The organism is Actinoplanes sp. NPDC051851 (assembly GCF_040681165.1).
Lineage (GTDB): Bacteria > Actinomycetota > Actinomycetes > Mycobacteriales > Micromonosporaceae > Actinoplanes.
This window is the reverse complement of the sequence record NZ_JBFAYF010000042.1, coordinates 1-57,003: the sequence shown is the minus strand read 5'-3', so window position 1 is coordinate 57,003 and position 57,003 is coordinate 1. Positions and strand designations below refer to the sequence as shown.

The following is a 57,003-nucleotide window of genomic DNA, read 5'->3' as shown; positions in this document are numbered from 1 at the left end:
TGGTCCGCGCCTACCTCCCGGTGATCCCGCTCTGGATCGCCGGGGTGGCTCCGGCCACGCTCGACATGCCCGAGCAGGACGCCGACGAGCAGAAGGCCCTGGACGAGCAGCTCGCCCCGTGGCGGGCGAAGTTCCCCGAGGTCCGGGTACGCACCACGGTCACCCACGAGAGCGCGGCGTTCACCCTGGTCGAGGCCTCCCGCAAGGCCCGCCTGGTGATCGTCGGCAGCCGCGGCCACGGCGTACTCGCCGGTTCCCTGATCGGCTCCACCGGCCTGCAGCTCCTACACCACGCGATCGCCCCGGTCTACGTCGTCCGTCCACAGCCCGCCTGAGCGGGACTCCACCGGGTCGCCGGCGTCGGCCGGACCCCCGACTGGTGCACAGGGGTGCCTCGCCCCGGTTGAGACACCCCTGAACACCAGCCACCACGAGCGACAACAGCACCACCCGAGGAAACGAAATGCCCGGCCGCCACCCCGGCCGGGCATTTCTCGTAGACCGCGGCGTGGTGCACCGGCGGCCGTCCCGGCTGGCGCCCAGGGGTGACCCTGCTGGCCGGGCGGCACCCCACGGGCGGTGAGCCGGCGGCCCAGGGCGCCTCGGCCGATCGGCTGGCGATCCGGGGCGCCTCGCGCTGGTCGGCTGGCGATCCGGGGTGTCTCAGGCGCCCCGAGAGACCCTTGAACACCAGCCACGCCGGGAAAGCTGGCACCCAGAGGTCACTCAAGCCCGCCGACACACCCCTGACCACCAGCCACCAAGATCATCTCAGCAGTTGATCATGAAAAGTCGATCAAGACCGGCCAAGCAGGGCCCACCCGACCGGGGGAACCCCCGCCGGAATTGACCAGCGGAGTTACACCTGGCGGCCGGCCACGGGCTGGCGTCGGGCGGCGTGAGCGGCACAGAGGAAAGGCGCGAGCGGCACAGAGGAAAGCCCCGGGCTCCCGACCGGGGCTTTCTTCAGCGTCTCTCAGGCGGCGGTGGGTGCCGCGGGGCCCTGGTGCGGGCGGCGGCGGATGCGGCGCAGGCGGGAACGCAGCCGCTCCTGCATCAGGTCGGTGGCCTCCTGGAGGGTCTCGCCCACCGCGTGGACGTGCACGCCGACGCCGTTCACGTCGACGTGGGCGTCGACCCGGTCGCCGTAGGAGGCCGAGTCCAGCGTGAGCGAGGTCCGGATCACCGGGGCCGGGGCGTGGTGGAGGGCGGCCTCCAGCTTGCCGACGGCGTAGGCCGTGGCCTCCCGGCTGACGTCACCGTGGGTGTGCACCTGCGGGTGGACGTGCTCGCTCCGGTCAACCGGAACCTGCGGCGAGGTGCGGTCGATCTGGTCGATGCGGCTCATCAGTGCCTCCCTGACCATTCCCGGACGTTTCCGCCGGGGCATGACTCCATGATCAACCAGCGGGGAGGGGGCGGCCAGGGTCGAAAGGCCCGAGGTGCGCACGACGCCGGGGCGGCGCCTTTTGAGCGCGGCGGCCCGCCCCGACGGCGTACGCGAAGAATGCCGGAAGCGTCAGCCGCGGTCGCTCGGCCGGTCCCGAAGCTCGACCTCGGCGGTGTTCTGCAGGTAGCTCTGATGCGAGACCGGGACCAGCACCGCGTCGTCGTGGAAGGCGCGCAGCGTGGTCGAGCCGCAGCTGATCAGCGTGGCCTTGAGCTTGCTGACCGTGGTGGCGACGTTGTCCGGGAGACTGCCGGCGTAGGGGACGTAGCCGTCCACGCCCTCCTCGAAGACCAGCTGGTCGCCGCCGCCGTGCTCGTAGCGGCTGACGTTGCGGGCGCGCTGGGAGCCCTCGCCCCAGTACTCCTTGAACATCTGGCCACGAACCCGGACCAGCGGCGACGGGCTCTCGTCGAAGCGGGCGAAGTAGCGGCCCAGCATCACGAAGTCGGCGCCCAGGGCCAGCGCGATCGCCATGTGGTAGTCGCTGAGCAGCCCGCCGTCGCAGCAGATCGGAATGTACTCGCCGGTCTCGGCGGCGTACGCGTCCCGCTCGGCGACCACGTCGATCAGCGCCGACGCCTGACCGCGACCGATCCCCTTCTGGTCGCGGGTGATGCAGATCGAGCCGCCGCCGATACCGACCTTGACGAAGTCCGCGCCCGCCTCGGCGAGATAGCGGAACGCCCGGCCGTCGACCACGTTCCCGGCGCCGATCCGGACCGTGTCGCCGTACGTCTCCCGGACGTAGCGCAGCGTCTCGGCCTGCCAGACCGAGTAGCCGTCGGACGAGTCGATGCAGAGCAGGTCGGCCCCCGCCTCGACCAGCGCCGGAATGCGATCGCGGTAGTCCCGGGTGTTGACGCCGGCCCCGACCCGGAACCGCTTCTCGCCGTCGACGCTCTCGTTGCGGAACCGCTTGTGCAGCTCGTAGTCGGCGCGCAGCACGATCGCCTCGACCCGGCCCTCCGGGTCCAGCACCGGCAGCAGATCCAGGCGCTGGTCCCAGAGCAGCGTGTTCGCCTCGGAGAGGGTGATACCCGAGTCCGCGGTGACGATCTCACCGGCCCGGCGCATCCGTGAGGCCACCGGATCGTCCAGGTCGTGCCGCTGCGGGTGATAGTCCTTCGTGGAGATCAGCCCGAGGAGCCGGCCCTTGGGCGTGCCGTCGTCGGTGACCACCGCGATGTCCCGCTCGGCGGTGTTCAGCAGCTTGGTGACCTCGCCGAGCGTCGCATCCGGACCGATGTTGATGTCCGAGTGCCGGAAGCCCGCCTTGTGCCGCTTGACCGCGGCGACCATCGCGGCCTGCTCCTCGACCGGCTGGTTCTGATGCAGGAAGCTCAGCCCGCCGGTCTGTGCCAGCGCGATCGCCAGTCTCGGCGACGAGACGGCACCCATGATCGCGCTGGTCAACGGCACCGCGATGCGCAGCGAGGAGTCCTGCCCGACACGGTGGCGGACCAGCCCGGTGCTGAGGTCGACCCCCGCGGGCACGCACGCCTCGGTCGTCAGGTTGGGCACGAGCAGGTATTCGTTGAGGGTCCGCGACACCTCTTCGAGGATCTTCATGCCCGCCGATTCTCCCGCCTCTTGACTTTTTATGGTCAACGGGGGTGGCCGCCGATGGATACGGGCCGTCAGCCTGCGGCGGTCTCCCCGGCGAGCCGTTCCAGGGCGGGCAGCGCGGCCACGATGGTCTCGCAGTCCGCCGGGTCGAGGCGGTCGAAGAGCTTGTCCAGGGTGGCGACGTAGTAGGCGTGCGTGCGGGCGATCAGCGCCCGCCCCTCCTCGGTCACCTCGACCAGGACCACCCGGCCGTCCTGCGCGTCGGCGGTGCGCAGGACCAGACCGGCGCGTTCCAGCCGGCCGACCAGCTGGGTCATGCCGGGCTGCGAGGTGCGCTCCAGCCGGGCCAGGTCGGTGATCCGGGACGGGCCCTCCCGGTCGAGGCGGCGCAGCACTCCGAGCGCGACCGGACTCGGATTGTCCGGGCTGTCGAGTTGCCGCAGGAACCGGACCAGCTGGGCGAGAACGGGCAACAGCTGTGACCCACGACTCTCATCGGCAACCATGTGCATAACCCATGATGACCGATGGCGTCGAGCACCCGTGATGCGGAAGCGCCGCGATGGTGTTACGCCATCGGTATGACAGGGTATGTCGCTAAGCAGGCCCGACCCGCAAAGATCGAAACTGTGACGGAGACACTCTCATCGCTGGTCCCCCCTGCGCTGGGCGAGCTGACCGCTGCTGATCCCGTTCTCCGGCACGGTGCGATCCGTAGGCTCTACCAGCTCGCCCCGGACGGCGAGGACGTCCAGCCGTGGGTGGTCGCGGCGTTGCCGTTCCTGATGCGGATCGCCCTGGACACCGGGGCCGCGGACCGGGGGCGCATCCTGCACCTGGTGGGTGACCTGGCCGGCGCGGACCGGACCTGGCACATGGCCGGGCAGACGCTGCTGGCCAAGCGCGCGCTCGCCGCCGAGCCGGGGCTGGCCGACCTGCTCGCGGACGACGACGCGGCGGTCCGGGAGGCGGCGGCGTACACGCTCCGGGCCGTCGCCCGCCTGCTCCCCGGGCTCACCGAGACGCTGCGTGAGCAGTTCACCGTCGAGACCGACGCTACGGTACGGGTCACCCTCCTCAAGACCAGCGTGATCGCCGGGAGCACCGGGAGCGACCACGAGGTGACCAAGCTCTGGCTCGCCGAGGTCGCCGACACCGACGAGGATCTGTACGTCCGGATCACCGCGCTGACCGAGATGACGGCGCTGTTCAACCCGCCGCCCTTCGACGCGGGCCGGGCGCGGGAGACGCTGCTGGGCGCGTACCGGGCGGGACTCAACCGGGAGCAGGCGCCGATCGACGACACGGTCGCGCCGCTGCTGGCCGGGCGGCGGATGGCGGCGCGCAAGTGGACGCCCGGTTTCCACCAGGTGCTCAGCGCGGTGCGGGCGACGTACCGGGACGACGTGCACGCGCACCTGGGCCTGCTCGAACAGCTCCTCGAACTGGACGGCCGGGACGCCCGGCAGGACGCGCTCTATCAGGCGCGGTCGGTGGTCCAGCGGTTGCGGGGGCCGTACACGGCCCTGGTCCGGCGGACCGCGGAGCTGCTGCACGACCGGGATCCCCAGGTACGGGCGGCGGCGCTGCGGCTGCTGGTCGGCATCGGCGAGGCGGCGCGCCCGGCCGCGGACTCGGTCCACGTCGCGCTCGCGCACCGTTCGCTCTGGGTCACCGAGGGGGTGCAGGGCCCCGCGCTCGGGCCGGCCGTCCAGGTGCTCGCGGAGCTCCGTGACGAGCGCGCGCTGCCGATCCTGGAGCGCCTGCTGGACGAGGCGCCGCACGCCCACGATCTGCACTTCCAGATCTCGGGGTACGGGTCCCGGGCGCGGAGGTTGAGCCGGACGCTGCAGCGCCGCCTGCGGGGCCTGCACCCGGAGATGTTCGCCGAGCCGTGGCGCTACGACGCGCACCGGGTGGCCCTGCTGAACGCGGTGACCGCGGTGGCGCCGCAGGAGGCGGCCGACTATCTGGCGCGGGAGCCGTTCACCACGACCACTCTCGGTCTGCTGGCCCGGTCCGGCCGGGCCTCGGCGGGCCGGGCGCCGGAGATCCGGGGCTTCCTGACCAGCGACGACCCGTCGACGGCCCTGGCCGCGGCCCGCGCGATCTGGCACGTGGCCGGGGACGCGGAGTCGGCGGCGGAGGTCTACCACCGGTTCGTCGACGTGCCGGAGCACGCGGTGGCCGCGATCGACGGCTTCGCCGAGCTGGGCATCAGCGCGGCGAAGCACGCCCGGCGGCTCTCGGCGGCGCGGCGGCGGGGTGCGGACAGCGAGGTGGTCGTGGCGGCGGCCAACGCGCTGTGGCGGATGTCCGGGAACCCGACGGCGGCGTGGACTCTGGGCCGGGCGTGGCAGGAGGCGCCCCGCACACGGCCCCGGATCGCGCGGCTGTGGGCGGAGACCGGGTCGGGGCGGTACGCGGCGCGCTACGTGCGGGCCGAGCTGGCCACGGTGACCCGGCACAACGCCAATCATCACGGGATGCTGCCCTCCGAGGTGACCGAGGACGAGCAGTTGCTGGCACTGTGCCGGGAGCTGACCGCCACCACCCGGGCGTGACCTGGAATGGCCCGGGTCGCGGCCCGGGCCATTCCTCAGCTCCAATGCCTGATGACGCCGGAGAGGCCCAGCGTGAAAAGGATCAGGAATACCGCGAGATAGTACGGGTACCAGCGGCGCAGACGATTCAGCGCCGCGCCGAGAGCGCCGAACGCGAGGCCGATCGCGATGATCCGGATGAACCGGCCGGGCAGCGTGTTCAGCAGGAACGGGATCAGGCCCAGGTGGTTCTCGCCGGCCGTGGCGCCGTACACCTTGAACGGGATGCCGTTGAACGCCTGATGCCGCAGCCCCTGCGGTCCGAACTGGGCGATCTGCTCGTTCAGGAAGGCGTGCATCCGGGCCGTGGTGAGCAGTTGCGGCAGGTGTACGCCGTGCGCGGAGAGCAGGTACATCAGCACGCCGCCGCAGAGGGTGCCCACCGCGGCGGCCGGTGCGAGACGCCGGGCCGAGCGCGGGGCGGCCACGCAGACGATCGCCAGCGCGAACTCCGGGATGAGCGGCCAGAACAGGGCTTCGGCCACCGCCCAGAGGAAGACGGCGAGCAGCCCGGTCCGGGAGTGCGCGAACGCGGCGATCCGCCGGCGCAGCGCCGAATCCGGCGTCTCCGCATCGACTCCGGCGACCGGAGGGACGTCGGTCGTGGGAGCGGCGGTCGTGGGAGCGGCGGTGCGGGCGGTCTCTGGGGTCTGCGACAGGTCGGCCACGGCTCTCCGTGCCTCCTCAAGATCGTGGGTGGGTGTTCCGAATCGGACGGTGACCGGGTGACGGCGTAGGTGACCGTGGACCGGGAGGAGACCGCCGGAACCGGTTATCCCGGCGGGGACCAGCGGCACGCCGGCCCGGGCGGCGAGCCGGGCGGCACCGGGGCGGAACGGGGCGAGCGCGCCGTCGCGGCTGCGGGTGCCCTCCGGGTAGACGATCACCAGGTGACCGGCGGCGAGCAGCGATTCCGCCCGGGCCAGTCCTTCCTCTCCGCGGGCCAGGGGGAACGCTCCGGCGAGCCATCGGCAGATCCGGCTGCGCCAGGGGCGGGTGAACCAGTAGGCCGGTGAGGCGGCCACCCGGGGCGAGTTGGTAGCGGGGAGGGCGGCGAGCAGGGCGGGGGTGTCCGCGTGCGAGCGGTGGTTGGCCACCACGACACACGGACCGGCGGGGATGCCGCCGTACACCCGCAAACCGCCGGTGAGCCGGAACGCGACCCGCCAGAGCAGGCGCCGCAGACGCGCGCCGCCGCGGGCGGGCGCCGGGAAGACACGATCCCGCCGGGGCGCCACGATCTCCGCGCTGAACGGGGTCACGACAGGATCACCGCGAGCGCGAGGGCGATCAGCAGGGAGTCGATGCGGTCCAGCAGGCCACCGAAGCCGGGGAGCCAGGTGCCCGCGTCCTTGACCCCGGCACCGCGTTTGAGCATCGATTCGAGCAGGTCGCCGAGGGGTGCGCCGACCACCACCGCGATGATCAGGGCCGGGGTCAGGGCGTCGCAGACCGCGAGGGTGCCGATGCCGGCGAGCGCGCCGCCGAGGACGCCGAGCCAGCGTTTGCCGGGCGAGAGCGGGGAGAGCCGTGGGCCGCCGAAGGCCTTGCCGCAGCACCACGCGGCCACGTCGGCGAGCGAGACGGCGACGAAGAGCGGCAGGGCGGCGTCGCCGAGCGTGACCAGGCCGGTCAGGGTGGCCAGCCAGGCGAACCCGAGGACTGCGTACGCGGACCGGGCGGCCCCGTTCACGCCGTCGCCGGCCAGCACCGGGGTGAGGACGACGGCGAGCGCGGCGACGGCGAGCACCCGGGGCGCACCGGCGGTGACGATGGTGGCGGTCAGCGCGACGGCCACCACGATCGTGTCGGGGATCGGGAGGCGGACCAGGCGGCGGTACTCCAGCAGCCCGGCCAGGGCGAGCCCGGTGGCGAGGGCAGCGGCCCCGGGACGGCCGAGGAGCATCGCGGCGCCGAGGAGCGGGGCGGTCACCGCCCAGGTGGCCCACCGCAGGATCAGCTCACGGCGCCGGGAGATCACCACGCCGACGCCACCGACGGAGAGCACCCCGGCCACATAGGGCGCGGTATCGAATACGGTCAGCACGGCAGCACCTCGCGCAGGCGCCACAGGCGGAGCAGGACGGTGAGCAGCGAGCCGACCGCGAGGACGACCAGCAGCGGTGTCGCCCAGCCGACGGCCGCGATGATCGCCAGGACGAGGCAGCGCTCGGTCTTGCCCATCGGCCCGCCGGTGAGCCGGGTCCCGCCGGCGGCCGCACCGGCCAGGGAGACCCAGGAGGGTGTCGACGCGGCGAGGGCGGCGACCGCGACCAGTGCCGCCGGTGCCAGGACGACGCAGCCGGCCAGCGCGAAGAGTTCGGCCAGCCGGTCGCCGATCTCGTTGACCACGCTGCCGAACCGGCTGTCCGTGCCGGTCTCCCGGGCCACCGCGCCGTCCAGGTTGGCCAGGGCGAGCCGGAGCGCCAGCAGCACGAAGACGGCCGTCCCGGCCACCGGGCCGGGACGCAGGACGGCGAGGGTCAGGCCGGCGGCGGCCCCGGCGAGCACCCCGGCCGCCGAGATCAGGTGCGGCGAGACGGCGCGCGCGACCAGCAGGTGACGGACCGGCCGGAGCCGGTCGGCGTACCACGGTTTCAGGGAGTAGAGGCCGTTCATGGAATTCAGCCTCGTCGATGAGTGGCCGCCCGGCCCGAGCGCGCGTACCTAGGTACTCCACCCGTGTTGCACGGCGTACCGGGTGAGCTCGGTCCGGTTGGCCAGGTGGAGTTTGTGCAGGATGTTCTGCACGTGGTTCTGCACCGTGCGATGCGACACGGAGAGCTCCGCGGCGATCTCCCGGTAGGAGCGCCCGGTCGCCACCAGCCGGACGATCTCGCGTTCCCGCCCGGTCAGCCGGCCCAGCTCCCCGGCGGGCTCGGTGGTCACCCGGCGGTAGTCCCCCAGCACCAGTGAGGCCAGCCCGGGGGCGAAGGCCGGCTCCCCGGCCGCGACCGCCGCCACGGCCGCCAGGAACTCGGCCCGGCTCGCCGACTTGAGCAGGTAGCCGTGCGCCCCGGCGCGGATCGCCGCGAGCATGCCCGCCGGGTCGCCGCTCGCCGAGAGGACCAGCACCCGGGCGGTCGGCAGCACCGCGAGCAGCCCGCCGATCGCGACCGGGCCGGGCAGGTCGGGCAGCCCGAGGTCGAAGATGACCACCTCCGGACGGGTGGCCGGCGCGATCCGGGCCGCCTGGGCGCCCTCGCCGACCGCCGCCACCACCACGTACCCCGCCTCGATCAGGTCCCGGCTGAGCGCCTCGCGCCACATCGGATGATCGTCGACGACCAGCACCCGGGCGCTCACCGGGGAACGCTCAGCTCGACCAGGGTGCCGAGACCGGGCGCGCTGGAGATGTCCGCCGCCCCACCCAGGTCGTGCAGCCGCCCGCGGATCGACCGGGCGATGCCGAGCCGCCCCTCCACCCCGGCCTGCGCCGCCCGTTCCGGTGCCATGCCGGGCCCGTCGTCCCTGATCAGAATCCGCACCCGGTCCGGCTCGGCCTCGATCAGCACCCACGCCCGCGCCCCGGGACCACAGTGCCGCGCGACGTTGTCCAGGGCACTCTCCACCGCGAACGTCAGCTCCCGTACGGTCCCCGCGGGCAGCCACACCGGAACCCGCGGTTCGAGGACCGCGACCCCGGGCCGCCGGGCGGCCTCGCGCAGGGCGGCCGCGAGTTCCCGTTCGCCGTCGCGGGGCGCACCCCGGGGCGCCACCATGACCTCGCGGAGCACCCGCTCCTGCCCGCCCGCGAGCCGCCCGAGTTCGGCGGCCTCCCCGCCGAGTTCGGCGCCGCGCCGGGCGATCATCGCGAGCGACTGCAGCACGGTGTCGTGGATGTCCCGGGAGAGCCGTTCGCGTTCCCGGGCGGCGGCCTCACGCTGCAGGGCCTCGCGGAGCCGCTGGGCCAGGGCGAGGTGGCGGCGGTCGCTGAGCCCGACGGCGAGCGCGGCGAGCAGCATCAGGACGGAGACGCCGAGGGTGTTGGCCCGGTCGCCGAAGGCCGTACCGATCCCGATCAGGCATCCGGCGGCGACCAGCCCGCCGCGCCACCCCTCGGCGAGGGTCCAGGCGACGATCAGGCTCGCCGGCCACCACCCGGTGATCCGGACCGACTCGGTGACGGTGGCGGCCACCCCCTCGACCAGGACTCCGGCGCGGATCACCGCGACGGTGACCGCGAGGTCGAGCAGCAGGACGACCCGCCGGTGCCGGTCGAACCGCGGGTACGCCCACGCGGTCAGCGCGGTCCAGAGGGCGATCCCGGCGAAGAGCGGCCAGGCGGCCGCGCGGTGCTGGTAGTGCCCGCCGTCCCGGATCATCTGGGCCGCGATCCCGGCGAGGGCGACCGCGCGGAAGACGAGGAGCGACCTTACCGAACCCTGACCTTCGACATCCATAGATGTCTATATAATCCTCGGCCGCCCCGGAAGATAGACGCTAGCCGTAAAGAAGTCAGGCCTTGACGATGTTCCCGTCGCTGACCTCGATCGCGATGGAGGTCAGCGCGGTGGTCGCCGGGCCGCCGGTCGGCTCGCCCGTGGAGATCGAGAACGTGCTGTTGTGGCAGGCGCACTTGATCGACTCATCCTCCACCGAGGAGACCGTGCAGCCCTGGTGAGTGCAGACGTTGGTGAAGCACTTGTACGTCCCGGACTCGGGTTGCGTCACCACGTAGCTGGTGGTGATGACCCCGCCGTCGACGGGCACGTCCGACGTCGCGACGATCACCTCGGCGGTACTGTCCGACGTCACCGACGTGGACGTGGTCGCGGTGGCCTCGGTCGTGGCGGTCGTGGTGGTGGTGGTGCTCTCACTCGACGCGTCGTCGTCGGAGTCGGAGCCACACCCCGCGAGGAAGAGGGTCGCACCGGCCGTGACCATCACCGACCGTCGATCGACACCGTCCTGAACACTCATGTCCCCGAACTCTACCGAAGCCGGGCACCCGGGAAGGGCCACTTGCGCCCTTCCCGGACCCGTGTCTCACCAGCCGCTGGAGAGCGCCTCCACCAGCGCGCCGTCGGTGGTGTCGCCGGAGAGCTCCCAGGCGAACGCGCCGCCCAGCCCCTTACCCTTGGCCCACGCCACCTTGGCCGCGATCGTGGTCGGGGTGTCGTAGCTCCACCACTCGCCGTCGCAGTAGCCGTACGCCTGGCCACCCACCGTCCCGGTCTCCGGGCACTCGGTCACCAGCTCGTTATAGTTCTTGAAACCCTTCTGGTACGACCCGTCGGCGAGTCCCGTCGCGTCCCCGCCCGGGTCGGACTGGGTCACACCCTTCCAGCCGCGTCCGTAGAAGCCCACGCCCATCAGGATCTTGTCGGCCGGCACGCCGAGGCCGGTGAGCTTGTCGATGGTCTCGGTGAGCGTGGTACCGGACTTCGGGATGCCGTCGTACGGCTCCAGGGCCGAGTGCGGCGCCGTCGGCCCGGTGGTGCTCGCGCCGTAGTAGTCGTAGCTCATCGTCATGACCCAGTCGAGCGAATCGGCGGCGGTGGCGTAGTCGGCCTGGTCCATCACGCCGTCGTCCGCCGCGTTCGCGGTGATCGCCGCGGTGACCAGCGCGTCGTCGCCGAACGCGGTGCGCAGCGCGCTGGTCAGCTTGGTCAGCGCGTCCTCGCCGCTGGTGTCGCAGGTCTCGCCGCAGGCGTTCGGGTACTCCCAGTCGATGTCGATGCCGTCGAAGAGCCCGTCCCACTTCTCGTTCTGGACCAGCTCCTTGCAGGACTCCGCGAACGTGGTGGGATCCTCGGCAGCCTCACCGAAGCCGGACGAGCCGCTCCAGCCGCCGAACGACCAGAGGATCTTCAGGTCCGGCTGCTTCTCCTTGAGCTTGAGCAGCTGGTTGAAGCTGCCCTTGAGTTCCTGGTCGGAGGCGTCCGCCTCGCCGTCGACGCTCTCGTCCGCGGTGATCGGCCGCTCGTAGTCGGCCCACGAGTCCGCGACCGCGCACTTGCCGTTGCTGACCTTGCCGAACGCGTACACGAGATCGGTCAGCCTGTCCGCCGCACCGCTGGTCTCGATCTGCTTGACCTGGTAATCCCGGCTGTAGACACCCCACTCGGAGAGGTAGCCGACGATGTGCGGGTCGGCCTGTTCGGGCGCACTGCTGGCGGGCGCGGCCGGTGGCGCACCCGAGCCGTCGGATCTCTCCGACGGCTCGGACTTGCTACACCCGGCTGCGAGCAGCAGCACGGCGACGACGGCTATGCCGAAAAGACTCTTATTTGGCATCGTGCCGACGCTAGGGACGATCCCTGTGTGTCCGATTATGTGAAATTAGGGAACTACTGTGACTGGCCATCGGCCACAGCGCACCAACCGCTGGGCGACGGAACCCGCGAAACGGTGCAACGTGCTCTCCGAACGGCCGACCACCACCGCGTCGGCGCGCAGTTCCTTCGCGGCCTGGCACAGCTCGCTGAACGGGTCGCCATAGCGGACCATCATCTCGATGTCGACGCCGATGCGCGGCTTCTCCCGCACGATGGTGTCCCGGAACTCGGTCTCCATCTCGTTCTGCGCCTCGACCACGGAGGCGACGGCCGCGCCGTACGAGTCGGCGAGCGAGACCATGCCGCTCTGCTGCGGCCGCACGAAGACCACGACCAGTCGCGATCGCTGCCGCTTGGCGAGCCCGACGGCGTACGCCGCGGCCCGCAGCGAGGTCGGCGAACCATCGATCCCGACGACGATCTTTCCCGGTCCCATGGCCGCGCCTCCGGATTACTGAACGCCAACCGTTCGCTTATACCGAAAATTTTATCCCTCCGGAAACCATTCGGCAATCTCCACCCGGCATCTCTGTATCCTGACGGGATTCGTTCAGCAATGGAGATCCGAGGACCGGCGATGAGCACCGCATCCGCACCAGGCCGTCCGCGCGACCCCGAGGTGGACCGCCGGATCACCCGGGCCGCACTGGACGTGTTCGGCGACGCCGGCTGGGCCGGTTTCGCCATGGAGGTCGTCGCGCGCCGGGCCGGCGTCGGCAAGGCCTCCCTCTATCTGCGCTGGAGCAGCAAGGAGGCGCTGCTCACCGACGCGGTCAGCACCGGGCTGGTCCGGATCAGCGACGTCGACACCGGCACGCTCCACGGCGACCTGGTCGAGCTGGCCACCCAGATGCTCGACCTGTACGCCGGGCCGTCCAGCCGGGCGGCGCTGCGACTGAGCCTGGAGGCGGCGTCGATCCCCGGTGTCGGCGAGCACTACGACGCCCTGCGCGACTCCCAGCTGCTCGCGGCCCGGGCCATCGTCCGGCGCGGCATCGACCGCACCGAGCTCCCGGCGACCGTCTCGATCACGCTGCTGCTGGACACCCTGGTCGGCGGGGCGATGATGCACGCCCTCAGCACCCCTCCGGACCGGCGGGCGGCCCTGACCCAGGACACCCCCGCCCACGCCCGTCGCCTGGTCGACTTCCTGCTCAACGCGGTGACCGCGCGGTGAACAAGCTCTCACCCACAAAACTTGCCCACTGGGCAAATTTTGCCGATGCTGGGGTGGTGCCACCACCGGGCCAGTGACACCGGCGGGGCCAGGGACGACACGGGGAGCCCACGGTGACAGAGGCGAAGGCGCGCAGGCGGCGGTGGATCAGGATCGCCGGAATCGTCGCGGTGGTGGCACTGCTCGGCGTCGAGCTGGTGCTCGGCTGGTCGTCGCTGATCGAGGCGCTGCGGCATCTGCGCCGGCCACACCTCGGCTGGCTGGCGCTCGCGGTCCTCGCCGAGGTCGTCTCGATGAGCGCGTACGCCCGGATGCAGGGACGGCTCCTGCGCTCGGCCGGCGTGACCGCACCCTACGCGCAGAACGTCCGGCTGGTCTACGCCGCGCACTCGCTCAACGAGACGCTCCCCGGCGGGCCGGCCTTCTCCACCCGGCTCAACTATCAGCAGATGCGGCGATTCGGGGCCAGCCCCGCGGTGGCGTCCTGGTGCATCGCGCTCAGCGGCATCCTCTCCGCCTGCGCGCTGGCCGTGGTGACGGTCGGCAGCGCCCTCGCGGCGGGCGGCGAGGCGTCCTGGCGGGATCTGATCGCCCTGCTGGTCGCCGCGGTGCTGCTCGTCCTCGGCGCCCGCCGGGTGGCGAAGCGCCCGGACGGCGTCGCTCAGGCGCTGCGCTCCCCCCTCGCGCTGCTCAACCGCCTGCGCCGGCGCCCGGCGGACCACGGGCACGACCGGGTGCTGGGCTTCCTCGACCAGCTGCGCGGCGCCCGGCTGCGCCCGGGCGACGGCGCCCTCGCCGCGCTCGCCGCGATCCTGAACTGGCTGCTCGACGCGGCCGCGCTCTGGCTCTGCTTCCACGCGGTCGGCGAGCACCCGGCCGGACTGGGCGCGGTGCTGCTGGCCTTCTGCGCCGCGATGGCCGCCGGCACGGTGACGATCGTGCCGGGCGGCCTGGGCGTGATCGACAGCGCCCTGATCCTGGGCTTGATGGCCGGCGGGGTGAGCGCGTCGGGCGCGGTGGCGACCGTGGTCCTGTACCGCCTCCTGAGCTTCGGCTTCATCATCGGCCTGGGCTGGCTCTCCTGGCTGCACCTCCGCCACGACCTCCGGGCCTCCGCGCCCTCCCCCTCCATGCCATCCACCACCACGTCGGCACTCACACCCGCTGCCACGTCGGCACTCACACCCGCCGCCACGTCGGCACTCGCGACACCCTCACCCGTGCTCGCACTCTCACCCGCCGCCTTCGCTGCGCCGTCGCCCTCAGCTTGACGGACGTTTACGAAATGTCCGTCGTCGGGTGCGCCGGCACCGCACCCGACGCCCCACGCTCACCCCACGCCTGCCGCCCCGCCACATGGCGGGGAAGATCCGCCGGGTGGCGGTGTGCCGTGGGCCACTCGCTCGAACAGGATGGGCAACACCAGCGTCATCTCCGCGAAACAACCGGGAGGCCCCCGTGACGATCGCCCCAGGACCGCCGCCGCCCTTCGACCCCGAGCTCGCCGCCGCCCTCGACGTCCTCGATCTGAACCTGCCGAGCCCACTCACCGCCAAGGTCCTCCCCGCGATCCGCGAGGGCGTGGCCGCCGCCAACCCCAGCGACGAGGACCTCTCCCGCGGCGGCGCGTACACCGTCGTCCGCCGGATGGTCCCCGGCCCCGCCGGGGATCCCGACGTCGAGCTGCTCATCCTCACCCCGGTGAACGCCGCGGGCCCGCTGCCCGGGATCTACCACACCCACGGCGGCGGCATGATCATCGGAACCAGCAGCAGCGGCGTCGAGCTGTTCCAGGAGTGGCTCGACGAGATCCCCTCGGTGATCATCTCGGTCGAGTACCGGCTCGCCCCCGAGCACCCGGACCCCGCCCCGGTCGAGGACTGCTACGCCGGCCTGGTGTGGACCGCCGAGCACGCGGACGAGCTCGGCATCGACCCGGACCGCCTGATCATCGCGGGCGGCAGCGCCGGCGGGGGCCTCGCCGCCGGCGTCTCCCTGCTGGCCCGGGACCGCGGCGGCCCGCAGCTCGCCGGCCAGATGCTGATCTGCCCGATGCTCGACGACCGCAACGACACCCCGTCCACGCTGCAGATGGACGGTCTCGGCGTCTGGGACCGCAGCGCCAACCACGCCGGCTGGACCGCCCTGCTCGGCGACGCCCGCGGCGGTACCGACGTCTCCCCCTACGCCGCCCCGGCCCGCGCCACCGACCTCTCCGGCCTGCCGCCGGCCTTCATCGACGTCGGGTCCGCCGAGACGTTCCGGGACGAGGACGTCACGTACGCCACCCGCATCTGGCAGTCCGGCGGCATCGCCGAGCTGCACGTCTGGCCGGGCGGTTTCCACGGTTTCGACATGCTCGCTCCGCAGGCCGCCGTCTCCCGCGAGGCCCGCACCGCCCGCCTGCACTGGCTACGCCGCCTGCTCGGCGCATAGCCACCACCCGGGCGGCGAGGCACGATGATCCGATGAGGGACCTCGCCGCCCGGCTCACCGCCCTGGACCCGGACGCGGGCGCCGCCCTGCGCGTCATCACCTACTTCGACCGCCTGACGTCCGCCCGCGCGGGCCTCCCCGCCATCGTCCGGGGCGCCGCCGTCCTGGCCGGCTGCCCCGCCCACTTCTCCGACCCCGCCCGCCGCATCCACCTGCACGTCACCCCGGACGGCACCTCCCACCCCACCCCAGCGCCCGGGCTCACCTCGGCACCCCAGCTCACCCCGGGCCCCCAGCTCACCCCGGCATCCGGGCTCACCTTCGCCCGGCCAGACAAATCCGAAATTTCGGATTTGTCCACTCAAGAAGCCGGCGCTCCGCCAAGCGCGAACACGGCAGGCGCGGGCCTGTCGGTTCAGGTCGGCGCGGGCCCGTCGGTTCAGGTCGGCGACGGGGCGACGCTCTCGCTGGAGCGTTCCGGGCCGCCGGGACCGGTCGACGCCATGATCCTGGAGCGGGCCGCCGTCGCCGCCCAGGCCGCCCTCGACCGCACCCGCCGCCGCACCGCCCCGACCGACGCCGAGCTGATCACGATCACCGTCGACGCCGCCACCCCAGAACCCGAGCGCCTCCAGGCCGCTTCCCGCCTCGGCTTCCGTTCCCCCTCCCGGGTACGCGCCATCGCGCTCCCCACCACCAATCCCGCGATCCACGCGGCGCCGGATCCCGCAATCCGCGCCGAGCCGACTCCCGGAATCCGCGCCGAGCTCGGGGCCGACACCGGCCCACCCACCCGCGCCGGTGTCGGTCCCGCCGGACGGATCGCCGACCTGCCCGCCTCGTTCGCCGCCGCCCGAACCGCCCTGCGCTTCACCGCCGAGGGCACCGAGCAGGATCCCGGCCCCCGGATCGTGCACGCCGAGCACCTGGGCGGCCTGGCCCTGCTCGCCGACGCGACCCACCCCGGCACCGAGCCGATCCCGGACGTCCGCGCCGTCGACCGCGTCGCCGCCACCGCCCCGTGGGCCCTCGCCACCCTGACCGCCGTCGCCGACTCCCCCAGCCTGCGCGCCGCCGCCACCACGCTCCGGCTGCACCACTCCACGCTGCAGGAACGCCTGACCCACCTGCTCCCCACGCTGGGCTGGGACCCGCACGACCCCCACGGTCGCCTCCGCCTCCAGCTGGCCCTGGCCCTGCGCCGCCTGCACCGCTCCACCCTCGCGCCCGCTCCACCCCTCGCCCGCTCCACCCCCACTGCCGACCCCACCCTCGCGGGCCCCGCCCCGGCCGGGAACGCCCCGGCCCGAGACGCCCCGGCCGGGAACGCCGCGCGCTGAGGCGCCTACCTGAACAGCGCCGCCGCCAGCTGCCGCCACTCTTCGCGCGGCAGCGTCGTCGGGCGGCCGGACGCCACCAGCACCTGAACGGCCACGTGGTCGGCGCCCGCGTTCAGGTGGGCGTCGATCCCGGCACGCACCCGCGCGCCGTCGCCCCAGACCACCGCCGAGTCCACCAACCGGTCGCTGCCCTCGCCGGCGAGATCCGCCTCTGCCAGCCCGTACCGGAGAAGTTGCCTGGTGTAGTTGGGCAGTGGCAGGTAGATCTTGAGACCGGCCCGCCCGGCCCGGCGCGCTACCGCCGGATCGGTGCCCAGGAAGACCTTCTGCTCCGGTACGAGTAACGGCCCCGAACCCAGGATCCCCCGCGCGTCGGCGGTGTGCGCGGGCGGCATCAGGTAGGGCAGCGCCCCCGCCGTCAGCTCGGCCGCCGTCCGCAGCGCCTTCGGCCCGAGCGCCGCGATCATGCGCTCCCCCGCCGGGACCCCGGCCAGCGGACCGGTGAGCAGTTCCCGCAGCCGGGTCAGCGGCTGGGTGTACTCCCGCCCGTGCGCCCGGGCGGTCGGCGCGTGCCCCGCACCGATCCCCAGGTAGAAGCGTCCGCCGCGCTGGATCCGGGCGTGTGAGGCGGCCAGCCGGTCGCCGTCCGCGTCCCAGATGTTCACGATGCTGGTGCCGACCACGAGCGTGTCGGTCGCCGCGAGGATCTCCTCGGCCAGGCGCAGGTCGTCGCCGGGGCTGCCGCCGATCCAGAGCGCGCCGTACCCGAGTTCCTGAATCTCCCGCGCGGCGCCCGCGATCTCCTTCGGGTCGTCCGGCCAGACCTGACCGGGGATCCAGAGGCCGTAGGGTCCCAGGGCATCACTTCCATGCTGATCCATGCGCCGATCCTCCCTCGCGGGCGGCGGGCCAGGGATGTACTGGCGGTACACCTCTCGGCAGGAACTCCCTCCGAGTGCGCCCGTGCGGTTGTCTGTAATCCGCTGTTTGCGCGCTTCACTGGAGGTCGTCATTCTCACCGTCAACGCCATCGCCGCGACCTCGGCCACCGCGCCGCTCGTCCGTACCACGATCGAGCGCCGTGACGTCGGGCCGCACGATGTCCTCATCGAGATCCGGTACGCCGGGATCTGCCACTCCGACATCCACACGGTGCGCGGCGAGTGGGGCGACATCGCCTACCCGCAGACCGTCGGCCACGAGATCGTCGGGCGGGTCACCGAGGTCGGCGCCGAGGTCACCCGGCACGCCGTGGGTGACCGGGTCGGCGTCGGCTGCATGGTCAACTCGTGCCGCGAGTGCGAGAACTGCGAGGCCGGGCAGGAGCAGTACTGCCTCAACGGCAACACCGGCACGTACACCGCCGTCGACCGGGACGGCACCATCACCCAGGGTGGCTACTCGACGCACATCGTGGTCGACCAGGACTTCGTGCTGCGGGTGCCGGAGAGCATCCCGTACGAGGCGGCCGCCCCGCTGCTCTGCGCGGGCATCACCACGTACTCTCCGCTGTCGCACTGGAGGGCCGGTCCGGGCCGCCGGGTGGCTGTGGTCGGCATGGGCGGACTCGGACACATGGCCGTCAAGATCGCCGCGGCGATGGGTGCCGAGGTGACCGTGCTGTCGCAGACGCTGGGCAAGCGGGAGGACGGTCTGGCGTTCGGCGCGAAGGACTACTACGCGACCGGCGACCCGGCCACCTTCGACACGCTCAAGAACACCTTCGACCTGATCATCAACACCGTCAGCGCGCCCATCGACATGAACTCCTACCTGCGTCTTCTGCGCCTTGAGGGCACGCTGGTCAGCGTCGGCGCGCCGCCGGAGCCGCTGCCGGTGAAGGTCTTCACGCTCTTCAACAACCGTCGCTCGTTCGCCGGTTCGAGCATCGGTGGCATCGCCGAGACCCAGGAGATGCTCGACTTCTGCGCCGAGCGCGAGATCGCCCCCGAGGTCGAGGTGATCAGTGCAGAAGCGGTCAACGAAGCCTACGACCGGGTGCTGAAGTCGGACGTCCGGTACCGCTTCGTCATCGACATCGACACCTTGCGTTAAAACCTAGCGTCAAAACCCTGCGTCAAAGCCTTCTCCGGTACGCCGTGAGCACCCCGATCGCTGGTCGGAGGCTCACGGCGTACGGGAGAAGTCGGTGGCTGCCCAGGAGGCGAGAAGGGTGAGCGCCTGCGCGGTGGGTGAGCCTGGCTCGGCGGCGTAGATGGTCATCTTCAGTCCCGGCTCCGCGACCAGATCCATGGTCTCGTAGGCGAGTTCCAGGTCACCGACGACGTGATGCCGGAAATGCTTGACCCCGGTCCCGTGGATGCGGACATCGTGCGAACCCCAGCGGCGCCGGAAGTCGTCACTGCGGGTGGAGAGCTCGCCGACCAGATCGTGCAGCCCCTTGTCGTGCGGATCGATGCCCGCCGCCGTCCGCAGGTTACCCACCGTCATGTCCGCGAACAGGTTCCAGTCCGGATAGAACCGGTGCGCCGCACTGTCCAGAAACGTGAACCGGGCGAAGTTGGGCGGCACCGCCGCGTCGGCCCGCACCCGGTCGGCGAAGAGGTCGCTGTGCATGGCGCGGCCGAGATGATTGCAGGCCAGCAGGTCCGAGCGGTGGTTCACCACGATCGCCGGCGCGGTGATCGCGTCGAGTGACCACTGCAGGCTCGGCCGTACGGTGAACGGCTTGCGCCGCCGGTTCGGCCGCAACAGAGCGCCACTGCCGTTCGCGTCCTGCGCCAGGTGCATGAGGTGCGCCCGCTCGGCGTCGTCGAGGCGCAGCGCGCGGGCGATCGACTCGAGGACGCCGGCCGACACCCCGGCGAACTGCCCGCGCTCCAGCTTGGCGTAGTACTCGACACTCACCCCGGCGAGCGTGGCGACCTCACCCCGGCGCAGCCCCGGCACGCGGCGGGCCCCGGTCACCGGCAGCCCCACGCGCTCCGGCGAGATCTTCGCCCGGCGCGACGTCAGGAACTCGTGCACCTCGGCCCGGTTGTCGTTCACAGCGACTTCGCCATCTGCTGCGCCATGACACCGAACCCGAGGCTCTCGTACAGCCGGATCGCCCGTGTATTGCCCCCGAAGACGTTCAGCCCGAGCCGGTCCACCCCCTGCCCGCGAAGCTCCTCCTCGATCGCCAGCAGGATCCCCCGCCCGTACCCCCGCGACTGGAACGCCGGATCCACATCGATGTTGTGCACCCAGGCCATCTCCGGCCGCCCCGGCGCTCCCGGCAGGGTGACCCAGACCCAGCCGACCACGTCCCCGCCGACACGGGCGGTCCGCAGGATGGTGAGCTCGCTGTCATACCCCTTCGGCAGAATGACATCCAGCTTCTCGGATGCCTCCGCCTCCGCTTCCGCCGGGCTCATCCCGCGCTCCCGATGCAGATTCCCCGCGTAACGACTGCGCAGCGCGGCGATCCGCGTCTCGAACTCCGTACGCGACATGGGTTCCAGAACGACGCTCATCAAGCCTCCCGCCTTACCGTATCGCCACGTTCCCGGCCCTCTTCGCGAGGCCACGGTCACCAGATCGCCCGGCCCGCGGTCACCAGACGGCACGGACCGCGGTCACCAGACGGCACGGACCACGGTCACCAGATCGCCCGGGGCTCCGTCTTGGCCGGCAGGCGGGAGAGCTGGTAGAGGTTGAGAGCGGCGATCAGGGTGAAGACGACGCCGGTGACGTAGTACCAGGGCTTGTCGAAGACCTCCGGCATGGCCAGCACCCACATGCTCGACGGCAGGAACGTGTTGACCGTGGCGATCAGGATGAGGATCGCCAGGCCCATGCTGGTGCCGCGCCGCGAACCGTCCCGGACGCCACGCCGCGCCCAGAGCACGCCCGGGGCGGCCGCGATGAGCATGTTGGTGAAGAGGAACCACTGCAGGATACTGCCCGCCCCCATGAATCCGATGAGGATGTTGACGAGGCAGTAGAACGCGGCCACCTGCACCGCGACGTTGAACGCGGCGTACCGGGTGCTGACCGGCCCGCGGTGGTAGTCGCCCCAGATCTCCTGCCGCTCGACGGTGATCGCCTTCCAGATGTTGAAGACCTCGAAGAAATTCCAGATCATCAGCGCGACACCGCAGGTGGTGAAGAACCAGTTCCAGCCGTGGTGCGCCGCGGTCCACAGCATGATCGCCGCCCAGCTGCTGTCGTGGGCGAGGTAGAAGGTGTGCATCCACACCGGGTAGGGCGCCCGGTGCTCCTTCCACATCAGGGCGAAGCTGTAGACGTACTCCAGATACCCGAAGAGGAACGTGATCGCCGACACCACCAGCAGCGGGGTGTTGTCCAGCGTGAAGACGCGCATCAGCTCGTCGTAGAAGTCCATGACAGCCTCCAACTTTCCGATCGGTAAGTTAACACGGTAACTAACCGAGTGGTAAGTTGGCTGAGTGGAGGATCTCCAGGCGCTCAAGCGCACCCGCGGCGGCCGCGAGCGACTACTGACGGTCGCCGCCGAGATGTTCCGCAGCAAAACCCTCGCCGGTACGTCGCTGCAGATGATCGCCGACCGGCTGAGCGTGAGTAAGGCGGCGATCTACCACCACTTCCGCTCCCGCGACGAGATCGTCGCCGCGCTCATGGCCCCGGTCTTCACCGACGCCGAGGCCGGAATCGCCCAGCTGCGGGCGCTAGCGCCGGACGAGCGCCCGGCCGCCGCCCGCGCGTTCTACACGGGTTTCGTGGTCCGCCACCGCGCGGTGATCACCATGGTCTTCTTCGACCGCGGCGCCTTCGACCCCGACACGGCCGCCCGGGTGGACCGCCTGGCCGACGACATGGCCGATACGCTCGGCGACCAGCCCACCGGCCAGGTCCGGGTCTACGGGATAGCCGCCCTGATCACCCGGCACCAGGACCTGACCGACGAGGCCCTGACCGCCCTGGTCCAGGTCGTACAGGAGAAGCTGTAATCACCCCGGCGGCGGCCGGTCATGGCTCGTGGGCGGTTCGGCGGGTCAGCGGAAGGCGTCGATGTTGCGCGCGGCCCACTCGGCGAAGGGCCGCGGGGGACGGCCCAGAACCTCTGTCACGTCGGGGCTGATGCGCTGCTCGATGTCGGTCGGCGTGCCGAGAATCGCCAGGGTGCCTTCGACCACCGGCGGTGGCATGAACCCCAGCATCTGCCGGCGGGCCTCGTCCGGCGACTGCTCGACGAAGCGGATCGGAGCGCCGAGCGCGGCGGCGAGGTCCGCTGCCCGTCGGCGCGGGGTGCTCAGTGCCGGGCCGGTCAGCACATAGGTGCGACCGTCGTGGCCACCGTGGAGGGCGACGGCGGCCACCCCGGCGATGTCGTCCGGATCGACCACCGGCAGGCCGACATCGCCGAAGGGCGCGGCCACCGTGCGGCGGGACCGGACCGCCTCCGCCCAGGCGAGGGCATTGGAGGCGAAGCCGCCGGGCCGCAGGATCGTCCAGCCGAGGCCCGACCGGCGTACGTGCTCCTCGATGGCGTGCAGCGGGGCGTGCGACGCCGATGCCGGCCGGGTGCCGACGGCCTGTGAGGATTGCAGCACGACCCGCTTCACCCCGGCCGCCGTGGCCACTCGGAGAATCTCGGGCCCGTCAAGATTCGCGCCCGCGCCCTCCACCAGGAGGAACATGGCGTCGGCACCGGCGAGTGCCGGACCCAGGCTCTCCGGCTCCTCGAGGTCGGCACGGTGGTGACGAACTCCGTCCGGCACCGCGACCGGGCGCCGTCCACGCGACACCGCCGTGACCGCGGTGCCCGACGCCGCGAGAATCGACACCAGCGTCCGGCCGACATTGCCGGTCGCTCCTGTTACGACGAACATGCCTCGTCTCCCTTTCGGACCGCGTCACTCGCGCGGCCGAGGGGGACGTTAGTGGCATCCGTATAGTAGGTACCTAGAGGATAGTAATGGCTTTGTGGCGGAGGGCACATGCAACGCTCAGCGGACCCCGAGATCGCATGCCCGGTCGCGCCGGTCGTCGACATCGTGTTCAGCCGGTGGACGACCCCGATCCTGTGGGCTCTGCACGAGTACGGCCGACAGCGATTCGTGGAGCTGGAGCGCCGGCTGACCACCATCACGCCGAAGGTGCTCACCCAGCGGCTACGCCAGCTGGAACGCGACGGGCTCGTTGCACGCACCTACTACGCCGAGGTGCCACCCCGGGTCGAGTACGAGATCACCGACCTGGGCGCCAGCCTCGGCCCACTCTTCGCCCATCTGACCACCTGGGCGGACACCCACCTTCCGGCGGTTGAGCGAGCACGGAACGCCTACGACACCAGATGACGACGCTTGACAGCCCGCGCGAGCCGGTGCAGCACCGCGAACGGCTCGGCCTCGACCGGCTCGTCGATCCGGTGCCGCATTCGCATGATCACCGAGGCGAGGTCCAGCGCCCGGTCCCGGCCCTCCTCCGCGACGGCCACGGCGAACCCACCGAGCGCCGACGACCCGGCGGACTCCACGAACCCGGCGGACTCCACGAACCCGGCGGACCCGGCGGACCCGGCGATCCCGCTGAGCGCCGACGACCCGGCGGACCCGGCGATCTCGCCGAGCGCGGGCAGCGCGGCGAACCCGGCCGGGGTCGAAGCACTCGCCGTCGACGATGAGGCGGCGTTCGAGCTCCCGCCAGGTGTCGGCATCCGGCGAACGCGCACGACGATCCAGCAGCCGCGAGACAGCGAAGCCCGACGCGTCGTAAGAGATCACGCATCGATCGAACGCGGTGGATAAAAAATGTCACACGTGTGTTATTTTCCGGTGCGCTGTCTGGCGCGACCGGGAGAGGGCGGGTGGCATGGGCTGGGGAACCAAGCTCGCGTACGGCTGGGGAAGCCTGGGCAACAACATCGTCTACGGATTCGTGGCGACCTATCTCGCGCTCTTCTACACCGACGAGCTCGGGATCACGGCCGCCGCCGCGTCACTTCTCTTCCTTCTGGTACGCGTATTCGACGCGCTCTTCGACCCGATCATGGGGATGCTGGTCGACCGGACCTCCTCGCGCTGGGGGCGTTTCCGGCCGTACCTGCTGCTCGCTCCCCCGGTCCTCGCGCTGCTCACCGTCGTCCTGTTCTCGGTACCGGCGGGGAACGGCACCACGACCCTGGTACTGGCATACCTGACCTACCTCCTCTGGGGCCTCTCGTTCACCGCGATGGACGTCCCGTACTGGTCCATGTCGGCCGCTCTCACCCTCGACGCACGGGAGCGGACCTCGCTGGTCATGGTCCCGCGGACGCTGGCCAGCATCGGCTTCATCGGCGTCAACCTGGTGACGCTGCCGCTGGTCGGCGCGCTCTCCTGGAACCAGGTCGCGATCCTCTACGCCGTAATCGCGGTGGCCCTGACCTGGGTGACCTTCACCCGTGTCCGGGAACGCAAGGACTACGTGCCGTCGCCGCACTACGGTCCGCTGGAGATGGTCCGGCTGTTCCGCCAGAACACCCCGCTCCAGCTGCTGCTGGTCGCGATGCTGCTGACCGAGGCCGCGTTCACCATCCGCAGCATCATCCCGGCGTACTACCTGCGCTACAACTTCGACGCCGAGGACCTGGTCCCGCTCTTCGTCGGCATCTTCGCAATCACCACCATCATCGGTTCGCTGCTCAGCCCTCTCGCCGCACGCACCTGGGGCAAACGACGGGCGGCCCTCACCGGCATCGCCGTGACCACGGTGACCTCGCTCGGCGGTTGGCTGACCGGCTATGGTTCGCTGCCCCCGATGCTGTTCTGGATCGCCGTCACCGGCCTCGGCTACGGCATCACCAACATCACGCTCCTCTCCATGCTCGCCGACACGGTCGAATACGGTCAGTGGAAGACCGGCCGCCGCACCGAGGGCTTGGTCTTCTCCACCAACATCTTCAAGACGAAGGTCGCTTCGGCCATCGGCGCCTCCCTCCCCCTCGCCCTGCTAGCCGCATTCGGCTACCACGCCGGCGAAACCCAGACATCCACCACACTCAACGGCCTCCACGCCACGATGACGCTGGTCCCCGGCCTGATCGGCTTTCTCGCCGTCCTCCCCCTTCTCCGGTACGCCCTGGACGAGCGCCGCCACGCCGACCTGGTCCGCGAGCTGGAACTCAACGAGCCCCCGAACGCCCCCTCCTACATGGCCTCCTCCCCAGACGGCGCAGTCCCAGACGGCGCAGACCCAGACGGCACCTCCTCAAGCGTCTCCTCCTCAGACGTGCGCTCCCCTGGCGCCGGCGCCCCGAAGTCGTGAGCGTCCGGGAGCGACGGCGAGCGGCCCTGATCGCGGCAGCCCGGGACCTGTTCCTGGAGCGAGGCGTCGACCAGGTGACTATCGACGACATCGCGGACCGGTGCTCGGTCACGCGCCGAACCGTCTACCGCTACTTCGCCACCCGCGAGCAGGTCGCCCTCGCGGTCGAGGTAGACATCCTTCAGCGCTGGGCCGAAACGGTCAGGCACCGCAGCGAGTCGTGGAGCGGCACCGGTGCCGCCCGTCTGGCCACCGCCTTCACCGACCTCGAACAACTCGTAGACGAGGCCGCCGACGAGGTCCGGTTCACCCGCATCTTCGACGCACGTTCCACCTCCCCACCAACCGAGCCGAGCCGCAAACCCGGAACGCAACCAGAATCCGATGCCGGCCACCTACCAGAATCCGATGACAGCCACGGAGCTGACAGCGGTAAGGCGGACACCGCAGTGGCGACCGCGCTGGACGAGGCGTACCGGCAAGCGATCCACGGCCTGCTCGCACCGCTGGTCGCCGTTCTGCACCTCGGCCAGGAGGACGGCACGCTCCGGCTGGCCGTATCCCCGGAGCTGACCGCCTCCACGCTGACCAACGCCTACCTCGGACTCGCCCAGCGTGTCTACGGCCGCGGCGACCAGCTCGCCCAGGAACAGCAGATCTATCCGCGCGACATGCTGACCGAACTGGCCCGACTCTATCTCACCGCGCTGCGCCATTGAGCCATTCCAGCACTCGGCAAACCTGCATTAAAATCACTTCCGACGGCCCATTTTTGCGAATTCTGTGGAGTTTGGATTGGCATGATCCAGTGCTGACAATCGGGCTCGCCGGCGCGGCAGACTTGAGCCATGCAACAGGGATCATTGTTCAGCAGAAGCCAGATAGCGGAGATGCGCGACCGCACGAAGGCGCGCAATTACTCACCTAGCCGCGACGCATTTCGGCGTGAACACGAAAGGCACCGCGCGTGGGGTTTGCGCCAACGCCACGTGTCGCGGCTCCGCCAGCTGGATAAGGATTCACCGGAGAACATCCGAGCCCTGGATCAGGCCTATTTCGCACGCATACAAAAACTGGATCGAGAGCGGCCGGACCAAGAGCACCTGAGCCAAGAACACCTGAACCAAGGGCACCTTGGCCAAGGGCACCTGGGCCAAGGCGGCCAGCGTGCGGCGGCCACAGAACGGAGGCTCCCGCCAGCCCGTCCAGACGTCCCGGCCACACCACGCCGTCCCGCCGAGCCTGAGCTTCCCATCGGTCCCGAGCTTCCTGTCGAGCCTGAGCTTCCCGCCAACCCCGAGCTTCCCGTTGAGCCTGAGCTTCCCACCGAGCCTGAGCTTCCCACCGAGCCTGAGCTTCCTATCGAGGCAGACCTCCCCGTCGAGGCAGACCCGCCAACCGAGGCAGATCTCCCCGGCGAACCGGGTCTCCCGCACGGGAAAGGCAGGAAAGACGGGAAGGACAGGACGGATGGGAAGGAGGCGCCAGTCGACGCTGACCTTCCGAGTCGGCCGCCTCGTTCGGCTCGGCTGGAGATCAGGGCGACCACCAACCCGCTTCCACACCGCGGCACAGGGGCGCGGGCTGCGCCGGTCAGGTGTGCGTGGCCTCGTCGCCTCCACGGGGTGACGACAGGGCCTTCGCCGCCTGCGGGGAGGTCACCTCATCGAGGGGATAGATCAGGCGAAAGGAGTAGTTCAGTAGACAGTGGACAACCGGGTGGGCGGGGCCTGCGTAGTGAAGCAGCATGAATTCGACGACGGCGCGGACGGCGGTTGTTGCTCTGGCGAGGACGCTGTTGAAAAGGATCTCTGTCGGAGATCGGGAGCGGCTCGGGGATGCTCCGGCGCAGGTTCGGGTGGAGCTGTTGATGTTTCCGGCGCTTGCGGAAGCGTACTTTCGGCATCCGCAGCGGGCCGAGGATACGCCGCCGCTGGTGACGATGCTGATGTTCGAGGTTGCGCAGGCGATTCATCGGTACCTGACCGAGGAGGAGATACGAGAACGGCTCGCCGATGACGAGGTGCAGGCCATCGTCGTGGAGATTCTCACCGAGCAGGGTGACATGCCCACGCGCAAGGCACGGCTGCTGGCCGACGCCGCGCTGGGCCGCGAGTGAGATGGCGCCTGACCAGGCCGAGAACGAGACGACTCCGGAAAGAACGAGGGGTGGGGCAGCGACGGGAACGGCGAGGAGCAAGGCGACGGCAGGAACAGCGCCGGGGTCGGGCGGCCCTCCGACCCCGGCGCACGACTTCACCGGCACACGACCTCACCGGTCCGCGACGTCACCGACGCACGACCTCACCGGCACACGACCTCACCGGTCCGCGACGTCACCGGTCCACGACGTCACCGACGCACGACTTCATTGGGAGGCGTGGGCTTCCAGCTTGGCGTAGAGGTCGCGCATCATCAGGTCGGTGTCGAGACGGGTGAAGACGCGGATCGGGCGGCGGGGCAGTTCGGCGTGGGTGTAGGAGCCGTCGTCGGCGATCACCGGGGCGGGCAGCCAACGCCAGTCGCTGGAGGCGACGTCCGGCTCGAACTCGGTCTGGAGCACCGTGAGCAGGACCAGCGGGCTGTCGCCCATGACGTACGTCTCGCCAGGGTTCAGGCCGAACCTGGTGACCGTGTCGAGTACTTCGAGGAGGGAGTCGGCCAAGTGAACACCCAGCTCACCGGCGTGGTCGAAGCGGGTCACCACCTCGGTCATGCTCGCTACGCACTGGCGGTAGGCGTCGCGCGGGATCTGCCAGATCGGGACCGTCGTGTCGTTGAAGACCACCTGGGCGGCGGTCGGGTCGATGGCGGTGTTGTATTCGACCGGGATCGCGCCGGGTGGGGCCACGGCGATACTGCGGTACTCGGCGCCGCCGATCCAGACCGCGGTGAGGCGGTCGGCGATCCGGGGCTCGATCAGGAGGGCACTGGCCAGCTCGGTGAGCCCGGCGCCGAGGCAGACGTAGAGCGGGCGCGGGTCGTCGCGCATCGCCTCCTCGATGATCGCCTCGGTGGCGGCGCTGGGGATCGGGGTGGTGCGGTTCTCCAGGGCTACGTTGGAGCCGGCGACAACCTTCACGTCGGAGCGGCCGCAGAGTTCGAGCACCTTGCGGGCCTTCTCCGCGGCGTCGTCGGCGGTGTGATCCGAGCTGGCCCACGGGTCGCCGACGCGCAGGTGCGAGCCGATCACCGCGCGCAGGTCGACCGAGGTGGAGAGCGCGTGGTGGGCCAGCTGGACGAGGCCGTCCGGGTCGCCGGAGTAGTCGTTGTCGGAGATCACTCGCACCCGGGGCGTGCCGGGAACCTTGAAACGGCGGGTCACTGAGCGTCTCCTTCAGACGAAGCGAGCGCGGAGGGAGCGGCAGGCACGACGGACGGGGAGGGCGCGGAAGGCGCGGCGGGCGAGAGCACGGGCTCGGAAGGCGCGGCGGGCGAGAGCACGGGCTCGGAAGGCGCGGCGGGACGGACGACGTCGCGGCCGGTGGAGCTCACGACGTCGATGTCGACCACGCCGGAGGCGGCGTAGACACCCGCGACGCGGCCGGTGAAGGACTCGGCGACTTCGGTGGAGAGGAAGCGGCCGTCGACGGCGGCCAGTTCGCGCCACTCGCCCGTCGCGTCGCGGTAGCCCAGGCGGAGGAGGTCGCAGCTGGTCGGGGCACTGTCCGTGTCGGCGGTGATCGACAGGTGGACCACGTCGCCGGTGAGCGGCGCGGACCACTCCTTGGTCAGCGTAGGCAGGACAAACCGGCCGCGGACCTCACCGCGGGGAGAGCCGGAAGAACCGGAAGAGCCGGGAGAACTGGGAGAGCTGGGAGAACTGGGAGAGCTGGAAGAGCTGGGAGAGCCAGGAGCGGGGCCGGCCTCGATGGCCAGGTAGTAGTTCTCCGCGTAGCGGATGGCCAGGCCGCCCGTGCCCGCGCTGACGTCCAGGGTCGCCTCGAAACGTTGGTGTTCGCGCTCCTGCCGGCGGCCCACGAAGACCGGGGTCAGATCGTCGATGCCGTGGCCGTCGTGGCGCAGGCGGAGCCAGCCGGGGCGTACCCGCAGATCGGCGAAAGCGGAAGCGAAACGCCGGACCGCAAGCCACCGCGGGTCGAGCTCTTCGCTGTTGAAGTCGTCGGTCCAGGCCAGGCCCGGCTGGGGCGCGCCGAGCACCACCGGCGACGCGTACGGCCAGCCGTCCGCCCAGGTCACCGGGGTCGCGTGGGTCTCCCGGCCCATCGGGGCGAACGCGCGGGTCATGCTGCGCGGGCGGGTGCCGAGCAGGACCATCGCCCAGCTGCCGTCGACGAGTTGGACCAGGTCGCCGTGGCCGGTGTTCTGCACCGGGCGGTCGGTGCCACGCGCGGTGACCAGCGGATTGTGCGGGCACGGCTCGAACGGGCCCTCGGGGCCCGGACCGCGCGCGATGGTGACGCTGTGCCCACGCTCGGTGCCGCCCTCGGCGATCATGAGGTACCAGACGCCGTCGATCTCGTACAGGTGCGGCGCCTCGGGGAACATGCCGCCGGTGCCGGACCAGACGCTGCGCGGCTCTTCGAGGAGTTCGCCGGTGGCCAGATCGACGCGGACCTGCTGGATGCCGAGGTGCACGGGCTTACCGACGGTGAGGTCGAGTTTGAGGCCGGAGAACGTGACGTAGCAGTCACCGCTCGCGGTCCACGCCAGGTCCGGGTCGATGCCGTCGAGGCCCTCGAGGACGATGCCGTCCGACCAGGGGCCGGCCGGGTCCTCGGCGGTGAAGACGACGTTGCCGCGCCCGCCGACCGCATCGGTCACGATCAGGTGGAAGACCCCGTCGTGGTGACGCAGCGTCGGCGCCCAGGCACCTCCCATCGTGGGCGTCTCCCGTACGGACAGCTGTCCCGCTCGCTCCGCGACGTGCCCGATCAGCTCCCACTCCGCGAAGTCGGTGCTGCGGAAGACCGGGATGCCGGGCAGGTACTCGAAGCTGGAGCACGCCAGGTAGTACGTGTCGCCGACCCGGCACACACTGGGGTCCGGGTGGAATCCCGGGATGATCGGGTTCACGCCGCAGTCTCCTTCGCCAGGGCGTGCCGCGCCGCCCGCCGCTCGGCCTGCTTGACCGGGTCGGGAACCGGCGCCGCCAGCCACAGTTTCTTCGTGTACGGATGGGTGGGCTCGCTGGTCACCTGCGCCGCGTCCCCGGTCTCCACGATGTCCCCGCGGTAGAGCACGGCCACCCGGTGACTGATGTGCCGGACCACGGCGAGGTCGTGGGTGATGAAGAGGTACGCGACCCCGGTCCGCTCCTGGATCTCGATGAAGAGGTCGAGCACGCGGGCCTGGTTGGAGAGGTCGAGCGCGCTGACCGGTTCGTCGCAGACGATCAGCTTCGGCGACCGGGTCAGCGCCCGGGCGATCGCGATCCGCTGCCGCTGCCCGCCGGAGAACTCGCGGGGCAGCCGCTGCCCGGCGTCGGCGGGCAGCCGGACGTCCTCGAGGAGGCGCGCCACCCGCTCCTTGGCCTCCTTGCGGTTGACGCCGGTGACCAGCAGCGGCTCGGTGAGGATGTCCTCGACGGTCATCGCCGGGTTCAGCGAGGTGTACGGGTCCTGGAAGACCACCTGGATGTCGTCGCTGAGTTCGCGGCGGGCCCGGCGCCCGAGGCCGGCGATGTCGCGCCCCTCGAACCGGATCTCGCCGCCGGTGACCGGGGCCAGCCCGAGGATGGCCCGGCCCAGGGTGGTCTTGCCGGAGCCGGACTCGCCGACCAGGCCGACGGTCTCACCGGGCCGGATGTTCAAGGACACACCCTTGAGCACCGGGGTACGACCCCGGCCCGGGTAGGTGACCTCGACCTTGTCGGCTTCGAGCAGGAACTCGCTCACAGGGTCGCCCCTTCCTTCTTGTCCGACGAACGCAGCCGGAGCGGCGGGCGCGGCGGGGAATCCGGCTGCAGGGTCGAGTTCAGCAGCATCCGGGTGTACTCGTGCTGCGGATCGGCGAAGAGCGTGGCCGCGTCGGCGCGCTCGACGATCCTGCCGGTCTGCATCACGGCGATGGTGTCGCAGATGTCGGCGACCACCCCGAAGTCGTGGGTGACCAGGATCAGGCCCATGTCGCGCTCCTTCTGCAGCGACCGGAGCAGGTCGAGGACCTCGGCCTGGACGGTGACGTCCAGGGCGGTGGTCGGCTCGTCGGCGATGATCAGATCCGGATCGCAGGAGACCGCGCCCGCGATGAGGATGCGCTGTGCCATGCCGCCGGAGATCTCGTGCGGGTACGCCCCGAAGACCCGCTGCGGGTCCACGATCCCGACCCGGTCGAGCAGTTCCAGCGCGCGCTTCCTGGCGTCCGCCTTGGAGAGCTTGAGGTGCTGCCGGAGTGGTTCGACCAGCTGGGACCCGATGGTGAACGACGGGTCCAGGTTGCTCATCGGCTCCTGCGGGACGTACGCGATCCGCTTGCCCCGCAGCTGGTTGCGCTGCACCGGGCTGAGCGCACCCAGGTCGGTGCCGTCGAAGGACATCCGGGCCGAGTCGACCCGGGCCTCCGGCGGGAGCAGCCCGAGGATGGCGAACGCGGTCTGGCTCTTGCCCGAGCCGGACTCGCCGACCAGTCCGAGCACCTCACCCTTCTGCACGCTGAGCGAGACGCCGTCGACGACCGTGCTCTGCCCGTAGGTGACGGTGAGGTCGTCGACCGTCAGAAGCTTGTCGGATTTTTCGGTATTTACTGTCTTTTTTACTGCTTTAGGGTCGAGCGAAGCTGGGCGCGGGCGACCACCGGTCAGGACGTCGGAGAGGCTGTTGCCGAGCAGGCTCAGCGCCGCCACCGTGATGACGATCGCCGCGCCGGGCCAGAGCAGCAGCACCGGCTTGGTGTAGATGTTGGAGAACGCGTCGTTGAGCATCGCGCCCCAGCTGGGCTCGGTGTTCGAGCCGAGACCGAGGAACTCCAGACCGGATTGGATCAGGATGCCGACGCCGAGCATGCCGGCCGCCTGGATCACCGTCGGCGCGACCACGACCGGCAGCAGGTGCCGGCGGACGATCCGGGCGTCGGAGAGCCCGGAGACCCGCGCCGCGTCGACGTAGAGCTCCTCGCGGACGGCGAGCACCGACGCGCGGATCAGGCGGTAGACGCCGGTCGACATCAGCACACCGAAGACGCCCATCGCGACGTACGTGTTCTGGCCGATCGCGGCGAGCACCACCAGCAGCAGGATGATCGCCGGGATGGCCTGCAGGAAGTCGCTGACCCAGCTCATCACGGTGTCGAACCAGCCGCGGTAGTAGCCGGCGACCAGACCGGCGGGCACGCCGAGACCGACCGCGACGGCGAGCGCGAAGAGCGCGCCGAGCAGGCTGTTCCGGGCGCCGTAGAGCAGCCGGGCCAGCACGTCGTGGCCGACGCCGTCGTACCCCATCGGGTGTCCGGCCGCGGCCGGGCCCATCGCGTCGAGCAGGCTGGTCTTGGTGGGATCCTCGCTGGTCAGCAGCGGCGCGAACGCGGCGGCCAGGGCGATCAGGAGCAGCACGACCACGCAGATGACCGCGGTCGGGTCCTTGAGCAGGCGTACCAGCTTGGTCTGGCGTTTCTTGGCGGGAGAGGTCACTGCACCCTCACCTTCGGGTTGAGCCAGCCGAGCGCGACGTCGAGCAGCAGATTGACCAGGACGACGATGGTCACCATCACCACGACCACGCCGAGCAGCTGCGGGGCGTCGCCCTGGGAGGCGGCCGAGTTGGCCAGCGAGCCGATGCCGTTGAGGCCGAAGACCTTCTCGACCACGACCGCGCCGCCGACCATCGCGATGAACTGCAGGGAGAGCACGGTCAGCCCGGCCGGCGCGGCGTTCCGGAGAGCGTGCTTGTAGAGCAGGCTGCGGGAGGAGATTCCCCGGCTTTTGAGGGTACGGATGTAGTCCAGGCGGAGCACGTCCACCATCGAGCCGCGGATCTGCTGGGCGGTGGCGGCCATCGCCCCGATCGCCAGGGCTATCGAGGGCATCACGATCGACGCGAACCACTCGCCCGGCGACGCGGCCAGCGCGGTGTACCCGGTGGCCGGCAGCAGTTGCCACTTCACGCCCAGGTAGAGCGCGAGGACCAGGGCCACCAGGAAGCTCGGGATGGCGAACCCGATCACCCCGGCGACCTGGACGAACCGGTCCAGCCAGCCGCCGCGGGTCGCGGCGGCGGCGCCCAGCAGGACGCTGAGCACGGCGGAGAGCAGCAGCCCACCGAGGACGATGGACAGGGTGACCGGGAGGCGGTTGGACAGTGCCGAGGTGACCGCCTCCCCGCTGTACCAGGAGGAACCGAAGTCGCCGCGGACCACGCCGGCGAGCCACTGCCCGAACTGTTCGAGGACCGGGCGGTTGAGCCCGAGCTCCTCCTGCTTGGCGGCGACCTGGTCGGCCGTGGCGGTCTGACCGACGATGCTGCGGGCCACGTTCTGGCCGGTGGCCCGCAGCAGCAGGAAGGTCACCGCGGAGATCGCGAACACCAGCACGAGGCCGGCGCCGAGGCGTTTCATGAGGAAGCTGAGCACAACCGTCTCCCGGTCACTCTCTCGTCGTGGGTGGCGGGATCAGCTCGCCGGCTTGAAGTTGCCGAGGTACGGCACGGGCGTGTACTCCTGCGCCTCGACCGTGACCTTCTTGGAGTAGCCGTACGCGTTCTCGACGACCATCCACGGCGCCTGCCAGGCCTGGTCCACGATGTACGTGTTCAGCTCCTTGAAGGTGGCCGCCGCGTCCGCGTCGCTCTGCGTCTGCGCCTTGTCGATCAGCGCGGTGACCTTCGGGTCCTCGTACTTGAACATGTTCCAGAGCGAGGTCGGCTGGAGCTGGATGACCGCGGTGTCCCAGGAGTGGAACGAGGCGAGCGAGAAGAACGAGATCGGGAACTTGCCGGCGATCAGCTGGTTGATCAGGTCGGCGGCCGGGACGGTCTTGGCGATGAGCTTGATGCCGACCGCGGCGAGCTGCTCGATCATGGCGGCCTGGGCCTGCGCGTTGAAGGCGCTCAGGTCGACGGTGTCACAGCTGAAACCGTCCGCGTACCCGGCCTCGGCGAGCAGGCTCTTCGCCTTCGCCGGGTCGTACGGGTACCTGTCGTTCAGGCTGGCGTCGTACGCGGTGCTGGAGGGGTTGAAGACCTGGGTGGTCGCGGTGCCCATGCCCTCCATGACCTTGGAGATCAGGGTAGCCCGGTCGAACGCGTAGTTGATCGCCTGGCGGACCCGGACGTCGCCGAGCGGCTTGCATATCTTGCCGCCGCGGTCCCAGATGTAGACGCCGCTGACGTCGCCGGGGGCGTACTTGAGGATGTTGAGGCCGGCGCTCTCCACCACCGAGATGTTCTTCGGCGCGGTGATCAGGGTGCCGTCGATCTGGCCGGAGCGCAGCGCGTTCAGGGCCGCGGTCGAGTCGGTCATCGGCTTGAAGACGACCTTGTCGAACGGGTACGCGTCGGCGTTCCAGTAGTCCGCGTTGCGGGTGAACGTGTAGACGCTGCCCGAGGTGGTCGCGGTCTTGTCCATCACGTACGGGCCGGTGCCGACCGGGCCGTCCTTGAGCGTGCCGGCCTCGATCGCCTTCGGGCTCGCCATCATGCCGGCCACCGAGCCGAGGTTGGCGACGAAGGACGGGTCCGGCCCGGTCAGCGTGATCTTGACGTGGGTGGCGTCCACGACCTCGACGCTCTTGACGCCCTTGAGCTGGCCGGCCGCCTCGTTCGCGCCGGTCTTGGTGTGCTCCAGGTTGGTCTTGACCGCGGTCGCGTCGAAGACCGTGCCGTCGGTGAACGTCACGTCCGAACGCAGCGTCAGGGCGAGGACGGTGTTCCCGCTGTCCTCGTACGCCCACTCGGTCGCCAGGTTCGCGCCGACGTTCGCCTTGGTGTCGAGTTTGAGCAGCGCGTCGTACGGGGCCTGGTAGTACAGCGTGTTGTTGCCGAGCCCGGCGTCCTTGAGGTCCCAGGGCTGGGCGTCGACGATCGGGGCCAGGGTCAGCGTGGTGCTGCCGGATCCGGAGCTCGAGGAGCCGGATCCGCCGCCGCACGCGGCGAGACCGCCGGAGATGGCGAGCGAGGCGCCGATGGCAAGGAAAGACCTTCTGTGCATGAGAGCCCTCCGTGACGAGGTGGTGGAGTTCAGATTCGCCTTTGCGAAAGGCGCTGGCAGAGATATCGGAGAAGTCCGGGCCTACTCGCTGTAACGGTCGCCGGGGACGCTTCTATATAGCTGACAGGACGCCCGTTGACGTGCACTGTCACGTGTCACTTGCTCGTGTCACTTACTCGTGTCGGGATGGTAATGTCCCCGCAACACGCGGGGCAAGAGCCAACGCCTGGGAATCCCTAAGAGGTGCAGCCGTGGAGCACGCGAGCAGGCGTCGGGCCACCAGTCAGGACGTGGCGAAGGAGGCCGGGGTCTCCCGGACGACCGTCAGCTACATCCTGAACAACACCCCGCACCAGTCGATCCCGGACGCCACCCGCCAGCGCGTGCTGGAGGCCGCCGCCCGCCTGCGTTACACCCCGTCCGCGTCCGCCCGCACCCTGCGGCGCGGGCACAGCGACGTGGTGCTCTTCCTGCTGCCCGACTGGCCGATCGGGCACGCGATCGCCGCCGTCACCGAGCAGCTCGCCCAGCATCTCCTGCCGCACGGTCTGACCCTGGTGAGCCATACCCACCTGCGGGAACGGCCGCTGGACGACGTCTGGCGGGCCCTGACGCCGGCCGCGGTGATCCGGGTCGGCGAGTTCGGGCCGGTCGAGGACGAGCAGCTGCGGCAGGCCCAGATCGAGGTCCTGGTCGAGGTCGGGGTCAGCGAGAGCTCGCCGACGCAGCTCGCCTTCCCGATCCAGCGGATGGGGCGGATGCAGGCCGAGCATCTGGCCGCCACCGGACACCAGCGGATCGGGTACGCCGCCCCGAGCGAGCGGCGCCTCTCGGTGTTCCGGGACAACCGCCTGCACGGCGTCCGGGAGGCCTGCGCGGAGCTCGGCCTGGACCTTCCCGACGTGCGTACGATCGAGAACGACCCGGCGAGCGCCACGGAGGCGATCGGGCAGTGGCGCGCGGCCGGGGTGACCGGCGTCTGCGCCTACAACGACGAGATCGCGATGATCCTGCTGGCCGGCGCCCGCCGCGCGGGTGTGCGGGTCCCGGACGACCTCGCGGTGATCGGCACCGACAACATGCACGCGGCCGCGTTCACCGACCCGCCGCTGACCACCGTCACCATCGACGCCTGCCAGGTGGCGGCGCAGATGGCGAACCACGTGATCGTCGGCCTGACCGGCACCGGCACCCGCGGCCGGATCCCCAGCTCGGTGCTGGACGTGGTGGTCCGCGAGTCCGCCTGATCCCCTCATCCGGCGCCTCCCCAGGCCTGCCACTGCCGGGGACCGACGGCGGCGGTGTGCCGATCGCTGCCGGTCACGATGGTGATCGTGCGGGGCTTCTCGTCCAGGTTGGCCACCAGGACACGATCGCCGGCACCGACCGCCCAGATCAGGCCGTCGGGACTGGCACCCCAGAGACGTGGCTTCCCGCCGAGAGCGGTGAGCTCGCGCAGCGCGCCGGCGACCGGCAGACCGTCGACTCCCCGGGGACCCCACTCCTCGAAGTAGGCCAGGCTCTCGACGCCCGGCACCGCCAGAGCGGCGGCGCTGGCGATCGTCCAGGCCCCGAGCCAGGGTTCCGCCTGCCGCGGGTCGGACGCCCCGGTGAACCGGGCTCCGTAGCCGTCCGCGAGGTCGTCACGGACCGGCGCCGGAGCCGGCGCGGTCGCCACGTTGTTGAACCGGGGCCGCAGCGCGATGGGACCGACATGCACCGGCCGACCGCGCGCGATGGCCACCCCCTGCTCGGCCACGATCCGCTGGATCGCCACCGATTCGATGAGCTGGGCCGTGCCGAGGTCGTGGAAGAGCGGCGTCGTCGCGAACACCAGCCCATCGAGATCACCCGGGATGCGATCCTGTTCCCGGTTGAGCTCGGTGAAGTGCGAGCGTGCACCCCCGACGACGGGAGCCTCGATCCCGGCCTCACCGAGCGCCGTCCGCACCGCCGCCGCGACGCCGGCGTCCGTGACGTGTGATCCGGCGTCGAACCCGGCGACCCGCGCGACCGGCAGACCCTTCAGCCGGACGGCGGCGTCGGCGATCTCCGCTCCGAAGCCCGCAGAGACGATCAACCGCACGTCCAGCGGAAGCCCACTGGACGCCGCCCGGTCCAGCGCCGCCCGCCAGTTCGGCGTGGCGAGATCCAGCTCGACCAGTACCTCCGCCCCGGCCGGCGCGAACGAGGGCGCCGGATCCGGTGCGGTGGAGGCACCGATGACGATCGCGGGAAATGCCGGACCTTGACTGAGTTCGATCACGTCAGACAGGGCGGTGACCGACACCGTCACGGTCTGCCGGACCCGCTCCCCCACCGCGAGGGTGTAGGGGAACGGCAGGGAGAGCGGACGGCTGTACGTCTTGTACGAGGCGTCGGTCCAGTTCCGCTGGTCCTCCATCTCGAAGACGTCCCCGTCGAACCGCACCTCGGTCCGCAGCCCGTCGTGGGTCCAGGCCAGCCCGGCGATGTCCCGCGCCGGTTGATGCGGGCTGATCGACTCCGGGAACACCAGCTCCTCGGCGATCCCGGAGGGATGGGTGACCGTCAGCGGGGTACCCGCCAGCTGGTAGGGGTGCAGCACCACGAGCCCGGTCCGGTTGGTCCGGAACGCCGCGTCGGCGACCAGATCGCAGCTGATCGTCAGATCATTCCCGGACACCGCCACGGAGACGGTGCCGTGCAGTTCCGGCGTGCGCACCCGCAGCGTCCCACCGTCGGCCGCGGACACCTCCAGCGGCACGGTGCCCCAGTCGTGATCCCGGACGACCGCCTGCACCGCGCGCAGCACGGGTGTGCCCGCGTACCGCACGTACGCGAACGTCCCGTCCCGCCGCTCCAGGCTCCACGGCCCACTCGACCAGCTCACGGCGTTCATACCGTGGTCATGCCGCCGTCGACCGCGAACGAGGCACCGGTCGCGAAGGCGCCGTCGTCGCCGGCCAGGAACGTCATGATGCCCGCGATGTCGTCCGGCGTGCCGGCCCGGCCCATCGGGATGCGCCCGATGATCGCGGCCCGCGACTCCGGGTCGTCGGTGATCGTGGTGACCAGGCTGGTCTCGGTGTACGCCGGCACCACCGTGTTGACCCGGATGTTGCGGTCGGCGTAGGCGGCCGCGACGGTCCGGGCCAGCCCGTGGATACCGGCCTTCGAGGCGCTGTACGCGGTGAAGTCCCGGCCCTCGCCGTTGATCCCGGTGGGGCTGCCGGTCAGGATGATCGACCCGCCGCCGGAGGCGAGCATCGCCCGGACCGCGTACTTCACGGTCAGGAACGTGCCGGTCAGGTTGATGTCGATGGTCCGCTTCCACACGTCCAGGTCGAGGTCGGCGGCGGCCGCGTCCTGGCCGAAGAGCTGCACCCCGGCGTTGGCCACCACCACGTCCGGCGACCAGCCGTCCTCGGCGAGCGCGGCGAACGCGGCGCTCACCGACTCCTCGACCGAGATGTCCAGGACGGCCGCGCGGGCCCGGTCGGCGCCGATGGTCGCCACGGCCTTCCCGGCCGCCACGGCGTCCCGGTCGGCGATGACGACCCGGGCCCCCTCGTCCGCGAAGCGGCGCGCGACGGCGAGGCCGATACCGGTCCCCGCGCCCGTGACCAGCGCGGTCTTCCCACTGAGCCTGCTCATTCCGGGTCTCCTCAGTTTTCGGCGTGGACGGCGCGGTCGATGTGGTCGAGGTGCAGCATGCGGGCGAGATTGCGGTCCAGCTCGTCGTCGCGGAAGATCTTCTTCCAATCCTCCTTGACGATCGCCTCCCGCCCGTAGTCCATCGCGATCAGGCAAGCGTCGCTGAACGGGTTGTCGCCGCGCAGGCCGTTGGCGAGGGCGACCTGGGTGTGCCCGAGCAGAATGCTGCGGGCCGCCGCCTCGGGCACGCCCATCGTGGTCACCGCCTCGTCGAGCGCCTCCTTGAGCAGCGCGCCGACCATGCAGGCGATCGTCTCGACCAGGGTCGGCTCGAGCTGGGCCAGCTGCTTGACGGTCACCCAGTGCACGTCGATCACCGGCGCGTAGATCGCCCGCACGGTCGTCTCGACGATCTCCTTGAGCGCGGGGTCGTCCGACTCGATCGCGGCGATGGCGTCCTGCGGCGCCGCGATGCCGCCGAACGTGTCGGCGTACTCCTCGGGGGTCGTGCGCTGCAGGAAGATCGACGGGTGGCAGGGGTGGGCGACGGCCTGGACCACGTCGGGCCGGGTGGTGAGCAGGCCCGCGTAGGCGGCGGCCGGGTCCAGCGTCAGCGCGATCGATCCCGGTCGCATCAGCGGGACCAGCTCGGCGGTCACCGCGCGCAGGGCCAGGTCGGGCACGGCCAGCACGACGATGTCGGCGTCGGCCACCGCGGTCGCGGCGTCCGTCAGCGTCCGGCCCGCGTCGAGAGTGCGCTGCCGGCCGGCCGGGGCGTTCTCCACGTACCGGACGTCGTGACCGGTCTTGACCAGGTTGTCGGAGACCCGCATGCCCATCTTGCCGCCGGCGCCGATGACGGCGATCCGATAAAGGGACGTCACTGTGCACTCCTCAGAAACTCGACGGCGGTACGGGTCCAGTCCCGCTCCGCCCGGACGGTGGTCTCGGCGTCGCCCTGCCAGGGCAGCCAGTGCTCGACGATCTCGTTGATCCCGCGTTCCCGGGGCCGGACCGTCGTCAGCAGGTGGTCGTAGTCGTGCAGCCCGCCGCCCATCGGCGCGCCGCTGTAGGTGAAGCCCACCCAACCGAGCCGGCGGGTGAACCCGAAGTCCTTGGCGTGGACGTTCCGCACGTAGGGCGCGGTCTGCTCCACGGTCTGCCGGGGGTTCTCCAGGCGGGCCACCACGTTGGCCGGGTCCAGGCAGATCCCCAGGCGCTCACTGCCGATCGTCTCGATCAGGCCGATCTGGTCCGCGGTCGCGACCTGCTCATACGTTTCAAGAGCAAGATCAACCCCTGCTTTCTCGTACGCCGGAAGCGCTTCGCGCAGTGATCGCTCGGCCTCCCGGAGATCGCCGGCCGGCAGCATGCTGCGGACCAGCCGGGCACCGAAGATCGCGGCGAGGCCGAGGAAGCGGGCGAGCCGGAGCGGTTCGACGCCGCGGGTGCCCAACTCGACGGTGATGCCCAGGTCCCGGGCGGCCGCGGCGGCGTCGGCCAGTTCCCGGGAGGTCATGGTCTCCAGCGGCGCGTAGTCGCAGATCTGGAAGAGGTCGACGCCGAGTGCGCGGGTCGCCGCGAAGACCTCGATCAGCGAGAGCGGCTCGTCGACCCGGTCGGACTGCTGCCAGAGGAAGGCGTAGCTGCCCAGCCCGATCATGACGCGGCCTCGTCCAGGACCTCGACCAGCGCGGCGGGGTCGTGGGCGAAGCGCCCGAGGAACACCCCGTCGACGGTCGTACCCAGCGCGGTGAGCAGTCCCGGCCCGGCCGACCCGCCGTAGATCACCCGGCTGCCCGGGCGGTCGGCGAGGACGTCCCGCATGGCGGAGGCCACCTCACCGATGTGCCCGGCGGAGGCGGGCTCGGCCGCGCCGATCGCCCAGACCGGCTCGTAGGCGGCGATGACCGGGCCCGCGGGCACGCCGGTGAGACCGGCCCGCAGCTGGTCGGCGGAGTCCGCGCAGAGCAGCGGGGTCACCCCGTGCCGCAGCGCCTCGGTCGCCTTCGCGGCGGTGTCCCGGTCGGTCTCGCCGAACAGGCGGCGCCGCTCGGCGTGACCGATCTCGGCCAGGCTCACCCCGACCTCGGCGAGCTCCGCCGCGCTCACCTCGCCGGTGTACGCCCCGGTCTCGTACCCGGCGACGTCCTGGGCGCCGATCCGTACCCGGGTGCCGGCGAACGCCGCGACCGCGGGCAGCACCTGCAGGTAGGTGGGCACCACGAAGAGCTCCACCGCACCGGAGACGACGGCCGGGTGCCCACCGGCGCGCTCGGCGACCTCGGCGAACCAGTCGCGGGCCCGCCGGTGCCCGAAGTACATCTTCAGGCTCACGCCGACGGTGGTGGTCATCAGCAGGACCCTGTGGTCTCGTACGCGCCGATCAGCGCGACCTTGGCCGCGGAGGCGGACGCCGGGTCGAACCGGTAGGTCAGCCACTCCTTGACCAGGCGGCGGGCCAGCTCGATGCCGATCACCCGCTGGCCCATGGTGAGCACCTGCGCGTCGTTGGAGAGCACGCTGCGCTCCACCGAGAAGCTGTCGTGGGCGGTGGCGGCGCGGATACCCGGCACCTTGTTCGCCGAGATGGCGACGCCCAGCCCGGTGCCGCAGATCAGCAGGGCCCGGTCGGCCTCCCCGGCGGCGACGCGCTGGGCGGCCTCGATGGCGACCGTGGAGTACGGGGTGTGCCCGTCGCTCCCGACGCCGACGTCCATGACGAGCGAGACGCCCGGGTTCTCCTGGAGGTCCCGCTTGAGGATCTCCTTGTAGTCGAAACCGGCGTCGTCGCTGCCGATGACGATGCGCAGCGGATCGGCCATGAGTCAGTTCCTTTCGTGAGCCGCGAGCGCACCGGCGAGACCGGTGACGATCAGGGCGAGGGAGTGTGCGCCCGGGTCCGGGGTGCCGACGCTCTTCTCGGCGTGCGGCCGGGCCCGGCCCTTGCGGGGAAGCAGGTCCGCGGTGGCCGCGGCGGCCTGCGAGGCGTGTGCGGCCGCGGCGGTCCACGCCGCGGCCAGGGAGTCTCCGGCGCCGACGGCCCGGCAGAGCTCGGTGCTGAACGGGACGAGCGCGTCGACCATGGTCTTGTCGCCGATCGCGGCCCCGCCGTACGTGACGACCTGCCGGACGCCCTCGGCGACGCCGTCGGCGACCGCGGCGGCGGCGGGTTCACCCCGGTCGGTGAGGCGTTCGGCGACCGCGCCGAGCAGCAGCCCCCAGAGCGCACCCGAGGTGCCGCCGGCCCGGTCCGCCCACCCGTCGGCGGCGAGGCGCAGCGTCGTCCCGGCGCCCGCACCCGCCGCCTGGGCCCCGGTCGCGGCGGCGAGGGCGGCGTGCGCCCCGCGCTGCATCCCGATCCCGTGGTCACCGTCCCCGGCCACGGAGTCCAGTCGCCCGAGCTCATCGACGTTGTCATCGATGATCTTCGTCAGCTCCCGGAGGGCGGCGAGCACGCTCGCCGCGACGGTCCGCGAGGCGGGGTCGCCCGGCTCGACAGCCGCCCGGCCCGTCTCCACCAGCAGATCAGCCGCCGCCGGACCGGCCGCGACCGAGCCCCGGCGGTAGGCGGGGGTCTCCACCGGGCAGTGCCAGAGCGGCTCCAGCTCGTCGTCGAGCCAGAGCAGGGTCAGCGACAGCCCGGCCATGTCGAAGCTGGTGCAGTACTCCCCCACGTGCGGGTCGACGATCTCCACCCCGGCGTCGCCGAGCAGCTGGGCGACCCGGCGGTAGACGACGAACATCTCCTCGTACTTGACCGAGCCGAGCCCGTTGAGGATCGGTACCACCCGGGCGCCGGACAGCTCGTCGAGCAGCCGGGAGACCAGCACCTCGGCGACCCCGTCGGCGGAGGGCACCGCGCTCTCGCCGATGCCCGGCTCGCCGTGGATGCCGAGCCCGACCGCCATCCGTCCCTCGGGGACGGTGAAGAGCGGCCGCTCGGCGCCGGGCAGCGTGCAGCCGCTGAACGCGACCCCGAACGACCGGGTCCGCTCGTTGGCGAGCCTCGCCAGCCGGACCACCTCGGCCAGCGGCGATCCGCGCTCGGCGGCAGCCGCCGCGATCCGGAAGACCGCGAGGTCGCCCGCGATCCCCCGGCGCTGTGCCCGCTGCTCGGGCCCGGCGCTGGAGACGTCGTCGGTGACCACCACGGTGTCGCAGGCGATGCCCGCCCGGCGCAGCCGTTCCTGGGCCGCGTCGAAGTTGAGCACGTCGCCGGCGTAGTTGCCGTAGCTGAAGAGCACCCCGCCGCCGTTCTCCACGGCGGTGGCGACGTCGGCGATCTGCCGGGTCGAGGGCGAGGCGAACAGGTTGCCCATCGCGGCGCCGTGGGCCAGCCCCGGTCCGACGAGCCCACCGAAGGCCGGGTAGTGCCCGGACCCGCCGCCGACCACGACCGCGACCTGGCCGGCCGGGGTGGCCTGCCGGCGGGCGACGCCGCCCGGCACCGCCCGGACGTACCGGGTGTTCGCCGCGACGAACCCCGCGATCATCTCGTCGGCGAAGTCGGTGGGGTCGTTCCACAACCGAGTCATCCCGGCGGCTCCGATCTGTTTCCACTACGTTTCGGTTCCGGCAGTTTGGCAAACCGGTTGACCAATTTCAAGAGCCGGAACCGCCCCGATCGCCACCGCGTACCCGAGCGTGGAAAGCCGCCGACATCGCGTAGGTTGTGGGCATGCCCGCCCAATCCGACCAGATCACGGCAGCCCTCGCGGCGCTGCCGGGCAGCACGCCCGTCTCCGAAGTGGCCCGGCGCCTGCTCGACCTGTTCACCAGCGGATCGATCGCGCCCGGCACCCGGCTGCCCGCCGAACGCCAGCTCGCGACCACGCTGCAGGTCGGCCGTTCGGCGATCCGCGAGGCCCTTGCGGCGCTGGAGATCCTCGGTATCGTCGACGTACGGCCGGGCTCCGGGACGTACCTGCGGGGTACGGCCAGCGAGCTGCTGCCGCAGACCCTGCGCTGGGGTCTGCTGATCGGCGAGCGCAACACCACCGAGCTGCTCGAGCTCCGGGCCGGCCTGGAGGTCTACGTGGCCCGGCTGGCCGCCGGCCGCGCCTCCACCGCGTCCCTGACCAAGCTGCGCAAGCACCTGTCCCGGATGAACGACTCCATCGACGACCTCACGGTCTTCGCCCGCGCCGACCGCGACTTCCACCAGACCCTGGCCGAGACCGCCGGGAACGGCACCCTCATCGACCTGCTGCACACCGCCCGCTCGCTGCTGCGCGTCTACGCCGAACGCGCCGTCCACGACCGGGCCGCCGCCGCGACGGCTCTCGCCGAACACGAGGCCGTCCTGCTCGCGATCGAACGCGGCGACGAGGACGGCGCCGCCTCCGCCATGGCCGCCCACATGACCACCGCCTCGGCCCGCGTCTCCGCCAGCTGACCACCCCGCCACACCCGACACACAGCACACGCACCCGACACACGGCACGCGCACCGCCACACAGCACACGCACCCGGCACACAGCGCACGCACCCGGCGCGCGGCGCACCGCGCACGCACCCGGCGCACGGCACGCGCGCGCCTGCCCACTCCCGGCCGTCGCGCGCGCCGCCGTTCTGGCTGGTCCTCAGGGGTGTGTCAGGCCCGCCCAAACACCCCTGGGGACCAGCCGAACCGGGTTAGCGTTAGACGGGCGGGCTGCGGAGAGGGCACAGGACCAGGGGATGGGGCGACCACAGGCACGCGCGGCGAGCAACGGGGGCCGTGCCTGGATGATCCTGCTGGCGACCGCGATCCTGAGCTTCGGGGGCACCGCCCTCGCCGCGCTCTCCCTGCACGGCACCGAGCAGCGGCTGATCGATCGCGGACTGAACCGTCGCAGCGTGGTGATCACCGACGCGATCACCGACCGGATCGGCGAGTACACCACCGCGGCGGGCTACCTCGCCGCCGCGGTCGGCGCCCAGCGGACCCTGGAGGCCGGCGAGTTCCAGGCGATCACCGCGGTCGCCGCCACCGGCCGGCTGCCCGCGGCGGACCAGGTCGGCCTGGTCGCCGCCACCCCCACCGAGGGCGTCGCCGAGCTGCAGGAACACTGGCACGAGCTGGGCGCGACCACGCTGGCGTTGCAGCCGGAACCGGACGTGCCGGCGCACTACTTCGTCGTGCTCAACCGCGAACTCACGGAGACCGTCACCGGGTTCGGGGTCGGGGAGGACCTGGCCGGCTCGGCACCCATGACCACGGCGCTGAGCACCGCCACGCTCAGGACCGAGGTCGCGCTGGCCACCGTCGGCGAGCCGGACGGCATCCGGTTCGTGGTCGTCGCACCGATCTTCTCCCAGGTCGCCGGGCACAGTCTCACCGGCTGGGTGGTGATGCCGGTCCGCGGCGCCGACCTGCTGCGGCCCGCGATCGCCGGCACCGCCCAGGACGCGGTCTCGGCGACGCTCACCGCGCCGGGCGACAGCACACCAGCCGTCGCACCCGGCGACAGCACACCAGCCGTCGCACCCGGCGACGGCACACCGACCGTCGCCTGGCACACCGACCGGCCCACGATCAGCGACGCCGTACGGACCACCGCGGTGACCATCGGCGAGCAGGAGTGGGCCCTGACCGTCCGGCCCACCCGCGGCCTGCTCAGCCGTAACGAGGCCACCCTCGACACCGCCGCCTGGGTCATCGGCACGGTGATCACCGTGCTGCTGGTCGCGCTCGTCGCCTCGCTGCTGACCTCCCGGTCCCGGGCGCTGCAGCGCGTCGCCCACGCCACGGCCGCGCTGCACAGCGACATCACCCGGCGCAAGCAGGTCGAACAGCGGTTGCGCCGCCGGGAGGCCGAGCTGGTCGGGTTCGCCGGGATGATCGCCCACGACCTGCGCAGCCCGCTGGCGATCCTGGCCGGCAACGCCGATCTGCTCTTCGAGGAGTCCCGGGGGCTGCTACCCCCGGACGCGATGCTGTCGCTGGACCGGATCCGCGGCACCGCCACCCGGATGAGCACCCTGATCGACGAGCTTCTCGCGTACGCCACCGCGGACAACGTCGCACTCAAGACCGCCCCGGTAGACCTGAACGCACTGGTCAACGACCTGGTGGCCGAGTACCGGGGTAACCCTGCGTACGAGAAAGCGATCTTCGAACTTGATCTGCTGCCGACGATCGACGCGGATCCGCACCTGATCCGGCAGCTCTTCGACAACCTGCTCGGCAATGCCCTCAAGTACGCCCACGACGGGCGCACCCCGCACATCACCGTCGACGCCCGCCTCGAGGGTGATGTGTGGGCGCTGACCGTCGCGGACAACGGGATCGGCATCCCGCAGGGGCAGCACGCCGAGGTGTTCACCGCGTTCACCCGGGCCCGGGGCAGCGAGAACCGCCCCGGCACCGGGCTCGGCCTGGCCATCTGTCAGCGCATCGCGGAACGCCACGACGGCACCATCACCGCGAGCCCGAACACCGGCGTCGGCACCCGCTTCACCATCCTGCTGCCCACCGGCGCGGCCACCCCCGAACCGCCCTCCGAACCGCCGGCGGAGCCCTCCGCGGACGAGACGATCAACTGAGCGGCGGGGTGGCACCCATCGGGACCGGCGGGAAGCGGCGCAGCACCCACTGCTGCTGACCGAGGCTGATCAGGTTGTTGACCACCCAGTAGATGACCACGCCGATCGGGAAGAGGACACCGGAGATCAGCAGCGAGGCCGGGATGCCGTAGAGCATCACCCGCTGGATCATCTTCTGCTGCGGGTCCTCGGCCCAGCCGGTCTTGAGGATCATCTGGCGGCTGGTCAGGTACGTCGTCAGCATCATCGCCAGCACCAGGACACCGGCGATCAGCTTGACGGTGAGGTCGCCGCCCACGCCGAACTCGGCCAGCTCCTCGGTGCTCGAGCCGAACTTCGCCGACAGCGGCGCCCGGAACAGCGCGGCGTGCGCGGCGTCGTAGAACTGCTCGGCGGTCCAGCCGTACCGGGTGGTGCCCCGATTGTCCGGGCGCAGCCGGTTGAGCACGTGGAACAGCCCGAGGAAGACCGGGACCTGCACCAGCATCGGCAGGCAGCCCATCAGCGGGTTCGCCTTCTCGGTGCGGTAGAGCTCCATCATCTCCTTCTGCAGCTCCTGCGGGTTGTCCTTGTGCTTCTCCTGCAGCTCCTTCATCTTCGGCGCGAGGGCCTGCATCGCGCGCTGCGAGGTGATCTGCTTGACGAAGACCGGGAAGAGCAGCACCCGCAGCGTGACCACCAGGAAGACGATGGCCAGCACCCACGTCCAGTTGGTGCCCAGGACCAGGTCGTCGGGGACCCCGGCGGCGGCCCAGACGTCGCGCCAGGCCAGCAGGATCCACGAGATGGCGTAGTAGATCCAGTCGAGACTCACGATCACTCCCGTCGCACCGAATGTCCCGCACGATGCTACGGGGCACCGTCACCGGCCCTGCGACCGATGACCGCAGCGGTACCGTTATCAAGGCCGTGACCTGCGGATATACCCTAACCTGGAGGTATGACGGAGCCCGGCACGCCTCGCCAGCTGGAGCTTGTCGCCAACGGGTTCGAACTCGACGCCGCCGAAGCCCTCGCCGCCGTCACCGCGCGGGCCGCCGAGGCGCCGATCGCGATGATCCACATCCTGGACGAGGGGCAGCTGCGGCTGATCGGCGGCCGGGCCCTGCCGCCGGGCTGGAGCGTCCAGCAGCGGGTGCCCGCCGAGCAGACCCTCGCCGACGTCGTCCTCCGCGGGCCCGCACCGGTGGTCGTCGCCGACATCACCACCGATCCCCGGGTGCCCGCCGCGGCACCGGTCCGGGCGGCCGGCATCCGGTCCTACGCCGGATATGGGATCCGGGACCGGGACGGCCACGTCGTCGGGGTCTGCGCGGTGATGGACTACCACCCGCGGCAGTGGGCCCCCGAACACCTCGCCGGGGTCGAGGACGGCGCCCGGGCCTGCACCGCGTTCATCGCCCAGCGGGACGCCGCCACCGAGGCCGACGCGACCCGCCGGTTCCTCGACGCGTTGCTGGACGCCCTGCCCAGCGGGGTGATCGCGACGAACGCCGAGGCCCGGATCGTGTTCACCAACCGGGCGGCCCGCTGGATGTTCGGCGGACCGCCGGAGGGCGCCGAGCTGCGTACCTGGGCCGCGCAGACCCCGGTCTACGCCACCGGCGGCGAGTCGATCCCGGTGGAGAAGGGCCCGCTGATGCGGGCGCTGCGCGGCGAGCAGGTCCGTGACCTGGAGATGCGGACCGGCCGTCCGGGCGAGCGGTCCCGGCTGGTGCTCGGCGACGCACTGCCGATCACCGGGCACCGTGGGGAGAGGCTCGGCTCGGTACTCGCCGCCCAGGACGTCACCGATCTGCGCCGGGCCCAGCGGTTCCGGGCGTGCGACCTGGCCGTGGCGCGGGCGCTGAACGAGGCGCCGAGCTTCGAGGAGGCCGGCACCCGTACCCTCGCCGCGATCGTCGCCTGCCTGCACTGGCCACGCGGCGAGCTGTGGATGGTCGACGAGGAGGCCGGGGCGCTGCGGCCGGCCGCCTGGTTCCAGGACCCCGGCCACCCCACCCCGGTCTGGATGCCGGAACGCCGCGGACCCGGTGAGGGCCTGGTCGGGCGGGCCTGGCAGGACGGTGCGCCGATCTGGGTACGCGACACCGGCGCCGACCCGATGACCGCCCGGGCGGCGAACGCCGGGCTGCCCAGTGCGATGGCCGTACCCGTGCAGAGCGCCGGCCGGATCGAAGCGGTGCTGGGCTTCTTCGCCGACGTGGTCGAGGACCCGGAGGACGCGCTGATCGCCCTGTTGCAGGGGGTGGCCGCGCAGATCGGCGAGTACCTCGGCCGCCGCCGTGCCGAGCAGCTGCAACTGGCCCTGGCCCGCAGCACCGACGACTACGTGGCGCTCGTCGGGCACGAGCTGCGCACGCCGATGACCTCGGTGAACGCGTACACGGAGATGCTCCTGGACCCGCGCGGCACCGAGCTCGACGCGGACACCCGGCAGGGGCTGACCGTGATCCACCGCAACAGCCAGCGGGTGCTGCACATCATCGACGAGCTGCTCGACCTGGCCGCGCTGGAGCTGGGCCACGCCACCTTCGCCTGCGAACGCTGCGACCTGGCCGAACTGGCCCGGGAGGCGGCCGGCGCGCTGCACGAGACCGCGGTGTCGGCCGCGCTCACCCTCGACGTGCGGACGCCGGAGAGCTGCCCGGTCGAGGCCGATCCGCGCCGGTTGCGGCAGGTCATCGACATCCTGCTGGGCAACGCGATCGCGTACAGCCCGGACGGCGGCCGTATCGAGGTCCGGGTCGAGATCGCCGCCGGGGTGGCCGAGCTGACCGTGACCGACTCGGGCATCGGCATCCCGCCCGAGGAGCGCGAGCAGGTCTTCACCCGCTTCTTCCGCTCCAGCCGCGCCCGGGAGCACCGGATTCCGGGCGCCGGGCTCGCCCTGGCGGTCAGCCGGGCGATCGTCGGCCGCCATCAGGGCAGCATCCACCTGCTCCCGTCGGTCGATCCCGGCACGGCCATCCAGGTACGCCTCCCGGCCTCCTGCCCGGTCCCTCCCGCGTGAGCGTTCCGGCATTTTTCCCGTACGCCCGAAACGACACGAATTCTTCCGATCTCTGGAAGCATTCGAACCGTGGCGCATCCCCAGCCTCCCCCAGAAGACGAGCAGGCGACACCGCTTCCGCCGGCCGAGGAAAGACGCCGTGAGCAGCACTTCTGGGTCCGCGCGGCGCTGCTGGCGGCCCTCGGCGTCGTGGTGGTGGCACTGCTCGGCTCGGCGCTGCTGAGCATCTCGCACGCGCCGACCCCGCACCACGTGCCGATCGGCTACGTCGGCGACGACACCACGCTGGCCGCGCTGAAGAGCCAGGCCGGCACCGCGCTCACCGTCACCACGTACGACAGCCGCGACGACGCGGTCGCGGCGATCGGGAGCTTCGACGAGTACGGCGCCCTGATCGTCACCAGCACCGGCGTCGAACTGCTCAAGTCGACGGCCTCCTCCCCGCAGGTCGCGTCCACCCTGACCACGCTGGTGACCAAGGCGTTCACCAGCGTCACGCCGACGGTCACCGACGTCACGGCCCTGCCCAGCGGCGACTCGGCCGGCGGCGGCATCGGCATCATGCTGCAGGTGGTGGTCCTCGGCGGCACCATCGGGTCGATGGGCCTGGGCCAGCTGGTCCCCCGCTACCGGGCGAACTGGGCGCGCGGCGAGCTTCCGCTGCTGTTCCTGATCCTGTACGCCCTCTGCATCGGCTGCGGGGTGATGGGCCTGGCCCGCGGCTTCGGCGTCGGCGACCACGTGCACTGGGCCAAGCTGACCCTCTGCCTGGCCCTGATCAACCTGGCCTGCACCGCCTCGATCAGCGCCATGATCTCCATCATCGGCCAGGCCGGCGCGGCGATCGGCGGCATCCTCTACTTCCTGCTCGGCGCCCCGATCAGCGGCGCGTCGACGGCGCTGGTCCTGATGCCGGTCTTCTGGAAGGACTTCGGCCAGGCCCTGCCCCCGGGCGCCGGGGCGACGCTCCTGCGCCGGGTCCTGTATTTCCCGGAGGCGTCCCTGCAGCACCCGCTCTGGACGCTGGGCCTGTACGCGGGCATCGGCCTGCTGGTCCTGGGCGCGGTGAACCTGGCGGCCGGCGCCCACCGCCGCAACAGCCTCACCAACCTCCCCTGACCCCGCCACCCGTTCGCCCGCCCACATGTCCGCCCGCCCCGCCCACGCATGCACCCGCCCGCCCCCGCCCACGCATGCGCCCGCCTCGGCGCCGGGGGGGGCGTCAGGCGTCCACGATCCCGGCGGGAGGGGCGGCGCGGATCCACATAAGCGGTTCGAGTGCTGCCGCCGCCCACGGGTGGGCCACCACCGCACACAGACCGCGACCCTGGATCCCTACCGCCCCACATTCCGCTCCTCGTGCAGCACTACCGCCCTCCCAACCCCGACCGTGTCGCGCCGCAGCCCCTCCGCGAGTGACCGGAGACTCCCACCGCCCCGTGGCGCTCGATCGTCCTTTCGAGGGATTCACCGCGCCGGTGCAGCCATTTATCGGCGCCGAGTGGTGGAGAGAGGGGTGCCCGCCGTCGCTATAGGTTTTCGTGGTGACATCGATCGAAGAGAGCCCGGAGTCGCGTTTCTCCGTACTTCTGGTGGGCGCCGCGAAACTTCCGGGCGTACACATCAAAAGAAGTTCCTATCTCAAGAACGCGCTGTCCCGGTACTGCTCCGAGGAGGAGATCGGCCGGGCGATCGAGCAGAGCCCCGCGGCGGCGGGCATTCCGCTGGAGATCCTCGACAAGGCGGCGAACGATTCCATCAACTACGAGACGGCGAAGGTCAGCGCCATCTCCGCCGCCGCGGGGATCCCCGGTCTGGTGTTCATGCCGGCGACCGTTCCCGCGGATTTCGCCCAGTACTTCGGGCACATGCTCCGGATCGCACAGAAGCTCGCCTACCTCTACAGCTGGCCGGACCTGTTCGACAACGACGGCGACGACATCGACGACGCGACCAAGAACATGCTCACCCTCTTCCTGGGCGTCATGCTCGGCGCCCAGTGGGCGAACGCGGGCGTGAGCACCGTCGCCGGCCTGCTCGCCGAGCAGGCCCTCAAGAAGCTGCCGCGGCAGGCGCTCACGAAGGGTGCCGTCTATCCACTGGTCAAGAAGGTGGCGGGATACCTCGGCAAAGAGATGACGAAGCAGATCTTCGCGCGAGGGGTCTCCAAGGCCATCCCGGTCATCGGCGCCGTCATAGCGGGCGGTTTCACCCTCGCCACCTACTATCCGATGGCCAGGAGATTGAAGAGCCACCTCGCGAGCCTGGAGATGACGAAGCCGGGCCCCCGGATCGTCGACGCGGACGTCATCGACTGAATCCCGGATAGCGCGGCGCCGCGGGTGTCATGCTGACGACCGTGCTGGTCGAGACGCTGCTGGACGCGCCGCTTCACGTGCACTACGGGTTCTTCGCCCTGGAGACGGGGGACGCCTCGACGGCGGACCCCGACCGCGCGTTCCGGGGCCACCTCAACGGGCTATGCGGGTCCGCCCTGCCCGGCCTGCTGCAGATGCGCTCCGGACTGCACACCGGCACCATCCACGTACGCGCCGAGCTGCATACCGACGAGCCCCCGCTCGGCGACCGATGGCCGGACGTGGTCGAGACGCTCTTCGCCCAGCCGGAGGGCGACACGTGGCTGACCGCGTTCGACGACTCCGCGGGCCCGGTCGACCTGCCCATCGGGATCTACCGGGCCCGGTTCTGCGGGCGGGACATCCAGCGCGGGCACGATCTCGGCACCGAGGTGAGCGACGAGCCCGTCGACCATTACCTGCTGCAGTTCTGGCCGGCCACCGGACTCGACCGGGTGGTCCGGCAGGGCAGCGAGGTGGCCGCGTACCGGCACCGGCCGACGCCGCCCTGGACCGGAGACGAACTCGCGGAACGCGTCGTGGCGGTGCGCACCGAACGCGATGACCGGGACGTCATCGATCCCGATGACCCGAACGTCGTCACGTGGGCCTGGCACGGCGAGACACGCCTCGAGATCGATCCGATGGCCGTCGCGGCCCTGGCCGAGGCGGACGACGAGGACCGCCGGGCCGTGGTCGCCTGGGCCGTCGAACGCCGGCTCGACCGGGCCGGGCTGCTCCACCACGCCTGGGCGCCCCGCGCGATCGAGGCGTTGCGAGCCGGCACCGAACCGCCCGACCGTTTCGAGGTCACCCGGCACCTGCCGCCGATGCCGGTCGCCCCGGGCGTCGACGACCACATCGCCGATCAGCATCTCGCCGTCGAGGCGATGTTCAACGCCGCCGTCGATCCCGCCGCACTCGCCACTGCCTGCGAGGTCGTGTGGACCGCGGTCACCCGCGACGGCGACCCGGCCGGCGCACTGACCCGGCTCCGGGCGTCCTTCCCGAACGTCTTCGAACCCTGACCGTCAAAATTTCGCGCTGAGAAAACTTGCGCAGTGGGCAACCTGGTCTGATACTTGCCTGTGGCAACCACAGATATCGACCAGGAGACATCGCCATGGACGGCGTCGCGCCCGAGATAGGCATGCGCCTGCAGGACCTGCAGCGGACGTATCGGCTACTGAAACAGCGGCGGGCGGTGGACCGGCCGGCGATCCCGATGGGACTGCTCGGACTGCTGTCCGACATCGACCGGCTTCCCACCGGCTGTCACGCGCGGGATCTCGCCGGACGGGTCGGGCTCGATCAGTCCACCATCAGCCGGGCGGTCGCCAACCTGGTCACCCACGGGCTGGTCGCCCGCCAGGCCGATCCCCGCGACGGCCGCGCCAGCTGCCTAGTCCTCACCGAGGCCGGGCGCGCCGCCCTCAGCGACTCCCTTCGATGGTACGGCGACGTGCTCACCCACACGCTCGACGGCTGGACGCCCGAGGAGATCGCCACGTTCAGCGCCGGGCTCGACCGCTTCACGGCCGCCCTCGACCGCACCCTCACCACCCCAAGAACCCCGGAGGCCGCCCTATGAGCAGCACCACCGACGCCGGCACGGCACACCGGCGAACACTCGAAGCCCTCAGCGGCCTGCTCCTGGTCCTCTTCGTCGCCATGCTCAGCAGCACGGTGGTCTCCACCGCGCTCCCGAAGATCATCGGCGCACTGAACGGCTCGCAGACCCAGTACACCTGGGTGGTCACCGCCACCCTGCTGACCGCCACGGCCACCACCCCGATCTGGGGCAAGCTCGCCGACCTGTTCAACAAGAAGCTGCTCATCCAGCTGTCCATCGTGATCTTCGTGATCGGCTCCATCGTGGCCGGTTTCGCCCAGAACGCCGGTGAGCTGATCGCCGCCCGCGCGTTCCAGGGCATCGGCGTCGGCGGCCTGCAGGCACTCGTCCAGGTGGCGATCGCCGCGATGATCCCGCCCCGCGAGCGCGGCCGGTACAACGGCTACCTCGGCGGCGTGATGGCCCTCGCCACCGTCGGCGGCCCGCTGCTCGGCGGCCTGATCGTGGACACCAGCTGGCTCGGCTGGCGCTGGTGCTTCTTCGTCGGCGTCCCCGTCGCGATCATCGCGCTCGCCCTGCTCCAGGCCACCCTCAAGCTCCCCACCGTGCGCCGCGACAACGTGAAGATCGACTACCTGGGCGCCGTCCTGATCGCCGCCGGTGTCAGCCTCCTGCTGGTCTGGATCTCCTTCGTGGACGACTCGTTCGCCTGGCTCTCCTGGCAGACGTACGCCATGGTCGGCGGCACCATCGCCCTGCTCGCCCTCGCCGTCCTGGTCGAGTCGCGGGCCGCCGAGCCGATCGTCCCGCTCCCGATCATCCGGGAACGCAACACCGCCCTCTCCATCCTGGCCAGCCTCGCCGTCGGCATGGCCATGTTCGGCGGCGCCGTCTTCCTCGGCCAGTACTTCCAGGTCGGCCGCGGCTACTCCCCCACCGAGGCGGGCCTGCTCACCATCCCGATGATGGCCGGCGTCCTGCTCACCTCGATCATCTCCGGCCGCATGATCACCAAGACCGGCCAGATCAAGCCCTACATCATCGCCGGCGCGGTCGTCCTGGTCATCGGTTTCGGAGTGCTCTCCACCATCGATCATCAAACCGCTCTCTGGTACGTCGGTCTCGGCATGTTCCTCGTCGGCAGCGGCGTGGGAATGTCGATGCAGAACCTCGTCCTCGCCGTCCAGAACACCGTCGCCCTGAAGGACATCGGCGCCGCGAGCTCCACGGTCGCCTTCTTCCGCTCCCTCGGCGGCACCATCGGCGTCTCGGTCCTCGGCGCCGTCCTCGCCCGGCGGGTCACCGACCAGATCACCCACGACCTGACCGCGATGGGCGTCCCGTCCACCGGCAGCAGCGGCGGCAGCACCCTGAACCTGGCCGCCCTCCCCGACCCGATCGTGCACATCATCCGCGCCGCCTACGGCGACGCCACCGGCCACATCTTCCTGATCTCCGCCATCATCGGCGTGATCGGCGTCCTGGCCGCCGCTTTCCTGCGCCCGGTCACCCTGCGCGACAGCCTGGACCTCCCCGCCGAGGTCAAGGCCGCCGCGGTCGCCGCCGACGCCATCGACGGCGCCCCACCGATCGACCAGGTCACCCTCTCCCCCGCCGAACCCGAACTCTCCAAGCCCGAATCCTCCGGGACCGAGCTCTCCGGGACCGAATCCTCCGGGACCGAATCCTCCGGGACCGAACTCTCCGGGGCCGAGGGCGGGACCGCTACCCGCCGTTGACCTCACGCTGCCGGCGCGGGATCAGCTCCGCACCGGCGGGCCGGGCCCCGCAACGCCGCCACACGATGCGGGCCCGGCCCCACCCCTCACTCCCGCTCCGGCGCGCCACATCAGCCGACACGACCGGCGCCCCGGAGCGGGCCTCGATTCGGGCCACCCGCGGTTCGTGGGTGGCCCGTTCCGTGCCGGGTTCTGGCTGGTGCTCCGGGGTGTCTCGGCCCTCGTGACAGACCCCTGAGCACCAGCCAGAACCCGGCACCGCCGCACTTCCGTGCCCACGGCCCACGCCCGCGCCCCGGTCTGTCGCGCTCGTCGTCGTGCGCCGCCCGGCACGTCGCCTTGAGCATCCTAGGAGGATAGGAAACGAGAGCCGGGAACTGATCGCGCCTCTCGAACGACTTGTCGGGGACAGGACCGACATCGATCGAGGAGCACTGCCCTGACTACCGTCAGCGACATCACCATGGAGAGGACCACGCCGGGGGTCTGGAGTGTGCTGCGGCCGTTGCTGCTGCGGCTGCACTTCTACGCGGGCGTGCTGATCGGGCCGTTTCTGCTGGTGGCAGCGGTCAGCGGAGCGATCTACGCGATCAGTCCGCAGGTGGAGAGGGTGGTCTACGCCGACCTGCTCGAGCCACGCTCCGGCGCCGCGAACCCGGTTCCGCTCGCACAGCAGGTAGCGGCCGCCGCGCGCGTGACGACCGTGCCGAACCTGGTCGCGGTGCGCCCCGCGCCGGAGAACGGGACGACGCGGGTCATATTCGACGACGGGTCGATGGCGGAGTCGTACCGGCACGCGGTCTTCGTGGACCCGGGCAGCGGCGACGTCCTCGGGCAGGCGACCGTTTACGGCACGTCCGGCGCGCTGCCGCTGCGGTCCTGGATCGATGAACTGCACCGGTCACTGCACCTCGGCGACGTCGGCCGGTACTACAGCGAGCTGGCCGCCTCCTGGCTGTGGGTGGTCGCCCTCGGTGGCGTGGCCCTGTGGGTGGCCCGGGCCCGAGCCCGGCGATCGGTCCGCGTCGCGCTTCTCCCCCTCTCCGGTACGCGCGGCCGCGCTCGCACCCGCACCTGGCACGGCGTCCTCGGCCTCTGGACGGCCGCCGGTTTCCTGGCGCTCTCCGCGACGGGTCTGACCTGGTCACAGCTGGCCGGCGAGAACGTGACCGCGCTGCGCTCCGCACTGAACTGGTCCACGCCGTCGGTCTCCACCGACGCCACCGCCGCCGCGGAAGAAGCCGCCTCCACAGGGCACGCCGGGCACGGCGGTGGAGCGGTGGCCACAACCGGTCAAGTGGACGTCAGCACCATCGACGGCGTGCTGGCCGCGGCCCGGACCGCGCGGGTCGATTCCGATCAGGTGGAGATCGGGCTGCCCGTCGGCGCCGGTAAGACCTGGACGGTGACCGAGATTCATCGTGCGTACCCGACCTCGGTGGACGCCGCCGCGGTGAACCCGGTGACCCTGGAGGTGACCGACGTGGTCCGGTTCGCCGACTACCCGTTCATGGCGAAGCTGGCCCGCTGGGGCGTCGACCTGCACATGGGCACGATGTTCGGCCTGGCCAACCAGATCGCGCTGGCCGTGCTCGCCCTCGTCCTGGCCGCGATGGTCGTGCTGGGCTACCGGATGTGGTGGCAGCGCCGCCCGACCCGGGGCCGCGGGTTCGCCGGCCGGGCACCCGCGCGGGGCACCTGGCGGGAACTGCCACCGTGGCTGATCGCCGTGGGGATCCCCGTCGTCTTCGGAATCGGCTGGTTCCTGCCGCTGCTCGGCTTCTCCCTGCTGGCCTTCCTCGCCGTCGACTTCACCATCGGCGAACTCCGGGCCCGGGTCGCCCCGGCCGGCTGACCGGACCGCCGTCGCCGCACACGTCCCGGGCGTTGAGGTCGAGCCGGACCAGCTCGTCGCGGACCTCGAGGACCCGGCAGACGATCAGCCCGCACTGGTCGAGCAGCGCGCGAC

At 71.2% G+C, this 57,003-nt stretch carries 54 protein-coding genes (1 of these 54 only partly in view); 22 read left to right on the top strand and 32 right to left on the bottom strand.

The window, feature by feature from the left end:
• Positions 1-335 carry the 3' portion of a universal stress protein gene (locus AB0M08_RS32315; RefSeq protein WP_364501508.1) on the top strand. Its footprint begins 535 nt before the window's first position, so 335 of the gene's 870 nt are visible here — the last part of the coding sequence; its start codon lies off the left edge, out of view; the stop codon is at positions 333-335.
• A gap of 641 nt (positions 336-976) precedes the next feature.
• On the opposite strand, the gene AB0M08_RS32310 is transcribed toward AB0M08_RS32315, so the two are convergent.
• From AB0M08_RS32310 to AB0M08_RS32300, 3 genes are all read right to left on the bottom strand, one after another.
• Positions 977-1,348 (bottom strand): HPF/RaiA family ribosome-associated protein, encoded by a 372-nt coding sequence (locus AB0M08_RS32310; RefSeq protein WP_364501505.1) that lies wholly within the window; start codon positions 1,346-1,348, stop codon positions 977-979.
• 171 nt (positions 1,349-1,519) lie between these two features.
• Positions 1,520-3,019, bottom strand: coding sequence for an IMP dehydrogenase (locus AB0M08_RS32305; protein WP_364501502.1), 1,500 nt, complete (start codon positions 3,017-3,019; stop codon positions 1,520-1,522).
• Positions 3,020-3,087: 68 nt separating this feature from the next.
• Positions 3,088-3,522: a MarR family transcriptional regulator gene (locus AB0M08_RS32300; protein WP_364501499.1), complete on the bottom strand. Its 435-nt coding sequence runs from the start codon at positions 3,520-3,522 to the stop codon at positions 3,088-3,090.
• A gap of 123 nt (positions 3,523-3,645) precedes the next feature.
• Here AB0M08_RS32300 and AB0M08_RS32295 point away from each other — a divergent pair, with 123 nt between their 5' ends.
• A complete protein-coding gene (locus AB0M08_RS32295; protein WP_364501496.1) occupies positions 3,646-5,580 on the top strand; it encodes a hypothetical protein in 1,935 nt (644 codons plus the stop codon).
• A gap of 35 nt (positions 5,581-5,615) precedes the next feature.
• Here the strand turns inward: AB0M08_RS32295 and AB0M08_RS32290 are convergent, their stop codons facing one another.
• The 8 genes from AB0M08_RS32290 to AB0M08_RS32255 all read right to left on the bottom strand — a co-directional run bounded on the left by AB0M08_RS32290 (position 5,616) and on the right by AB0M08_RS32255 (position 12,336).
• Positions 5,616-6,881 (bottom strand): lysophospholipid acyltransferase family protein, encoded by a 1,266-nt coding sequence (locus AB0M08_RS32290; RefSeq protein ID WP_364501493.1) that lies wholly within the window; start codon positions 6,879-6,881, stop codon positions 5,616-5,618.
• Positions 6,878-7,666, bottom strand: a complete 789-nt coding sequence (locus AB0M08_RS32285; protein WP_364501490.1) for a phosphatidate cytidylyltransferase — start codon at positions 7,664-7,666, stop codon at positions 6,878-6,880. Before AB0M08_RS32285 ends, AB0M08_RS32290 begins: the two co-directional genes overlap by 4 nt.
• Positions 7,660-8,238 (bottom strand): CDP-alcohol phosphatidyltransferase family protein, encoded by a 579-nt coding sequence (locus AB0M08_RS32280; protein ID WP_364501487.1) that lies wholly within the window; start codon positions 8,236-8,238, stop codon positions 7,660-7,662. Before AB0M08_RS32280 ends, AB0M08_RS32285 begins: the two co-directional genes overlap by 7 nt.
• A gap of 48 nt (positions 8,239-8,286) precedes the next feature.
• Complete coding sequence (locus AB0M08_RS32275) at positions 8,287-8,925, bottom strand: response regulator transcription factor (RefSeq protein WP_364501485.1); 639 nt, start codon at positions 8,923-8,925, stop codon at positions 8,287-8,289.
• Positions 8,922-10,022, bottom strand: a complete 1,101-nt coding sequence (locus AB0M08_RS32270; protein ID WP_364501482.1) for an ATP-binding protein — start codon at positions 10,020-10,022, stop codon at positions 8,922-8,924. Before AB0M08_RS32270 ends, AB0M08_RS32275 begins: the two co-directional genes overlap by 4 nt.
• 55 nt (positions 10,023-10,077) lie before the next feature.
• Entirely contained in the window at positions 10,078-10,542 is a 465-nt protein-coding gene (locus tag AB0M08_RS32265) for a Rieske (2Fe-2S) protein (RefSeq protein WP_364501479.1), read from the bottom strand.
• Positions 10,543-10,608: 66 nt separating this feature from the next.
• Positions 10,609-11,859: a glycosyl hydrolase family 18 protein gene (locus tag AB0M08_RS32260; RefSeq protein WP_364501477.1), complete on the bottom strand. Its 1,251-nt coding sequence runs from the start codon at positions 11,857-11,859 to the stop codon at positions 10,609-10,611.
• Between the two features lie 45 nt (positions 11,860-11,904).
• On the bottom strand, positions 11,905-12,336 hold the full coding sequence (locus AB0M08_RS32255) for a universal stress protein (RefSeq protein WP_364501474.1): 432 nt from the start codon (positions 12,334-12,336) through the stop codon (positions 11,905-11,907).
• A 141-nt stretch (positions 12,337-12,477) separates the two neighbouring features.
• Between AB0M08_RS32255 and AB0M08_RS32250 the strand changes: the two genes are divergently transcribed.
• The 4 genes from AB0M08_RS32250 (at position 12,478) to AB0M08_RS32235 (ending at position 16,853) form a co-directional block, all read left to right on the top strand.
• Positions 12,478-13,077, top strand: coding sequence for a TetR/AcrR family transcriptional regulator (locus AB0M08_RS32250; protein ID WP_364501471.1), 600 nt, complete (start codon positions 12,478-12,480; stop codon positions 13,075-13,077).
• 113 nt (positions 13,078-13,190) lie between these two features.
• Entirely contained in the window at positions 13,191-14,348 is a 1,158-nt protein-coding gene (locus AB0M08_RS32245) for a YbhN family protein (RefSeq protein WP_364501469.1), read from the top strand.
• A 187-nt stretch (positions 14,349-14,535) separates the two neighbouring features.
• Positions 14,536-15,513, top strand: coding sequence for an alpha/beta hydrolase (locus AB0M08_RS32240; protein WP_364501466.1), 978 nt, complete (start codon positions 14,536-14,538; stop codon positions 15,511-15,513).
• A gap of 32 nt (positions 15,514-15,545) precedes the next feature.
• Positions 15,546-16,853: a helix-turn-helix domain-containing protein gene (locus tag AB0M08_RS32235; RefSeq protein WP_364501463.1), complete on the top strand. Its 1,308-nt coding sequence runs from the start codon at positions 15,546-15,548 to the stop codon at positions 16,851-16,853.
• A 5-nt stretch (positions 16,854-16,858) separates the two neighbouring features.
• Here the strand turns inward: AB0M08_RS32235 and AB0M08_RS32230 are convergent, their stop codons facing one another.
• Positions 16,859-17,734 (bottom strand): TIGR03620 family F420-dependent LLM class oxidoreductase, encoded by an 876-nt coding sequence (locus tag AB0M08_RS32230; protein WP_364501460.1) that lies wholly within the window; start codon positions 17,732-17,734, stop codon positions 16,859-16,861.
• Between the two features lie 130 nt (positions 17,735-17,864).
• On the opposite strand from AB0M08_RS32230, the gene AB0M08_RS32225 reads away from it, so the two are divergent.
• Positions 17,865-18,908, top strand: coding sequence for an NAD(P)-dependent alcohol dehydrogenase (locus tag AB0M08_RS32225; protein ID WP_364501564.1), 1,044 nt, complete (start codon positions 17,865-17,867; stop codon positions 18,906-18,908).
• A gap of 72 nt (positions 18,909-18,980) precedes the next feature.
• On the opposite strand, the gene AB0M08_RS32220 is transcribed toward AB0M08_RS32225, so the two are convergent.
• The 3 genes from AB0M08_RS32220 to AB0M08_RS32210 all read right to left on the bottom strand — a co-directional run bounded on the left by AB0M08_RS32220 (position 18,981) and on the right by AB0M08_RS32210 (position 21,201).
• Entirely contained in the window at positions 18,981-19,862 is an 882-nt protein-coding gene (locus AB0M08_RS32220) for a helix-turn-helix transcriptional regulator (RefSeq protein WP_364501458.1), read from the bottom strand.
• Positions 19,859-20,329, bottom strand: coding sequence for a GNAT family N-acetyltransferase (locus AB0M08_RS32215; protein WP_364501455.1), 471 nt, complete (start codon positions 20,327-20,329; stop codon positions 19,859-19,861). The genes AB0M08_RS32220 and AB0M08_RS32215 overlap by 4 nt, the downstream gene beginning before the upstream one ends.
• Positions 20,330-20,454: 125 nt before the next feature.
• A complete protein-coding gene (locus AB0M08_RS32210) occupies positions 20,455-21,201 on the bottom strand; it encodes a hypothetical protein (RefSeq protein ID WP_364501453.1) in 747 nt (248 codons plus the stop codon).
• A gap of 64 nt (positions 21,202-21,265) precedes the next feature.
• Between AB0M08_RS32210 and AB0M08_RS32205 the strand changes: the two genes are divergently transcribed.
• Positions 21,266-21,787 (top strand): helix-turn-helix domain-containing protein, encoded by a 522-nt coding sequence (locus AB0M08_RS32205; RefSeq protein WP_364501450.1) that lies wholly within the window; start codon positions 21,266-21,268, stop codon positions 21,785-21,787.
• A 45-nt stretch (positions 21,788-21,832) separates the two neighbouring features.
• Here AB0M08_RS32205 and AB0M08_RS32200 read toward each other — a convergent pair whose 3' ends face one another.
• Entirely contained in the window at positions 21,833-22,669 is an 837-nt protein-coding gene (locus AB0M08_RS32200; protein ID WP_364501448.1) for an NAD(P)H-binding protein, read from the bottom strand.
• A 108-nt stretch (positions 22,670-22,777) separates the two neighbouring features.
• Here AB0M08_RS32200 and AB0M08_RS32195 point away from each other — a divergent pair, with 108 nt between their 5' ends.
• The gene (locus AB0M08_RS32195) at positions 22,778-23,137 is read left to right on the top strand and encodes a helix-turn-helix domain-containing protein (RefSeq protein WP_364501445.1); all 360 of its coding nucleotides are present in this window, start codon (positions 22,778-22,780) and stop codon (positions 23,135-23,137) included.
• Here the strand turns inward: AB0M08_RS32195 and AB0M08_RS32190 are convergent.
• A complete protein-coding gene (locus tag AB0M08_RS32190; protein WP_364501442.1) occupies positions 23,122-23,496 on the bottom strand; it encodes a hypothetical protein in 375 nt (124 codons plus the stop codon). The two genes, AB0M08_RS32195 and AB0M08_RS32190, sit on opposite strands and share 16 nt — an antisense overlap.
• 155 nt (positions 23,497-23,651) lie before the next feature.
• Between AB0M08_RS32190 and AB0M08_RS32185 the strand changes: the two genes are divergently transcribed.
• Positions 23,652-25,085, top strand: a complete 1,434-nt coding sequence (locus AB0M08_RS32185; protein WP_364501439.1) for a glycoside-pentoside-hexuronide (GPH):cation symporter — start codon at positions 23,652-23,654, stop codon at positions 25,083-25,085.
• A complete protein-coding gene (locus tag AB0M08_RS32180) occupies positions 25,082-25,804 on the top strand; it encodes a helix-turn-helix domain-containing protein (RefSeq protein WP_364501436.1) in 723 nt (240 codons plus the stop codon). The genes AB0M08_RS32185 and AB0M08_RS32180 overlap by 4 nt, the downstream gene beginning before the upstream one ends.
• Before the next feature lie 300 nt (positions 25,805-26,104).
• Here the strand turns inward: AB0M08_RS32180 and AB0M08_RS32175 are convergent, their stop codons facing one another.
• Positions 26,105-26,521: a hypothetical protein gene (locus AB0M08_RS32175; RefSeq protein WP_364501434.1), complete on the bottom strand. Its 417-nt coding sequence runs from the start codon at positions 26,519-26,521 to the stop codon at positions 26,105-26,107.
• A gap of 311 nt (positions 26,522-26,832) precedes the next feature.
• Here AB0M08_RS32175 and AB0M08_RS32170 point away from each other — a divergent pair, with 311 nt between their 5' ends.
• Positions 26,833-27,204, top strand: coding sequence for a hypothetical protein (locus AB0M08_RS32170; protein WP_364501432.1), 372 nt, complete (start codon positions 26,833-26,835; stop codon positions 27,202-27,204).
• Between the two features lie 249 nt (positions 27,205-27,453).
• Here the strand turns inward: AB0M08_RS32170 and AB0M08_RS32165 are convergent, their stop codons facing one another.
• From AB0M08_RS32165 to AB0M08_RS32140, 6 genes are read right to left on the bottom strand one after another with little or no spacing between them, the layout of a single operon-like run.
• Complete coding sequence (locus AB0M08_RS32165; protein WP_364501429.1) at positions 27,454-28,410, bottom strand: nucleoside hydrolase; 957 nt, start codon at positions 28,408-28,410, stop codon at positions 27,454-27,456.
• The gene (locus AB0M08_RS32160) at positions 28,407-30,122 is read right to left on the bottom strand and encodes a family 43 glycosylhydrolase (RefSeq protein ID WP_364501426.1); all 1,716 of its coding nucleotides are present in this window, start codon (positions 30,120-30,122) and stop codon (positions 28,407-28,409) included. The genes AB0M08_RS32165 and AB0M08_RS32160 overlap by 4 nt, the downstream gene beginning before the upstream one ends.
• A complete protein-coding gene (locus AB0M08_RS32155; RefSeq protein ID WP_364501423.1) occupies positions 30,119-30,943 on the bottom strand; it encodes an ABC transporter ATP-binding protein in 825 nt (274 codons plus the stop codon). Before AB0M08_RS32155 ends, AB0M08_RS32160 begins: the two co-directional genes overlap by 4 nt.
• A complete protein-coding gene (locus AB0M08_RS32150) occupies positions 30,940-32,673 on the bottom strand; it encodes a dipeptide/oligopeptide/nickel ABC transporter permease/ATP-binding protein (protein ID WP_364501420.1) in 1,734 nt (577 codons plus the stop codon). The genes AB0M08_RS32155 and AB0M08_RS32150 overlap by 4 nt, the downstream gene beginning before the upstream one ends.
• Positions 32,670-33,611 carry an ABC transporter permease gene (locus tag AB0M08_RS32145; RefSeq protein ID WP_364501418.1) on the bottom strand — a complete coding sequence of 314 codons (942 nt, stop codon included), beginning with the start codon at positions 33,609-33,611 and terminating at the stop codon, positions 32,670-32,672. The genes AB0M08_RS32150 and AB0M08_RS32145 overlap by 4 nt, the downstream gene beginning before the upstream one ends.
• A gap of 39 nt (positions 33,612-33,650) precedes the next feature.
• Positions 33,651-35,186, bottom strand: a complete 1,536-nt coding sequence (locus AB0M08_RS32140; protein ID WP_364501416.1) for an ABC transporter substrate-binding protein — start codon at positions 35,184-35,186, stop codon at positions 33,651-33,653.
• Positions 35,187-35,437: 251 nt separating this feature from the next.
• Between AB0M08_RS32140 and AB0M08_RS32135 the strand changes: the two genes are divergently transcribed.
• Positions 35,438-36,433 carry a LacI family DNA-binding transcriptional regulator gene (locus tag AB0M08_RS32135; protein WP_364501413.1) on the top strand — a complete coding sequence of 332 codons (996 nt, stop codon included), beginning with the start codon at positions 35,438-35,440 and terminating at the stop codon, positions 36,431-36,433.
• A 5-nt stretch (positions 36,434-36,438) separates the two neighbouring features.
• On the opposite strand, the gene AB0M08_RS32130 is transcribed toward AB0M08_RS32135, so the two are convergent.
• The 7 genes from AB0M08_RS32130 to AB0M08_RS32100 are packed head-to-tail and all read right to left on the bottom strand — an operon-like array spanning position 36,439 to position 43,360.
• A complete protein-coding gene (locus AB0M08_RS32130; protein ID WP_364501410.1) occupies positions 36,439-38,067 on the bottom strand; it encodes a hypothetical protein in 1,629 nt (542 codons plus the stop codon).
• Positions 38,064-38,822, bottom strand: coding sequence for an SDR family NAD(P)-dependent oxidoreductase (locus tag AB0M08_RS32125; RefSeq protein ID WP_364501407.1), 759 nt, complete (start codon positions 38,820-38,822; stop codon positions 38,064-38,066). The genes AB0M08_RS32130 and AB0M08_RS32125 overlap by 4 nt, the downstream gene beginning before the upstream one ends.
• Positions 38,823-38,833: 11 nt before the next feature.
• Positions 38,834-39,706 carry a phosphogluconate dehydrogenase C-terminal domain-containing protein gene (locus AB0M08_RS32120; RefSeq protein WP_364501405.1) on the bottom strand — a complete coding sequence of 291 codons (873 nt, stop codon included), beginning with the start codon at positions 39,704-39,706 and terminating at the stop codon, positions 38,834-38,836.
• Complete coding sequence (locus tag AB0M08_RS32115) at positions 39,703-40,485, bottom strand: TIM barrel protein (protein WP_364501402.1); 783 nt, start codon at positions 40,483-40,485, stop codon at positions 39,703-39,705. Before AB0M08_RS32115 ends, AB0M08_RS32120 begins: the two co-directional genes overlap by 4 nt.
• Entirely contained in the window at positions 40,482-41,177 is a 696-nt protein-coding gene (locus AB0M08_RS32110; RefSeq protein ID WP_364501399.1) for a triose-phosphate isomerase family protein, read from the bottom strand. The genes AB0M08_RS32115 and AB0M08_RS32110 overlap by 4 nt, the downstream gene beginning before the upstream one ends.
• Entirely contained in the window at positions 41,177-41,647 is a 471-nt protein-coding gene (locus AB0M08_RS32105; protein ID WP_364501396.1) for a ribose-5-phosphate isomerase, read from the bottom strand. Before AB0M08_RS32105 ends, AB0M08_RS32110 begins: the two co-directional genes overlap by 1 nt.
• Before the next feature lie 3 nt (positions 41,648-41,650).
• Positions 41,651-43,360: a dihydroxyacetone kinase family protein gene (locus tag AB0M08_RS32100; RefSeq protein WP_364501393.1), complete on the bottom strand. Its 1,710-nt coding sequence runs from the start codon at positions 43,358-43,360 to the stop codon at positions 41,651-41,653.
• 143 nt (positions 43,361-43,503) lie between these two features.
• Between AB0M08_RS32100 and AB0M08_RS32095 the strand changes: the two genes are divergently transcribed.
• Positions 43,504-44,220 carry an FCD domain-containing protein gene (locus AB0M08_RS32095; protein ID WP_364501391.1) on the top strand — a complete coding sequence of 239 codons (717 nt, stop codon included), beginning with the start codon at positions 43,504-43,506 and terminating at the stop codon, positions 44,218-44,220.
• Positions 44,221-44,504: 284 nt separating this feature from the next.
• Complete coding sequence (locus tag AB0M08_RS32090) at positions 44,505-46,352, top strand: HAMP domain-containing sensor histidine kinase (protein WP_364501388.1); 1,848 nt, start codon at positions 44,505-44,507, stop codon at positions 46,350-46,352.
• Here the strand turns inward: AB0M08_RS32090 and yidC are convergent.
• Entirely contained in the window at positions 46,345-47,166 is an 822-nt protein-coding gene (gene yidC, locus AB0M08_RS32085) for a membrane protein insertase YidC (protein WP_364501385.1), read from the bottom strand. The genes AB0M08_RS32090 and yidC overlap by 8 nt on opposite strands.
• Positions 47,167-47,292: 126 nt before the next feature.
• On the opposite strand from yidC, the gene AB0M08_RS32080 reads away from it, so the two are divergent.
• The 7 genes from AB0M08_RS32080 (at position 47,293) to AB0M08_RS32050 (ending at position 56,889) form a co-directional block, all read left to right on the top strand.
• Positions 47,293-49,365, top strand: coding sequence for an ATP-binding protein (locus AB0M08_RS32080; RefSeq protein WP_364501383.1), 2,073 nt, complete (start codon positions 47,293-47,295; stop codon positions 49,363-49,365).
• A gap of 69 nt (positions 49,366-49,434) precedes the next feature.
• A complete protein-coding gene (locus AB0M08_RS32075) occupies positions 49,435-50,484 on the top strand; it encodes an ABC transporter permease (RefSeq protein WP_364501380.1) in 1,050 nt (349 codons plus the stop codon).
• A gap of 425 nt (positions 50,485-50,909) precedes the next feature.
• Positions 50,910-51,683, top strand: coding sequence for a hypothetical protein (locus AB0M08_RS32070; RefSeq protein ID WP_364501377.1), 774 nt, complete (start codon positions 50,910-50,912; stop codon positions 51,681-51,683).
• Between the two features lie 29 nt (positions 51,684-51,712).
• Positions 51,713-52,750 (top strand): hypothetical protein, encoded by a 1,038-nt coding sequence (locus AB0M08_RS32065; protein WP_364501375.1) that lies wholly within the window; start codon positions 51,713-51,715, stop codon positions 52,748-52,750.
• A 95-nt stretch (positions 52,751-52,845) separates the two neighbouring features.
• The gene (locus AB0M08_RS32060) at positions 52,846-53,313 is read left to right on the top strand and encodes a MarR family winged helix-turn-helix transcriptional regulator (RefSeq protein WP_364501372.1); all 468 of its coding nucleotides are present in this window, start codon (positions 52,846-52,848) and stop codon (positions 53,311-53,313) included.
• Complete coding sequence (locus AB0M08_RS32055) at positions 53,310-55,034, top strand: MDR family MFS transporter (RefSeq protein WP_364501369.1); 1,725 nt, start codon at positions 53,310-53,312, stop codon at positions 55,032-55,034. The genes AB0M08_RS32060 and AB0M08_RS32055 overlap by 4 nt, the downstream gene beginning before the upstream one ends.
• 463 nt (positions 55,035-55,497) lie before the next feature.
• Positions 55,498-56,889, top strand: coding sequence for a PepSY-associated TM helix domain-containing protein (locus AB0M08_RS32050; protein ID WP_364501367.1), 1,392 nt, complete (start codon positions 55,498-55,500; stop codon positions 56,887-56,889).
• Positions 56,890-57,003 lie beyond the last annotated feature (114 nt).

Excerpts from the sequence above, each read along its gene's own strand:
- AB0M08_RS32090 (WP_364501388.1), top strand. The coding sequence starts at position 44,505 with ATGGGGCGACCACAGGCACGCGCGGCGAGCAACGGGGGCCGTGCCTGG.
- AB0M08_RS32305 (WP_364501502.1), bottom strand. The coding sequence starts at position 3,019 with ATGAAGATCCTCGAAGAGGTGTCGCGGACCCTCAACGAATACCTGCTC.
- AB0M08_RS32235 (WP_364501463.1), top strand. The coding sequence starts at position 15,546 with ATGAGGGACCTCGCCGCCCGGCTCACCGCCCTGGACCCGGACGCGGGC.
- AB0M08_RS32140 (WP_364501416.1), bottom strand. The coding sequence starts at position 35,186 with ATGCACAGAAGGTCTTTCCTTGCCATCGGCGCCTCGCTCGCCATCTCC.
- AB0M08_RS32210 (WP_364501453.1), bottom strand. The coding sequence starts at position 21,201 with ATGGACTTCTACGACGAGCTGATGCGCGTCTTCACGCTGGACAACACC.
- AB0M08_RS32230 (WP_364501460.1), bottom strand. The coding sequence starts at position 17,734 with ATGGATCAGCATGGAAGTGATGCCCTGGGACCCTACGGCCTCTGGATC.
- AB0M08_RS32310 (WP_364501505.1), bottom strand. The coding sequence starts at position 1,348 with ATGAGCCGCATCGACCAGATCGACCGCACCTCGCCGCAGGTTCCGGTT.
- AB0M08_RS32060 (WP_364501372.1), top strand. The coding sequence starts at position 52,846 with ATGGACGGCGTCGCGCCCGAGATAGGCATGCGCCTGCAGGACCTGCAG.
- AB0M08_RS32095 (WP_364501391.1), top strand. The coding sequence starts at position 43,504 with ATGCCCGCCCAATCCGACCAGATCACGGCAGCCCTCGCGGCGCTGCCG.
- AB0M08_RS32200 (WP_364501448.1), bottom strand. The coding sequence starts at position 22,669 with ATGTTCGTCGTAACAGGAGCGACCGGCAATGTCGGCCGGACGCTGGTG.
- AB0M08_RS32185 (WP_364501439.1), top strand. The coding sequence starts at position 23,652 with ATGGGCTGGGGAACCAAGCTCGCGTACGGCTGGGGAAGCCTGGGCAAC.
- AB0M08_RS32215 (WP_364501455.1), bottom strand. The coding sequence starts at position 20,329 with ATGAGCGTCGTTCTGGAACCCATGTCGCGTACGGAGTTCGAGACGCGG.
- AB0M08_RS32250 (WP_364501471.1), top strand. The coding sequence starts at position 12,478 with ATGAGCACCGCATCCGCACCAGGCCGTCCGCGCGACCCCGAGGTGGAC.
- AB0M08_RS32080 (WP_364501383.1), top strand. The coding sequence starts at position 47,293 with ATGACGGAGCCCGGCACGCCTCGCCAGCTGGAGCTTGTCGCCAACGGG.
- AB0M08_RS32065 (WP_364501375.1), top strand. The coding sequence starts at position 51,713 with ATGCTGACGACCGTGCTGGTCGAGACGCTGCTGGACGCGCCGCTTCAC.
- AB0M08_RS32105 (WP_364501396.1), bottom strand. The coding sequence starts at position 41,647 with ATGGCCGATCCGCTGCGCATCGTCATCGGCAGCGACGACGCCGGTTTC.
- AB0M08_RS32100 (WP_364501393.1), bottom strand. The coding sequence starts at position 43,360 with ATGACTCGGTTGTGGAACGACCCCACCGACTTCGCCGACGAGATGATC.
- AB0M08_RS32115 (WP_364501402.1), bottom strand. The coding sequence starts at position 40,485 with ATGATCGGGCTGGGCAGCTACGCCTTCCTCTGGCAGCAGTCCGACCGG.
- AB0M08_RS32055 (WP_364501369.1), top strand. The coding sequence starts at position 53,310 with ATGAGCAGCACCACCGACGCCGGCACGGCACACCGGCGAACACTCGAA.
- AB0M08_RS32195 (WP_364501445.1), top strand. The coding sequence starts at position 22,778 with ATGCAACGCTCAGCGGACCCCGAGATCGCATGCCCGGTCGCGCCGGTC.
- AB0M08_RS32110 (WP_364501399.1), bottom strand. The coding sequence starts at position 41,177 with ATGACCACCACCGTCGGCGTGAGCCTGAAGATGTACTTCGGGCACCGG.
- AB0M08_RS32130 (WP_364501410.1), bottom strand. The coding sequence starts at position 38,067 with ATGAACGCCGTGAGCTGGTCGAGTGGGCCGTGGAGCCTGGAGCGGCGG.
- AB0M08_RS32270 (WP_364501482.1), bottom strand. The coding sequence starts at position 10,022 with ATGGATGTCGAAGGTCAGGGTTCGGTAAGGTCGCTCCTCGTCTTCCGC.
- AB0M08_RS32260 (WP_364501477.1), bottom strand. The coding sequence starts at position 11,859 with ATGCCAAATAAGAGTCTTTTCGGCATAGCCGTCGTCGCCGTGCTGCTG.
- AB0M08_RS32255 (WP_364501474.1), bottom strand. The coding sequence starts at position 12,336 with ATGGGACCGGGAAAGATCGTCGTCGGGATCGATGGTTCGCCGACCTCG.
- AB0M08_RS32190 (WP_364501442.1), bottom strand. The coding sequence starts at position 23,496 with ATGCCGACACCTGGCGGGAGCTCGAACGCCGCCTCATCGTCGACGGCG.
- AB0M08_RS32280 (WP_364501487.1), bottom strand. The coding sequence starts at position 8,238 with ATGAACGGCCTCTACTCCCTGAAACCGTGGTACGCCGACCGGCTCCGG.
- AB0M08_RS32125 (WP_364501407.1), bottom strand. The coding sequence starts at position 38,822 with ATGAGCAGGCTCAGTGGGAAGACCGCGCTGGTCACGGGCGCGGGGACC.
- AB0M08_RS32265 (WP_364501479.1), bottom strand. The coding sequence starts at position 10,542 with ATGAGTGTTCAGGACGGTGTCGATCGACGGTCGGTGATGGTCACGGCC.
- AB0M08_RS32050 (WP_364501367.1), top strand. The coding sequence starts at position 55,498 with ATGGAGAGGACCACGCCGGGGGTCTGGAGTGTGCTGCGGCCGTTGCTG.
- AB0M08_RS32170 (WP_364501432.1), top strand. The coding sequence starts at position 26,833 with ATGAATTCGACGACGGCGCGGACGGCGGTTGTTGCTCTGGCGAGGACG.
- AB0M08_RS32300 (WP_364501499.1), bottom strand. The coding sequence starts at position 3,522 with ATGGTTGCCGATGAGAGTCGTGGGTCACAGCTGTTGCCCGTTCTCGCC.